The organism is Liquorilactobacillus ghanensis DSM 18630 (genome assembly GCF_001435235.1).
Taxonomy (GTDB): Bacteria; Bacillota; Bacilli; order Lactobacillales; family Lactobacillaceae; genus Liquorilactobacillus; species Liquorilactobacillus ghanensis.
On record NZ_AZGB01000022.1, the window covers coordinates 1 to 57,671 of the forward strand.

Below are 57,671 nucleotides of genomic sequence, written 5' to 3' on the forward strand. Positions count from 1 at the left end.
TTTAATTTTATGGAGAAAGGGCAATCCCTTTTTACACAAACTTCTTGACACTCCCTTTCATTTGCTAATAAAGTTAGTAATGACTGTAAAAATCTGAATAAATTAGTACTTAAATAATATAGTTTATAGATAGCCATCAATTAATTTAGTTTGATAATTTACTGCTGTTATTTTAGGTTGAATAGCATAAAATTGCATTATGATTATTATTTAAAGCTAAGGGGTTTAGAAAATGTGGGAAAGAAAAATTCATTATAAGATGTATAAGGCAGGCAAAAGTTGGGTCTTTGCTGCGTTAACAAGTGCAATTTTATTTGGTGGAATTTTAAATCGAGATCATAGTTCAACTGTAAAGGGGGATGAAGTTACGGCGGTTAGCCAAACTTCTTCAAGTTCAGTTGATAAAAATAAGATTTCGAGTAGTGTTCAAGATCCAACAAAAGAATCTGTAGCGTCAGCTGCTTCATCAAAAAGTGAATTAAATTCGAGTACGGTTTCCAAAGCTGCTGTAGTAAAATCAACAGCGAGTTCAGCTCAAACAAACTTGAACCAATCAAATGCAAAGCAAACTAGTTCAGTATCAGCAGCAACTAGCGATGCTGAAACAAATGCGGTTTCAAATCAACAAGCATCAACAACTAAACAAAATTCGACTTCAGTTAGCCAATCGCAAAATCAAGCCAGTGTTAATGTTAAACAAGAAAGCGAAAGTTCAGCAACTGCTGCTATTACTACTAATGGCAATGATGCTCAAACTGCAGCTAACGAGGTACAGTCCAAACAGGGAGATGCAAATGCTCAATTTGCAAATGTTCACGATAAAAAAGTTCTGGCAACTTCAGCTAAGCCAACAGATTTGCAGCAAGCGCAGCCGAATTATCAACAGAAAAAAAATGGAAATTATTGGTATTTATTAGATGAGTCTGGTAAATACGTTGTTGGTTTTCAAAAAATAAAGGATCAAAATAAGACGGTTTACTACGCTGATAATGGTCAAATGCAGTATGGTCAGCAACATATTAATGATGCATGGTATTTATTTGATAATGTAACTGGTGCAATGCAGACTGGTTTCCAAAAGATTTCTAATCAAAATAAGACAGTTTACTATGCCAATAATGGTCAGATGCAGTATGGTCAACAAAAGGTAAATAATCATTGGTATTTATTTGATGATGTAACCGGCGCCATGAAAACTGGCTTCCAAAAGATTTCCAATCAAAATAAAACAGTTTACTATGCCAATAATGGCCAGATGCAGTATGGCCAGCAAAAAGTAAATAATCATTGGTATTTATTTAATGGTGTAACTGGTGCAATGCAGACTGGTTTTCAATTTATAAATAATCAAAACAAGCTTGTTTACTATGATCCAACAGGGAAGATGTTATATGGTCAACAAGTTATTCATGGCAAACGGTACAATCTTAATAAAGTGACAGGAGCTTTAAACGTTAATCCTGGTCAAAATTTAATTGACGGTCACTGGTATCTATTCGATAGTCAGGGGAAAATGCGGATTGGACTGCAACAAATTTCTGCGCAACACAAAACTGTTTATTACGCTAATAATGGTCAAATGCAATATGGTCAGCAACGTATTAACAATTACTGGTATTTGTTTGATGACAACAACGGGGCAATGCAGATGGGCTTCCAAAAAATCCCTAGCCAGAATAAGACGGTTTATTATAATCCACAAGGTCAAATGCAATATGGTCAGCAACATATTAACAATTACTGGTATTTGTTTGATGACAACAACGGGGCAATGCAGACGGGCTTCCAAAAAATCCCTAACCAGAATAAGACGGTTTATTATAATCCACAAGGTCAAATGCAATATGGTCAGCAACGTATTAACAATTACTGGTATTTGTTTGATGACAACACTGGGGCAATGCAGATGGGCTTCCAAAAAATCCCTAACCAGAATAAGACGGTTTATTATAACCCACAAGGTCAAATGCAATATTCGTGGCAGAAAATAGATAATGATCAGTACTATTTCAATCCGACAACTGGAGCGATGACAACTGGTCAAGCAGCAATTGATGGTACAACATTTGATTTTTCTAGTGATGGAAAATTAGAAAGTTTAATGGCTTTTAGAAATTTATTGGCTCAACAAATTAACGAAAACTTGGACTATAAATTAAATGCTGATTGGCAAAGTGATCAGGATAATTACTTAGCGTTTGCATTGCATGACGCGGCTCAATTGGTTGCTCAAGGTGATTTAGACGCAACAGCGGCAGCAATTGAGAAGAATTTGTTAGAAAATGGTAATTTAATTGGCACGGTTGCGGTGTATACTGCTGATGTGGAAGGTACCAATGTTCAAAGGGCTGCAGCCAGTGGTACGGCAACATTTATGGATTGGTATCAAAATCAGCTGAAGGATACAGATTGGACTGCTTTAGGCACTGGTGGAATTTTGGATTTAGCTAATCCAAATAGTTGGGTAGCTTCTTACATCCTATATCGTCCTGGACAAGATACCGCAACTCAGGCAACAACAGCAACTTCAACCCCAACCAGATAGCTGCGACGTATAAAGATGCAGGTGTAGTTAACGATGTGACTAATCCACTTCAAGCTAACCAGTCAGTTGCCACAACTGATTTAAATTTAATAACTGTAATTCCTGATAAATTATTACAAGGTACTACTGATAGTGAATTCAGCCAAACAGACTTGCAAAACATTTATCAGACATTTCCAAGAAGTACAACTGCAATTGAGGGTACAAAAACCTATTATGATTTCCAAGGCAGTCCGTATCATTATGAATTTTGGTTGAGTGAAGGTGGCACTCAGGATCAAAAAGCATGGAACTTCACCAATGATAATCAAAATGCACTTTACGGAGCACCTTTAACAGCTCACGTTTCAGCAACTTTGGTTTGGGGTCCAGCTAAAGAAGAATCAATTTAGAAAAAAGGAGTTGCGGCTAAAAACCGCGACTTTTTTAAAATCTATACTTACTGATATTGGTGAATAATAAAACCAATATCAGTTTTTTTGTACATGAATAACTGGATCAGTACTTTTCAAGGTTCGCAATATTTTTTGGTTCTCCTACAAGTTTAATGTATTTTCGAAAATAAAGTCATTTCTGTTGGTTATGCAGTTTCTAAAATTACTGCAATGAATTTAATTAGCTCTTTAAAATATTTCTTGGAAATTCACTTTAAACTTTCTTAAAGTCAGCCGATATAAACATAGAATGTCGTGTAAAAATGATTATTTTCATTGGCATTGAACATTTAAGTTAATATAATGAGGAGTTTTCGTATGTTTGAAAGAAAAAATAGATATAAGATGTATAAAGCTGGTAAACATTGGGTTTTTGCTGCGATAGCAATAACTGCCAGTATAACAGCCATTAATTTTTTTTCAGATTCAGCTGCTGCAGCGACAAACACAACTGCTAGTACGGCTATGACAACGACTGAAAGTACAGGAGTTAAAGCTGTATCATCATCAATAAACAAACAAGAAAGTTCAAATGAGGCAACAGATAAATCTGCGGTTGAAAATGTTAGTTCCAGTCCTGCATCTAGTTCCAGTTCTGTGTCTAATTCAAATTCATCAATTGCTACTACCACTGCACCAGTAACAAGTTCTGTATCAAAGGTCACAACAGATACTGTCAACAAAAGTTCTGTGACGGCAGCAAATAAAGAAACTTCCAGTTCAGACGCGACACAATCTTCTGCGGTAAGTTCTAAATTGTTAGCTACTGAAAAGAAGGCGGCAGTTGATTCCAAGAATGTAACAGTCAATGGAAATACTGCGAGCACAAAAGTTAGTGATGAGAAGCCAGCCACCGCATCTTCAGCAAAAACAACAACTTCTTCAGTAAAGGCAGCACCAACTAAACAACAAACAAAACCTGAATTAGTTCAAGTTTTTCAGAATGGTCATTGGTATTTAGTTAATTCTGTAACTCATCAGAATCAAACGGGTTTTCAAAAGATACTTGATCAGCATAAGACAGTTTATTACGCTACGAATGGTCAAATGCAATATGGTCAACAGCATTTAAATAATTATTGGTATTTATTTGATGGAATTACTGGGGCAATGAAGACAGGATTTCAATACATAAATAATCAACGTAAAACAGTTTATTATAATGGTAATGGTCAAATGCAGTATGGTCAGCAGCATTTAAGTGGTCACTGGTATTTATTTGACGGGGCAACCGGCGCACGAAAAACTGGTTTTCAGTATATTGGTAATCAGCGCAAAACTGTTTATTATAATGGTAATGGTCAAATGCAGTATGGTCAGCAGCATTTAAGTGGCCATTGGTATTTATTTGATGGGGCAACCGGCGCGCGAAAAACCGGTTTTCAATATATCAGCAACCAGCATAAAACAGTTTATTATAATGGTAGTGGTCAAATGCAGTATGGTCAGCAGCATTTAAGTGGTCACTGGTATTTATTTGATGGGGCAACCGGCGCGCGAAAAACCGGTTTTCAGTATATCAGTAATCAGCGTAAAACTGTTTATTATAATGGTAGTGGTCAAATGCAGTATGGTCAGCAGCATTTAAGTGGTCACTGGTATTTATTTGATGGGGCAACCGGCGCGCGAAAAACTGGTTTTCAGTATATCAGTAATCAGCATAAAATAGTTTATTATGCTAATAATGGCCAAATGCAGTATGGAACTCATCTAATTAGTGGGAAAAATTACTATTTCAACTATACTACTGGAGCATTGCAACTAAGCCAAAATATAGCAAGTTTCTTGAATAGTATTGCAGATGCTGCGCGACAGGTGGCTAAACGCTACAATCTTTACCCATCTTTAATGGTTGCTCAAGCGGCACTAGAAAGTGCTTGGGGTGATAGCACACTTGCTAGAAATGCCCACAATCTTTTTGGAGTTAAATATAACGGGCAAGGAAGCTATGTAACTATGCCAACGGTTGAATATTATGATAATAGTTATCATACAGTGTCCGCTAAATTCCAGTCCTATCAAAATTATTATGCTTCACTTGAAAGATACGCACAGCTGATATCCACTAATTTTTATAATTCTACCCGTTCACGAGCAGCCAATGTAACAATTGCTGCACAAAATCTTTATCGAGGTAAATATGGCAGTTATGCTACGGATCCAAGTTATGCAGCTAAATTGATTAGTATAATTAATAGCAATGGATTAACCAGCTATGATAATTAGCAATTTAATAATAATTTATCCAATTTTCATTTAGTATTTAAATCATAGGCTTACTATTCAATAATTTTAAATAAATTCTATATTCTATAAGTTCTAAAATTTAGCTTTGTTTCAACTAAACTAACAAGGTTAATTGTTTTAGAACTTTTTTAAATTTTAAATTACCTATAAGTCATATATAATTAAAGAGGTTGGCTTTATTATATAAGAGAAGAAGGTTTTGAAATGAAACAAAGCTATTTGGAAGATGAAGAGGTTCAACGCCATCGTTGGTGGATTCTAGCGGCAATTGGATTGTTTACGATCATGGCAACTTTAGATGGGAGTATTGTTAATATTGCTCTGCCAGTGATTAGTCATGATCTAGAAATCCCGATGAATCAAGCGGAATGGGTCGTTTCATTATATTTAATTGTAATTTGCGCCTTGCTATTATTTTTTGGCAAATTAGGTGATTTAATCGGAAAAATAAAAATCTTTCGAATTGGCACGCTTTTTTTTGTCGCAGGTTCTTTTTTAGCAGGAATCAAGGGTAATTTTAGTTTATTGTTAGCAGCTCGTGCAATTCAAGCATTTGGGGCTTCAATGACAATGGCAACTAATAACGGTATTATTACTGAGATTTTTCCGTTTTCTGAACGAGGAAAAGCATTAGGGATGATTGGTTCCTTTGTAGCGTTAGGTTCGATTGCCGGACCTGGTGTAGGGGGACTGATTTTAGCTCATTTAACTTGGGGATATATTTTTTGGATCAATGTTCCAATTGGTGTGTTAACAATTATCTTAGGAGCTTTTATTTTACCGGCTGATTTGAACCAAAAAAGTAAACAGTCACTTGATTACAAGGGTGCGCTGACTTTTGCTGTTTTGATGATCGGGTTGTTTACAGCCATTTTTCTTGGACAGGAGATTGGATTTACTTCAGTCCTAGTAATTGTTTTATTCGTAATTGCTGCTGTCAGTTTATGGTTATTCATCAAAATTGAATTAGTGCAAACGAATCCGTTAATTTCATTTGCAATTTTTAAAAATCAGCAATTTTCTCGCAGCTTGCTAACTGGTTTTTTGATTTTTGTAACTAATTTTTTCTTTAATGTTATTTCTCCATTTTATTTAGAAAATGCACGGGGATTGTCACCAAGAATTGCAGGGTATATTTTAATGTTGTTTCCCCTTGTCCAGGTGGTCGTTGCCCCACTTTCAGGTGCAATTTCAGATCGAATTGGAACTAAATTGCTGGCAATTATTGGATTATGTTTGATTTTAGTAAGTCAGCTCGGTTATTTATTAACAAATCTGCAAACACCATTGTGGCTTTTTGCAGCTAATGTTGGTTTAGTTGGTTTGGGAAATGGTATTTTTCAGGCTCCAAACAATACAACTGTTATGAGTTCGGTTTCGGTAAAGGATCTGGGAATAGCAGGCGGAATCAATGCGTTAGCACGAAATTTAGGAATGGTAATTGGAATATCAGGAGCAACTACTGTTTTATTTGCAGCTATGAGCAGCCATGCTGGACGGCAAATTACGACTTATCCGGCAAAAACACCAGAAATTTTTATATTTGAAATGCATGCTGTTTTTTTGTTAGCTTTTGTAATTTGTTTGGCTGGTCTTTTAGTTGCATGTCGCCGCAAGGGTGAGATGAAAAAATAAATTATTGAAAATTTGTATTTAGTCGATTTTTATGAGTAAAAAGAATTGTAAATTTCAAATTTACTTTTGAAATGAAAGGAAAGTTTAGTCAAGGTGAAAGTTTTAAGTATTGTTGTTCCTTGCTATAATTCAACAGCTTATCTTGAGCATTGTGTTGATTCATTATTGCCTGGGGGTAAAAAAGTTGAAATTATTTTAGTAGATGATGGATCTACTGATCAAACTGGCAAGAAAATTGATTATTATGCTCGGCATTTTCCAGAGCAGGTCAAAGCAATTCATCAAGCAAATGGTGGGCATGGAGCAGCAATTAATGTTGGTTTAGCAATTGCAACAGGAAAGTACTTTAAAGTGGTTGATAGTGATGACTGGCTTGAGGCGACTGCTTATCAGCGAGTTATCGATTTTTTAACTGTTAGTAGTCAAAACCAGCAGCAGTTGGATCTGCTGGTTTGTAATTTTGTATATGACAAACTAGGGATGAAACACAAAAAAGTAATGAATTATAAAAATTGTTTGCCGCAAGGACAGTTTTTTGGTTGGCCTGAAACTAAGTTTTCATTTGGCAAATATTTATTAATGCATTCACTTATTTACCGAACTAATCTTTTACGTGATCAGGTACAGCTGCAGTTGCCAAGACATACATTTTATGAAGACAATCTTTATGCTTTTGAACCATTGCCCCATGTAAAACGGCTGTATTATTTAAATGTAGATTTATATCATTATTTTATTGGGCGTGCTGATCAATCGGTTAATGAAGAAATAATGTTTCAGCGAATCGATCAGCAGCTTAAAATCAATCGGTTAATGGTTGACTATTATGTCAATCAAGTTGATCAAGGTTTACCAGTTGCTGACTATTTAAAAAAATATTTGGAGATCATCACTACTATTTCTTCAATTTTATTAATTAAAAATGGATCTTTGGCTAGTTTAGCGTTGGAAAACGATTTGTGGCAATATGTTGCCAACAGCGACCCGGTTCTTTATCAGCAAATGCGATATAGTTTACTCGGAGTTAGTCTTCATTTACCCGGAAAAATTGGTCGAAAGACGATTATTGGAATATATCATTTAGCACGCCGAATGTATGGTTTTAATTAATAGCTATTTTAAATCAAATAAATAAACCAGCAGTGCAGTCTATGACCGTACTACTGGTTTATTTGTTTGGTTATTTACTCAGCGGTAAAGATTGGCGTTTCGTGTGTTTCGATATACCGGGCAGTTACTGGTGCAACAAACATCTTTTGGCCTTTTTTGTTGATGAAAATTTCTAGAGCAATTAATTTTTGCATTAACTCAGCTACTGTCGTGGCAGTTAGTGCTTCATTAGCATCATCTAAGCGAAAATGAGTTTTACTTTTGCCACTTTCATCGGTAAAAGCCAGATCAAGTTGTTTCATAAGATTATTCCTCCGCGATAATTTATTTTGGATATGTTTATTCAGCAATAGCTGAAACAACGGTTAAATTAATATCAGTTATCGGCAGACCAGTTAACTCAGCTACAATTTTACCGAAATCGTTAATTTTTTCTTCCGTAGCGCTGCTGCTGATATTGTTGAATGTTCGTTTTCGTTCCTTTCCCGCATTGTCGGTGGTAATAGTAACAAGGTTGGATTTAAGCCATGTTTTACTCATAAAAGAGCTCCTTTCTTTGCTGGTGTAAGCTCTGCGCAGGTAACTTACATTTAGATAGACGAAAATAATAATATGTTTGTAAAAAAAGTTGGCGAAAATTTGATTAGGTTTTACAATAAAGTAAATCAAGGATTCGAGGTAAAAATAATGTTAAAAAAACTTGGCATGGGAACTTGGCACCTTGGTGAAGGATCTGAACGGCAGCAACAGCAACAATTGGCAACCTTACGTTATGGGCTTGAGCATGGTGTAAGCTTGATTGATACTGCTGAAATGTATAATGAAGGTGCAGTAGAAACTTTAGTTGGTAAAGCAATTCAACCATACGATCGTTCACGTCTAACACTTATTTCGAAATTTTATCCGTGGCATGCGGCTAAAAAAGATTTGCGGCAAAGTTTAACAGCAACTTTAAAGCGGCTGCAAACAGATTATTTGGATTTATATTTGCTGCATTGGCGGCAAAAAAATAATTTGACTGAAATGGTAGCAAATTTAGAAGAACTAAAAAAGCAAGGATTAATTCGCCAATGGGGTGTTTCAAACTTTGATGTATCTGATTTAAAAGAATTACTGCAAGTTCCGGCAGGAAATAAGTGTTTTGTTAATGAAGATCTTTATAACCTTGGCAGTCGTGGAGTCGAAACTGATTTGTTAGCGTTTCAAAAACAGCATCAAATTGATTTCATTGCTTATTCGCCTTTTGGGTCCGAAAATTCGCAGTATTTAAAGATTAAACCGCAGCTGAGGCAGCTTGCTGGACAAAAGAAAATTACCATTCACCAGCTTTTATTAGCTTGGGTCTTACAACAAGACGTTTACTGTATTCCCAAGGCATCATCAATTAAGCATTTGCAGGAAAATTTGGCTGCTGCAACTGTAACTTTTTCGGATGCGGAATTGCAGCAGTTGGATAAATTATATCCGCGGCCGACAAACAAGGCACCGCTGGATATGATTTGAAAGGATGGGATTGGATGAAATTTGAATTAGCATCTGCCGGAGATTTAAGTAGAATTGTTGAAATTTATAACCAAGCAGTTTTAACCCGCCAGTCAACTGCGGATCTAAAACCGGCAACTGTTCAACAGCGGCAGCCATGGTTTGCAGCTCATCAAAACAATCGCCAAAGACCATTATGGATAATAAAAAATACCGATACGGTAGTCGGTTGGATGAGTTTGAGTGATTTTTATGGTCGACCAGCGTACCAACGAACTGCTGAAATTAGTTTGTATCTTGATCAAAATTATCAAGGACATGAAGTTGGTAAGCAAGCACTGACTTTTTTAGCGGATCAGATAACTGCTTGTCAGGTTGAAATTGTGCTGGCTTTTGTTTTTAGTCATAATAAAGCAAGTCAACACTTATTTCGAACATTTGGTTATCAAAGGCGGGGACATCTTCCTGAAGTGGCTTTGTTGGACCAACGATTGTGCGACCTAGATATCTTAGGAAAAGACTATCGACGAAAATAATATTTGAGAATAAAAAATCAGTTGTAGATAATTCTGATGTTAATTAATAAAATTAGCATCAGAATTTTTTCGTGAACGGTTAAATAAACAGTCTAAAAAAATATCGTTGGCAACTAAAACTACTAAGTAAGTATATTCAAAGTTAAAATCACTTTTTTAATTGCTATTACTTATGATACAAATTTAATTAACATTATTCTATTAATTATAGTGATGCTTTTTCACTTAGATGACATTTTTGAATAAAAAACATCATTTTAGTTGGTAAAGTGTTTTTTATTTTCAAAGGTTTTTTTAATAAATAACGTCTAATAATAATTTGAAAGCCATTTATTCTTTCAAATAGAAGAATAAAACGCTTGATTTAGCAGCGTATGTCACATTTTATGACAAAGTAAAGATAAAACTATTTGACTTGATTAAAATTAGATTATAGAATGTTAAGCATAGTTGATGAAAGGTGATGGTTTTTCATGAGTGGACTTTTTCGAAGAAAAAATGTTGATGATTTGTTGGCGGGGGCAACACCGTTAACGAGAACACTCAAAACAGTAGATTTAACGTTTCTAGGAATTGGAGCAATTATTGGTACCGGGATTTTTGTTTTAACCGGCAAGGGAGCTTTGACAGCCGGACCTGCATTATCAGTTTCATTTTTATTGGCAGCAGTTTGTTGTGGCTTTACTGGCCTGTGTTACGCAGAATTTGCTTCGATGGCTCCAGTAGCCGGTTCAGCCTATACTTATTCATATTTGGCTTTTGGCGAAATAATTGCATTTGTGATCGGCTGGGATTTAATTTTGGAATATGCATTAGGTGCAGCCACCGTGTCAGTTGGTTGGTCGGGGTATTTTCTGAATTTCCTGTCGGAGATGGGGATCCATATTCCAACTGTTTTAACAGCCGCCGCCGGAACGACACCAGGTGTTACGACTTACTTTAATTTACCGGCCTTTATTATTGTTTTAATAATTACTTGGATCATTTCTATCGGGATTAATCAAACTAAACGTGTTAACGACACTATGGTAATAATCAAATTAGCAGTTATTGTTTTATTCATCGTTTGTACCGTTTGGTTTATCAAGCCCCATAATTGGGTACCATTCTCACCGTATGGGATTTATAGTTTCCACAATGGAACAGCAGCTGGGGTAATTCCAGCAGCTTCAATTGTTTTCTTCTCATTCATTGGATTTGATTCAGTTGCTTCAAGTGCTGAAGAAACAATTAATCCAAGTAAAACATTACCACGGGGGATTTTATTATCGCTTTTAATTTCAACTATTTTGTATATCGCTATGACATTAATTATGACTGGCGTAGTTAAATATACTGTATTTACGAAATACTTGAATGCACCGATCTTGGCGGTCTTGCACCAAACTGGACAAGGCTGGTTATCATTTATTGTCAGCATTGGAGCCATTTTAGGTATGACAACCGTTATCTTAGTTCAATTATATGGTCAGTCCAGAATTTGTTATTCAATGTCGCGTGATGGATTATTTCCTAAATTCTTCGGTGAAGTCAGTCCTAAATACAAAACACCATTTAAGGGTACTTGGTTCTTTGGAATTATAACTGCAATTGCTGGTGGTTTTATCAATTTAAACATTTTATCAGAGTTGGTTAATATTGGTACTTTGACAGCTTTCATTTTAGTATCAGCTGGCGTTTTATGGATGCGTAAAAGTCACCCTGAAATTCATCGTGGTTTTCGGGCACCTGGAGTTCCGGTAACACCAATTATTGCGATTATTTTCTGTATTACTTTGATTATTGGCTTGAATTGGGAAACTTGGGTAAGATTCTTAGTTTGGTTCGCCTTAGGGATGATTCTCTATTTTGCCTATGGACGGAAGCACTCAGCTTTAAATCAGCAACAGTAGAGATTGAATGAATTACTTTTTAAGATTGCTGCTTTCGATTTTACTTAATCGAAGCAGCTTTTTTGTGTAAAACAGTAGGCAAATTCGAAAAGTATCTTGATCCAAAATAAAAATGTCCTTTTTATATTGGAAATAAGTTAAAATGAAATCGAGAAACAACTTTTGGGGGAGGTATTTATGAGTAAGCAAACGGAAACCTTTAGTATTCCTTTGGCAAAGAGGCGAACAACATCTTGGGATATGTTTGCTACGTGGGTTGGGGCTAATGCTAACAATGGGACATGGTATATTGGCGGTGTAATGGCAGCCTGCGGTTTTTTGACAGCAACTAAGATCTTGGTTTTATCATCAGCAGTTGCTTATGTTTGTTTGGCATTAATTGGCTATATCGGTTTTCAAACTGGTGTTTCAACTATGGGAATCGCACGTGCATCATTTGGTCTGCGTGGTAGCTTTTTACCATCAATTATTAATTTCACGCAATTTATCGGATGGACGGCAGTTAATACATTTATTGCCGCGACTTCAGTCAGTTATTTGCTGCATGATTTATTAGGATGGCCGCTGTGGGGCCAGACTGGCGGTTTAAAGGGAATGCTTTTGGGCATCGTTGTAATGAGTATTTTGCATATCATTAGTATTGCCAGCGGTTCACGCTCAGTTCAGTTGATTGAACGATTAGGAATTATTTTAGTTTTTATCTTTGTAGTTTGGGAATCGATTATTGTTTTTCAGCATGTTTCGTTAGCACAGATTATTAATTGGCAAGTACCAACTAAATTAAAGTCAACGACTGGAAGTGCTATCGACACTGTGGCAGCCTTCAATCTTGCTTGGGTTACTGCTGCGGCAGACTTCTCACGTTTTTCACGTAAAAAATCAGCTGCAACGACGGTGTCATTTGCTGGAGCCTTGGTGGGAGTTCTTTGGTTTGCTATGATCGGTTTGGTTTCAACAATTAGTATTGCTGTGTCATCAGGAACTTATGATCCTAATAATTCTGATCCTAGTTCGATTGCCAGCCGGCTTGGGTTAGGGGTATTGGCATTATTGGTAATCATTTTAACCAGTATGACAGCTAATGCAGTTAATTTAATGGCAGCCGGATCGGCATTGGCAAATATTTTTTCAAAATTAAAATTGAAATATGCTTTGTGGATCGTTGCCGGTTTGGCGACTTTAGTTACTTTTATCCCCATGATATTGGGTAGTTTTTTAGCAGCTTTTACTGCATTTCTGGATTATATTGGCATGGTTTTAGGTCCAATCATCAGTATTATTATTGTTGATTATTTTTTCTGTGCCAAACAGCAATACAAAATCGCTGAGTTGACAAATAATCAAGGAAAATATTGGTACATTAAAGGTGTCAATTGGGCAGCTGTTATTACTTGGGTCCTTGGAGCAGGGGGCTTTTTCATCTTGCAAAAAGCCACTTTTTTGCAAACGACAATTGGCGCGACTTATCCAGATATGTTGCTTAGTGGTCTAGTTTATTGGTTGATTATGCATTTGAAACAAAAGGAGAAATAAAATGTTAATCAAAAATGTTCATGTTAATAATGAAAAGAAAATAACTGATGTTAGAATTGAAAACGGTAAATTTACCCAAATTTTGCCGAATTTATCCGCCAAAAAAGGTGAAGAAATTATTGATGGTCAGCGTAAACTTCTTTTACCGCCATTTATCGATTCGCATATCCACTTAGATGCAACTTTAACGGCTGGTCAGCCGGAATGGAATGAAACAGGCACTTTATTTGACGGTATCCGTATCTGGTCTGAGCGTAAACAGTCTTTAACGATTGCGGATGTTAAACAGCGGGCGCGGCAGACTTTATTAAGACAGGCAGGATTAGGGATTCAATTTGTTCGCAGTCATGTTGATACGACCGATCCCCAATTAATTGCTTTACAAGCTTTACTGGAATTAAAAGCTGAGCTAAAAGATGTGATTGAATTACAATTAGTGGCTTTTCCCCAGGAAGGCATACTGTCATTTCCTAATGGCAAAGCATTACTTGAACAGGCTTTGAAAGAAGGAGCAGATGTAGTTGGCGGAATCCCTCACTATGAATTTAATCAATTTTATGGGGCTGATTCTTTGAAATATTTGATGGGATTGGCTGAAAAATATAATGTTTTAGTTGATGTTCACTGTGATGAAATTGATGATCCAAATAGTCGTAATTTAGAAGTCTTGGCTACGCTGGCTTATGAAACAGGTTTAAAGCAGCGCGTAACAGCGAGCCATACAACAGCAATGGGGTCATATAATGATGCCTATACTTATAAATTATTTCGCTTATTAAAAATGGCTAACTTGAATTTTGTAGCAAATCCTTTAGTTAATATTCATTTAGGCGGTCGTTTTGATACCTATCCCAAACGGCGCGGCTTAACACGGGTTAAGGAACTTAGTGCAGCTGGGATTAATGTCTCATTTGGCGAAGATGATGTTCAGGACCCTTGGAATCCGTTAGGAAATGGCAATATGCTTGATCCATTGCAAATGGGCGTTTATGCTGCTCAGTTAATGGGTTACCAGCAGTTGCAGCAATCATTTAATTATATAACTTACAATGCGGCTAAAACACTGAATATTCAAGACCACTATGGAATTGAGCTTGGGAAACCGGGAAATTGTATTTTGCTGAATGGAACTGATTTTTATCAGGTACTTAATCAACATGCAGAAGTTCTTTATAATATTCGTAATGGTAAAATTTTGGCTAAGACCATTCCGGCAAAAACGGAAATTCATTGGAAGTAGAAGCAAGATGATTGTTTTCACAGCTGTAAAAGTGCAACAATGAAGGGGATTAAACTTAAAAAATGAGGTGACTATTTTGAAAGAAATGATGAATGCAGTTGGTGTTCAGGTCAATTCATCAAATTCGGTTGATGTCCAACAAAATTTGGTCGATTTTCAAACTGAAAAACCAGTTGCAACGGGTCACGATTTATTAGTTAAGATTATGGCTGTATCGGTTAATCCAATTGACGTTGCCGTTCGTAAGCAGGTAAGCAAATCTTCGCCACAGCCTAAAATCTTAGGTTGGGATGCGCTAGGAACAGTTGAGAGTGTTGGCTCAGACGTTAGTTTGTTTCAACCGGGTGATCGAGTATTTTATGCTGGTGACTATCGGCGAGCGGGATCAGATGCGGCTTATCAATTGGTTGATGAGCGGTTGGTTGGCCATGCGCCACAAAAATTAACTGTACCGCAGGCTGCAGCGATGCCTTTAACAGCATTGACTGCCTGGGAAGCCCTTTTTGAAAAATTGGCTTTATCACCTAAAAATAATGAACCAGGTCAAACAATTTTAATTATCAATGGTGCTGGTGGTGTTGGATCAATCGCGATTCAGTTAGCTAAAATGGCTGGTTTGCGGGTAATTGCCACCGCTTCACGGCCAGAAACAAAAGCTTGGGTCAAAAAAATGGGAGCTGATCTGATTCTCAATCATCGACAGTCATTGCCACAACAATTGCGTGCAACTGGTCAGCAAGATGTTGATTATATTTTAGGATTGAATGATATTGATGGTCATTGGAAGGAAATGGCGGAGCTAATCAAACCAAATGGCCGGATTGTTTCAATTACCGACAATCAGCATCCCTTGGATCTCGGCTTATTAAAACCTAAAAGTGTAACATTTGCTTGGGAGTGGATGTACACTAAATCATTTTATCAATTACCGACAATGATTACTCAGCATAACACTTTAGAAAAAATTTCGCAGCTTTTAGATCAAGGAATTTTGCATTCCACTCTGCGCCAGAGCTTGGAACCGCTAAATGCAAAAGTCCTGCAGCAAGCACATAAAATGATTGAAAGTAATCATACAATTGGTAAAATCGTTATATGCAACTGAGGTTTTAAATAAAATTCAAGTGATTCAAGGAATGATAAAATGAAGATTTTAATTGATTCAGTCAACGAGTGGAATTTAAAGACAGTTATGCAAATTGAACAAAGCAGTTTTTCAACGCAGGAAGCAGCGGCTCCAACAGCAATGAAAGAAAGACAGCAGCAGTTGGGAGATACTTTTTTAGGAGCTTTTGCAGCAAATCGTTTAGTTGGTTTCATTGTAGGTCCGGCAATTTCAAATCGTTATTTAAATGATGATTTATTTCAGCATGTAGTGCCTAATCCAACTGCAACGGTAGCTCCTTTTCAAGCAGTTTTGAGTTTAGCAGTTGCTTCACCGTATCGTGGACAAAAAATTGGCAGTCAGCTTTTGTCCGCATTAGCAGAACGGGCGACAATTGCGGGGCGTCAAGGAATTACGTTAACTTGTTTGCCATCGTTGATTAGTTTCTATCAAAAAAATGGATTTCATGATGAAGGAATTGCAGCTTCACAACATGCGGGTGAAGTTTGGCATAATTTATTTTTACCGCTGACAGATTAATTAATGAGAGGAAGATCAATATTGCAAGCATTATTATTCGTAAAACCTAAACCAGAACAGTTGACTCGCTTACAGCAGCAATTTCCAGCAGTGACCTTTACAACCGATCAAAAAGCAGCTAGTAAAGCAGAAATTGTTTTGGGCTGGGATAAGTCGTTGACGGCTGAGTTATTAGCAAATCAGCATTTAAAATGGGTACAAGCCAAGTCGGCTGGAATTGATTATTTACCTTTGACAGAATTTAAGGCAAAGAAAATCATTTTGACGAACGCTTCTGGGCTGCATAGCCGCTATATAGCAGAGACGGTTACAAGTTATATATTAATGGAAAATCGCGGTTTACGAGCGGTGATCAAGCAACCTAAAACTTGGTTGACACCAGCTTCATTGGAAACGCGGGAACAAACGGCGCTGATCTTTGGAACTGGCAAAATAGGTTGTGAAATTGCTCGTTACTGTCATTTTCTGGGGATGCAGACTGTTGGAGTCAATCGGCATGGAATGGATTCACATTTAATAGATGTTTTTGATCAAGTCATTACGACTGATACTTTCAAAGCTGACGGTTATGCTGCTTCAATTGATTTTTTAATTTCAACTTTGCCGGGAACAGCGCAAACTGTTCACTTTTTTAACGAACAGATGCTGCAGCAAGTGAAACCAGGTTATACTTTTATTAATGTTGGTCGCGGAAATACACTAGTTGAAGCTGACTTATTGAAACTATTGGATGATTCATGGATTCGCAGTGCTTATCTGGATGTGTTTGAACAAGAACCATTACCAGCTGCTTCACCACTTTGGCGACATGGAAAAGTTATCGTTACTCCACATATTTCTGGGCAAATTCCGCATTTTCGAGCAGCTTTATATCCTTTGTTTGCAAACAACTTAGATAATTATTTGAGCAACAAACCTTTATACAATTTGGTTGATTTGCAGGCTGGCTATTAGACTAAGGAAGGAATGGTTAATTGTGTTTGATCAGCAATTGCAGGAGCAGATTATTCGAGCGGCTCAAAGTGAACCCAAAACAGTTCAACAGCAATTTTTGAAATTAATGGAAGAAAGCGGGGAAGCGGCTCAAGCCTATTTAGCCAGCATTAAAGCTTCAGGAAACGGTTATAAGCAATTAGATATTAATGATACTAAGGAAGAATTAGCTGATACTTTGCTGGTTGTTTTAGCAATTCTGGTCAAACTTGATTGTCAACCATCGGAGTTAAAGGAATTATTGCAGAAAAAAACACAAAAATGGTTGGATCACCAAACAAAAAGCAAATAATTGCGGTTTTTAACCAGTAATTATTAAGAATAATTGATTTTAAATTTATTTTAGGGTAAACTTAACGTTAAAGTCGAAGAAATGAGTAACTAGTTACCGGTATTTAGAGAGTCATTGGCTGCTGGAAAATGACTACCCAAATTAGTGAAGATGGTTTCTTTATTATAAAGATGAATCGGCTAGTTTTAAATGAACCGATTACGGGTTAACCGTTATCTTGATCGAGGATTTGAATTTATTCAAATCAAAGAATGGTGGTACCACGTGCAAGCGTCCTTTCAACTAGGAAGGGCGTTTTTTTACTTAATTTTTAAGTTCTTAATTTTATAAAGGATGGTGTTTAGAATGAAGAAAAAAACTGATTCAATTCAGTCAGTGGTAGCAACCGGTATTGGTGCAGCAATTATTTTTGTCTTAATGAAGTTTGTCGCTATCCCGACTGGCATTCCCAATACACAAGTTAATGTTGCAGAAGGCTTTTTGCCTTTACTAGCAGCAATCTATGGACCAATTACAGCTGGATTAGCAATTTTTATTGGCCATGCACTTAATGATTTTGTAACCTATGGCTCTCCATGGTGGACATGGGTAATTGTTGATGGACTGGTTGGTGTAGCTTTTGGTTTTTTGAAAAATAAGTTACAAATTCAAGCTGGTGCATTATCGGTAGCCAAGTTAGTTTGGTTTAATATTTACCAAGTTATTGTTAACTTTATTGGTTGGGTATTATTGGCACCAACAGGGGATATTTTAATTTATCATGAACCGGCTGGCAAAGTTTATATTCAAGGATTAACAACTTGGGTAGTTAATAGTCTTTCGGTAGCAATTATTGGTACAATTTTATTAGTTCTTTATTCGCGGACTCGTACCAAACATGGCAGTCTGAAGAAGGAAGATTAATTTATGGTTAAACCGATCATTCATTTTAAAAATTTTTCTTTTCAATATGATAGTCAGGCTGAAAAAACATTAAAGGACATTAATCTTGATATTTTTCCTGGAGAAAAAGTTTTGCTGGCGGGAGCTTCTGGATCTGGCAAATCAACTCTTGGACGGTGTCTTAATGGTTTAATTCCTGAGGCTTTTCCTGGTAAAATGACTGGAACTTGTTTGATCAATGGGCACCAGGCAAAAGACAGCTCAATCTTTGAGCTGTCTTTTGATGTTGGAACGGTTTTGCAAGATCCAGATAGTCAGTTTGTCGGGTTGACAGTTGTTGAAGATCTAGCTTTTTCGCTTGAAAATGATTGTCAGCCGCAAGCCAAAATGCAAGCTGCTACTCGTGAGTGGGCACAAAAACTTCAATTAACCGAGTTTTTACAGCACTCACCACAAGAAATATCCGGTGGACAAAAGCAGCGTGTAGCAATGGGGGGAGTTTTAATTGATGAAAGTAAGATCCTTTTGTTTGATGAACCATTAGCTAATCTGGATCCAGCTGCTGGCCAAGCAACTATGCAGTTGCTGAACCATCTAGCAGCACAACAAGATTTAACGGTGATTATCATTGAGCATCGAATTGAAGAGGTTTTGTCAGCTGGAATTGATCGGTTGGTTTTATTAAAAGACGGTCAAGTTGCTGCCAATGATCGACCGGAGAAGCTTTTAGTCACCGGCAGTTTAGCAGAACTTGGTTTGCGTGAACCGTTATATTTGAGCGCTCTTCGTCGTGCGGGAGTCAATTTAGCTGAATGTTCATCTTTACTTGATGTTCAGCAAATCAATGCGGCTGCTTTACCGCAAGCTTTACAGCAATGGGATACAGAGTTGGAACTTTCATCGGCAGCTAAGCCAAAGATTCCTTTATTAGAAGTTGAGCAGTTGGACTTTGGCTACCAACCTGACCGACCGATTATCAAGAATTTATCATTTACTCTTTATCAAGGAGAAATGGTTAGTTTGGTTGGCAAAAACGGAACCGGTAAATCAACTTTAAGTAATTTGATTGCAGGCTTTTTGACTCCTACTGCTGGGAATATTAAATTTACCGGGAAAAATTTATTAAAATTATCAGTCAAGCAACGAGCAGAAAAGATTGGCTATATTCTGCAAGATCCTAATCAAATGATTTCGCAGACCAAAATTTTTGATGAAGTTGCCAGTGGCTTACGGTTACGCAATGTAGCAGAGGCAACGATTAAGGAAAAAGTTATTGAAATTTTACGGATTTGTGGGTTATATGAAATGCGTAACTGGCCAATTGCTGCTTTAAGTTTTGGTCAGAAAAAGCGAGTTACAATTGCTTCAATTCTAGTTTTAGCACCACAAATGTTGATTTTAGATGAACCGACAGCTGGTCAAGATTTGTATCATTATACGGAAATTATGAACTTTTTAGAAAAATTGCAACGGCAACAGCATTTAACGATTGTTTTAATTACGCATGATATGCATTTAATGTTGGAATACACTCAGCGGACATTGGTTCTAAGCAATGGTTCACTGTTAGCGGATGCAATACCGGCGGCTGTTTTAACCAATGATCAAATTATTCAACAAGCGTCTTTAGCGCGAACAAGTTTGTTTGATCTGGCAGAAAGGTTTAAATTACCATCGGCAACGGATTTTGTAAGTAAATTTATTCAAGCAGAAAGGCAGGAAAGAATAGATGACTGAAAATTTGTTTATCGGTTATATTGACCGCCCAACTTTTCTGCATCATTTAAGTGGAAGTACTAAGTTAATTGGTTTTATCAGCTTTTCAATTATTGGAATGGTAACATTTGATACGCGATTTCTATTAGGCATTTTGATTATGTCTTTAGTTTTATTTCATTATGCACAGATTCGTTATCGCGAAGTAGCTCTAATTGTAAAAGTTATTATTGCTTTTGCTGCTTTGAATTTAATTATGGTTTATGTTTTCGGCCCAGGTTATGGAATGCAGATTTATGGAACTAAGCATTTAATTTTGGGAAACTCGCAACACTATTTTAATTTGTCATGGGAAGAATTATTTTATCTGTTTAATCTGTTGTTAAAGTATGTTTTTGCGGTACCTTTAGCATTAATTTTTTTGTTAACGACTAATCCCAGTGAATTTGCAGCTAGTTTAAATAAAATTGGCATTTCTTATCGAATCAGCTATGCCTTTGAAATTGCCTTACGGTATATTCCTACCGTTCAGCGAGACTATCGAACAATTAGTTTAGCGCAGCAAGCTCGTGGATATGAAATGTCAAAAACCGCGCCTTTAATGCAACGAGCTAAAGGTGCGGTTCAGATACTATTGCCATTAATTTTTACTAGTTTGGAACGAATTGAAACAATCAGTCAAGCGATGGCGTTACGGCGTTTTGGGCAGCAGCATAAACGAACTTGGTACATGGCACGTCCCTTTAAAACAGCTGATTACCTGAGCTTAATAGTGATTGCTGTTTGGTTGATTTTAGGTATTTATTTATTCAAAGTCAATAATGGACGTTTTTGGAATCCATTTAAATAGTTTTAATGATATTGACGTACTTTAGGTGGGGTGTAGCTGGTAATAAATTCAGCTGCTTGTTGCAAGTTATCGGCAAAACAGAGTTTTTGGAAATCAGTTGCTGAAAGAAATCCTTCAGTGACCATTTGTCTAAAGAATTTTTCTAGTAGATTATAGTAGCCGTTAGCATTGTACAGAATGCAAGGAGCAGAATTGTCACCAACACGAGTCCATGAATAAGCTTCACTGATTTCTTCTAATGTTCCAGCACCGCCTGGCAAAGCTAAACAAACATCAGCTGCTTCCAGCATCTTTTGTTTACGAATAGCCATATTATCTACGATCGTCAGTGAAGTTAATCCGGCTAGAGCTGCACCGCGTTGATAAAGATTTTCTGGCATGAAACCGTAAACGTGACCGCCATCCATTAAAACCGTTTTAGCTAGAATACCCATTAGACCAACGCCACCGCCGCCATAAACCAAATCGTATCCCTGTTTAACCAGCCAATGACCGACTGCTAAAGTCATTTCTTTATAGATTGGATTTTTACCTGCATAAGCACCGCAATAGACTGCTATTTTTTTCATAAACATCGCCTCAAGATAGATAATTTAAGTTATACAGTCATTGTAGCAAAGCAAACTAAAAAGAAAAAGCTGACACAGATGCGAATTATTATTTACTTACTGAAATGTATAGTATAAAATATGAGTTGTTAAGTTTTTTAATAACTGAATCGCGATGGTGTTCGCATAATATCGTAAGATTGATGACGCCTGCCTAATTAATAATTGGGTAGGTGTTTTTTTATTAGCAATTTGAGAGGAAGGATAAATTTGAATCAGGCTAAGTGTTTATTAAGTATTGCTTTTTTTGGAGCTATTGGAGGCTGCTTACGTTATTTTATTGGGATTGCGTTTCCTTTTATGGGAACTATTGTCGTCAATTTGCTAGGTTGCTTTTTACTAGGATTTTTAACTTTTCTTTGGCTTAATTTTCATACAGTTGCTTCTTGGCTGTCTTTAGGTTTAGGGACCGGTTTTGTCGGTTCTTTTACGACATTTTCTGGTTTTTGCTTGGATAATGTAAAACTTTTATTAGCTCATCAAATGTTTACAGCTGCAGGCTATATATGTTTAAGCGTTGTCGGTGGTTGGTTAGCAGCTAAGTTGGGAATGACAGTTGGTATTTATGTTGGACAGCGACTGCAGTTAGGAAAGGATAGATAAATGTTAATTGTCCTGCTTGGATTAGGATCCTCAATTGGTGCTGTTTGCCGTTATTTAATTACTCAAATTTTATCGAAAAAATCAAACTGGTCTTGGGCAACTTTGATAATTAATTTAAGTGGTTCATTTTTATTAGGAATTTTATTTGGCAGTAAATTAAATACCCCGCTTTACTTGATTTTAGGTAGTGGTGTTTTGGGTGGATACACTACATTTTCAACTTTGAATATTGAATTACTGTTTTTGCATCGCTCCCATAGATACCGTTTGGAACTTGGATACGCAATCGGTAGTTATTTGCTTGGATTTTTATTAACATTATTCGGATTTATGCTTGGTCAGGCTTTGACTATGAATTAAATTTTTCTTAACGGTTAGCTGATGATGAACAGAAATTGCTTGTTGAGCGTTTGGCCAAAATAGTCCAGTGAAATTGCGAAAAGTGAAAGTGAAACCGTATTCGGACTGCAATTGCTTAATAATCTCTTCCAGATAAGCAAGATCATAGTGAGTAACTCGATGCAATGGGAAAGAGTGGGGGAGCTGCGGTGGTTGCTGTAGCTCAAAAAAGAAATTAAAGGTTTGATCAAATTTATTATTAACGACTAAAATCTGATAGCGGGCCTTAATATGCGGTTTGAAATATTGTGTAATCCGACGACTGATTAAACGTGCTTCGTTATGAGATTTTTGGGAATTATTCAAAGGTATTGCCACCATTATGTCCTCCTACTAGATTAATTCTTTGTTTAAAAGTACCACCTTGAGTCAAACTGTTAGCATACATAATAGCTCCTTTACCAAATTTACCACGAATTTGATCTATCAGCTGATTAAATGCAATCTGTTTCAGTTGCTGTTCCGGTGGTAAAAACAAATTTAGTTGATCTGCCTGTTTTACTACTAACTGACTGAAACCAACGCTAATTCTTCTGACCGGGGCGCCATTCCAAGAACTACTAAAAATATTTAACAGCTGTTGTTCAAGCTGAAAACTATTATCTGTTAACTCAATTTTTTGTTCGTGAGCAAAGCCGCTGGAGTTTATAGTAGTTGCAGCTAAGGAATAGCCAATACTGAGTCGAATGCAACTGGTGCATAGATGCCGATGCCGCATTCGGGCAGCAACTTGTTGACAAATTTCTTTGATAACAACTTCAATTTCTGATCGACGATAATAATCGCGAGGTAAAACTTGAGAATTTTCTAAACTTGTTTTACGCGGCCTTAATTGGTCTTCTAATTGACTGCGATCAATTCCCCAAGCGAGTGCAAATAATTGGGTACCAATAATTCCGAATTCACGTTGTAAAGCTGCTGGATTAGTATGGGCCAATTCGCCAATACTGTTAATTCCCAAGCGTTGCAGATGAGCTGCCGTTCGCTGACCAATACTCCAGATATTAGTTAAGCGTGTAATCGGCCAAACTTTTGCAGCAAAGGTATTATAGGTCAAACAAGCTGATAATTGTGAGGAATTTTTGGCAAATAAATCAAGAGCCAGTTTAGCTTGCAGAGGATTTTCGCCGATGCCAACGGTCGTATACAATCCTAATTGCTTTTTAACTGCGATTTGAATTTGATGAGCTGCAGCCTGCGGTGTTTTACCAAATAAATTCCAAGAATGGGTCATATCTAAGATTGATTCATCGATCGAATAAGGGTAAACATCTTGTTCGGTCGTAAATTGTGTGAAAATTTTATTAATTGCCAGATTCTTTTTAATATATAAATTCATTCGTGGAGGAACGATCATCAACCGTGAATCGTGAGGCAAGTCACGCCAACGATCAACATTGTGAATTCCGAATAAATCTTTAGCTCGTGGTGAAGTTGCCAAAACCAGACCACCATTCGTATTGTCTTGCTCGGACATAACCACTAGAATCGAACGCAGCGGATTCAAACCGCGTTCAACACTTTCAACGCTGGCATAAAACGATTTGTTATCAATTAAAAAAAAGATACCATGCGGTTCTGTTGAGTAGTTAATGGCACTCACCTTCTTTTACGCTTTAATTAAATTATACAAACATATGTTCGCTTTTGCAAATAAAATTTAATTTTAGACTCTTATTATTATTTATTATTTACGATTAGGAATGTTTGTTGTTAAAGATATAGCTTTTATTTGCTACATACATCTTGAAATAGTATGATAAACACCATAGGCAAAAAAGTAAATCAATGATATCTGAACAAATGGCGATTCAGAACTTATACTTCAAATCAGCACAATATTAATAACTGTTTTGTATTTTGCAAATATTGCCTAGGAAAGGCGTATTTATTTTAATGGAGGATTTAAAAGTTGATTCGGTAATTGAATTAAGGTCACCGTTAGTTGAAGCTGCTCCTTATCTATTCAAATTGATCAATCAGGAACGACAATTTTTTGAACGCTGGCTTCCGTGGGCAACAGCCATTAAATCTGTTAAAGATGAAGCATTTTTTTTAATTTGTGCGCAGAAAAAAATTGCTGATAACGAACTGTGGTTATGGGTCATTTACTATAATCAACGGCCAGCGGGAATAATAGATCTTCATCAGCTTGATTTAACCAATTGCCATGGTCAAATTGGATACTGGTTGGGCAGAATCTACCAAAAACATGGTATAATGACAGCGTCCTTGAATAAACTTACGGATTATTTATTTGCTACTGATCGATTGCACCGTTTGGATCTGCTGATCGAAGCCAGCAACCAGACAAGTTATGCTGTTGCTCAGCGTGCTGGATTTAAACAACAAACTGTTTTGCGAGATTATCTTTTGCGGAATCAGGTTTTTTGTGATGCAATCTTGTTTTCTAAAATTGCCGGATAGTTAGTTAAGCCTAAGGAGGAATTCTAAATGGGATATCAGATCAAATCAGAACTGAAAGATGTCGGTTATCAAGTCCGCAATCAAATTGGAGATCATGTAATTTTAGCTGATGAACCAGTTAAAGCTGGTGGAACAGATGCTGCTCCAAATCCAGTCCAATATTTATTGACAGCTCTTAATAGCTGTTTATCGATTACTGCTAAGAGCATGGCTAGGAAACATCCACAAATTGGTTTGAAAAAATTTGAAATAACTACTACCGGAACAGTTAAACGATTTGCCGATAAAACTTCAAAAGTAGCGGAAATTAAAGTCCATTTTGAAGTTGAAACAGATTTGCCATTAGCTGATCAGCAGCATTTTGTACAATCGGTTATTAAATACTGCACCGTGCATTCTTCGCTTGACCCAGCAATTGAAATAAATTTCGAATATTAAAATCAATTTATTGTGTGCAAAGTAAAATTACAATTTTTTAGTTCATTGCTATCAAAAATAACTTAAAAGTTTCTTTATAGTAGGAATTAAATTGCAGAAAACTATTTGATTTAGATTTATTATATATGGTAGTCAAAAACTGACAGTTAGAGCAAAGAAAACATGTATATTCGATCAGAAAAGTATAATGACAATGAACAATACAAGGAGTATTTTAGATGAATAATATTTTGGCAGTTAATCAACTGAATAAGTCTTTTGGGAAAAAGCATGTTTTACAGGATGTTTCATTTACCGTAGCGCCCGGAGAAGTGGTTGGCTTGATCGGACCAAATGGAGCTGGAAAAACTACTGTCATGAAAGCTATTCTTGGCCTTTTCCCTTGGGAAAGCGGTCAGATTGCAATTAATCAGCAACCAGTAACAGTTTCGTCTCATCAAGTTTTAGATGATGTAGGTGCTCTAATTGAATATCCGGGTATTTATCCATTCCTAACTGGTTATCAGCATTTGGAATTATTTGCAACTGGAAAAGATAAACAGCAACGAATTGATCAAGTGATCGAGCAATTGAAAGTTGGTTCTTACATTCAGCGCAAAGCCAAATCTTATTCATTAGGAATGAAACAAAAATTAGGAATAGCTCTTGCTTTGCTGAATCATCCACAATTAGTCATTTTAGATGAACCAATGAACGGGTTAGATCCACAGGCTACTAGAGATTTGCGAGATCTGATTATGACATTAGCTAAACAAGGAACGAGTTTCTTGATTTCGAGCCATATTCTGAGTGAACTGGAAAAAATTGTGCAGGAAGTAGTTATTATTGACCAAGGAAAAATTATTAAGCAAGCATCCATTAATGATTTGGCAGCAACTGGTCACAGTTTTATCTTGCTTAAAACCGATGATAATTCTCGGGCGCAGCAAGTGTTAACCAAGGCTGGTTATCAAGCTGAATTGAGCGGTGAACAACTTAAGCTTGAACAAAAAGACGAAAAAGAGTTAGCACAAGTAATTCAGGTTTTGACTGAACAGCAGCTCAATATTCTTGATGTGCAGCACCAGCATAATGATTTAGAAGCCTCGCTCTTAGATTTATTGAAAAAAGATCAGTCACAGCAAGTAAAGGAGTAATTAGATGCTTACGTTAGTTCAACAAGAGTTATTTAAACTAGTTCATAAAAAAAGTACATGGATTTTAGCGGTATTACAACTTGTCTTAATGATTGTTTCAGCCGTTTTGGGTAAAAACAATAGTGATACGTTGGATGTAAAAAGTATTTTTATCAGTGGTTTCGGCGGATTAAGTTGGATTGTTTTCATTATGATTGTGGCATGTAGCTCAGCCATTGCGATGGAATTTCAATATGGTACTATCAAGGAATTGTTATATCGTCGTTATTCACGCGGCATGATCTTAGTTAGCAAATGGTTGACCATGTTGATATATTCAATTGTTTATTATGTAGCAACTTTTTTGATTTCAATAATTTTGCAGTTACTGTTGTTTAGCTCAGATTTTAGTCTATCAGATACCTATCAAAATAACCATTCTTATTTAGCAGCCGCTGGTTTAACATATCTAGGTAATTTTATAATCTTATGGTTATTGTTAAGTCTGGTGTTATTGCTGGCAAACATTTTTAAAACAACAGCTGCAGCAATCACAGTAGGAATTATTGCCTACTTTGCAACCAGTATTATTTCAAGTGTTATGTTTGCATTAATGACTCGCTGGGAATGGCTCAAGTGGAATCCATTTAACATGTTGCACTTACCAAGTCAGATGCTGAATGGTAAAATATTTAAGATATTGACTTTGCTGTCTACCCCAGAGATGGTAATTGGAAATCTAGTTTATATTGCTATTTTCTTAGGTTTGGGCTTCTTAGTATTTCGCCGGCGAAATGTTTAATAAGTCAATTCTTATTAGATAAAAGTTCAACTTGTGGGCTTTTATCAAAACGAATTCATAAAATAAATTTTGGTATAGCTTGACTTTAAGAAACCGTTTTCATATAATGTGTTTGTAGAGAATTAGGCTTCAATGATATTATTGAAGCTTGACTCTTCGTCAAACCGGTCGCGCTGATAACCGATAATTTAATAGTAGACGAGTAAATTTTGACTTGGTTTCAATCTTCAAGATAATAGCTATCCTGTAATTTGGATATAAGTACGGATCAATATATAGACCGGTTCAAGGATATAACTTGCATAGTTATATCCTTTTTTATGTATTCAATAGCTGCTCGCACAATCGTTAATTAGGTTGCAGAAACTTGTTGGCGTAAGTTTAAGTCGTATTCAATTATTTTAAAGTAGGTTGACTTGCAAAATTGGCGATTTTAGTAGACAATTAATGAATACGATTGACAGTATAGGAGGAAGAACCTTTGTCTTCAGCGCAAAAGACCTACTTAGTTTTGATTATAATTGCTTTAATTTTAATGTTGGTGATTTTTTTTGGTTTGTCTTGGGGATTCCCATTTCAAATGGTTATTATTGGGGCAGTTGCTTGTTTTATTTTTGCAATTATCATGACAATAATTTTGTTGTTTTCACTAATGTTTGATTCTAGTCGTCATCATTAACAAAAATTCGCGAAATTTTTGAATTAATCAAGGGGATTTTCTATGAAAGAAAGCAAATGGATCAAATTTCTTGGCGGACATGATTCTTTATACACCATCTTGATGCTTGGATTACTAGGAATCGTAATTTGGATATTCTATCAGGTGAAATTTATTTTTAAACCATTGGTGGTTATTTTTGGAACTTTATTACCACCAATTATTTTAGGACTGGTTTTATATTACGTACTTAATCCGCTGGTCAAGCGACTTGATAAAAAGTGGGGCAGAACTTGGATCATTTCGGTGATCTATTGTGTCATTTTAATTTTATTGGTCTTGGCAGGAGTGGGTTTATTCTTTTCGATTCGGAATCAGTTGGCAGAATTTTTGCAGAATTTCCCAGAAATTTTAACAAGTTTTCAGCAAAAATCACATACCTTTGTAGCTAGCCTGCCTTTTAACGGTACAATAGAAAAATCCATTAATTCAATTGATATTTCAAGTAATAAATTATATCAGTACGTTGAACAGTATATCCAGCAGGGATTTGATGGTTTTAGTAGTCTTTTCTCAGCTTTGACAACTATTTTGTTGACGCTTTTCACCGGACCAATTGTGGCATTCTTTTTATTGAAGGATAAAGAAAAATTTTTTGGCTTTGTTAATAAAATTATTCCACCACTTTTTCGAGCGGATTTTCATGAATTAGGGGCAATTGCTAACCAGCAGATAGGTGGTTATCTAAAAGGACAAATTGTCGCTTCAATTATTTTGGGTTTGATTTATTGGCCATTATTTTATTTAATTGGCATCAAGTATGCGACTATTTTAGCTTTAACAGCGGGTGTTTTTAGTATTATTCCGTATATCGGTTCTTTTGTAGCTTTTTTACCGGGGCTGATTATAGCCTTTCAAATTTCATTTTGGATGGCACTTAAATTCATAGTTGTTTGGTTCGTGGTTCAGTTTCTCCATGGTCAACTAGTAGTTCCGCGAGTAATGGGAAATAACTTGCAGATTCATCCATTGACGGTTTTACTAGTTTTATTGGTTATGGGCGATCTTTTGGGATTGGTCGGTGTTATTTTTGGAATACCGCTTTATTGTCTGTTAAAAGTCGTGGTTATTTATTTATTCCGTCGATTTAAGCGCCGCTATAACTTTTTCTATGGTGATAAGGGGAAATATGAAGATACGGAATTCAGTAGAAATAAATATCTTGATAAATAGTTGCTGCTAACTTATTATTATTTTCTGGAAGGGCACTTTAAATCTTCTGACTTATTGATATAATATAAATAAAGTGGGGGGATTTTTTTATGAATGTTTCTGGAATTAATCAATATACACCAATACAAAATAACAATAATCAAACTGCGACTGCAACACAGGCAGCGAACTTTTCACAAAATTTGGCTACCAGCCAAGCAGCTTTGGCAACTAAAACAGTTACTGCGCAAAAAGGAGATACTGTTTGGGGATTTGCGCAAAAATATGGTAGCACTGTTCAGCAAATAACTGATCAGAACCATTTGAAGGATCCCAATCTTATTTTAATTGGACAAAAATTAAAAATCCCTGTTTCACAAACAACAACGCCAACGGTTGCGGCACAAGCTTATCTTACGAATCAACCGACTAATGCAAATAATCCGTCAGCAGTTCAGACAGATACTAAAAGCAGTAATTCAATTGTTCAGCCGCTTAGTGATGCTGAGGAAAAAGCACGGGCTTATATTGTTCAGCATGAATCAGGCGGTAATTATAATGCACGTAATGGCAAATACATTGGTAAATATCAGTTGGACAGTTCTTATTTAAACGGAGACTATTCACCGGCTAACCAGGAAAAAGTTGCCGCTAATTATGTTGCTAAACGCTATGGCAACTGGGAAAATGCGATGAAACATTGGGAATCGCACAATTGCTATTAAGTTCCAAGTGGCTTAGAAAACTAAAATAACATAGTTTAGTAATTATTTTTAACTGCATACCAATAAAGGCTGACATAATTGATATTACTAGCAATAAATAATTAATTTTGTTAGAGCTGTACAAGTCAATTATTTAATTTGAATAATCGACGGTTAATAGCAATATTGAGAAGTCTGGAACTACAATTAAACTAATGGATAAGCAATTTACTTATCAAGTGAATATGTTTTTTGTTGATTGAAAGGGCTGAGAAGTTTTAGCTAAACGCGCTTGGCAATACTAGTGATTGAATAGAAATTTTCACTTGATTGAGTTCGAATGTTCAGAGGATCAATGCGAGATTCATGTATTTGGTTGTAAATGGGTGAAGATGCAGCTATAGCTGTGAAGCCCATTTTTTTATTGTAAAATTTTAGGTAACTAGCAGAAAGGTGAGGACTTTGAAAGAACAACCAGTGAAATTGATTTTAAATCAAGAGCAGCTTTCACAATTGAATTTACCTGTAGGAACTAAACTGCAAGTAGATTTTAGTGGTGATTCATCAGACAATGTTGCTATTCATCCGTTGCATTTTCTGAAAGAAAATATCAGTTGGGTGTGGTTGTTAAGTCCATCATTGATTTCAATAATAATTTTTACGATTTATTTTCTTAATAATAAAGTTCGCCAAATTCCACTGTCTGGTTATAATTCATTGGCTAATTGGACGATCGTGGTAGGTACGATTAGTGGGTCTTTACTATTTAGCTGTTTTTATTTTAAAGATCGTTGTCAGATTCAGCAATGGTTCGGGAAAAAAATGTATTGGCGGAGTATGTTGACGATTATTGCTTCGTTTGTAATTATTTTGGCGATCGGTCTTTTAGCCTTCTTTTGGCTGCTAGAAACTATTTTTAAGGGGATTTCTTTTGATTTATGGACTGCAGCTTTTATCTTCGGCTTATTCATTTGTATTATTAATTTTTTGATGTTCTATGCGGTTGCCAATCTATCTGCGGACTCAATTTTCAAGTTATTGATTACAGTGATTATCGGCGGTGCTCTGGCATCGATGATTACTAATAGCAATAAACGTTGGTGGACCTATAATGTCAGTTTTTTAGGAACGGCTAAAGCCAGCAATGCTTGGCAATTTAATTTGACATTGATTGTATCAGCCTTGCTTCTTTTGGCGCTAGTTGATTTTTTGTTTTCGAATTTGCAGACACATTTTCCCAATAATCGACGTTTGCTGATTTTACGACTATTATTGACTGTTTTTTCGCTGAGCTTAGGTGCAGTAGGGATTTTTGCCAACAATGCAGGATTGTGGCATCAGCTGCATACCGATGCAGCAACCATGATGATTCGGGTCTTGATTATTATTATTTTAACAGTTAATTTTTTGCTGCCGGATAGTCCCCCACAGTTTCAACAAATATCTTACGTAACAGCCGCCGTTTTGATTTTTAGTTCATTATTATTTCAACCGATCGGCTATTTATCACTGACGGCATTTGAACTGATTGCTTTTATATTAGCTTTTGCCTGGCTGTTATTATTATTGCAGCATTTGCAGACGCTTGCTGGTAAAAATGTTAATCATTTGAAATTAGAGGCTATCATTATTGCTGATAAAAATAAAAAGACTTCTGTCCATTAAGGCAAGAAGTTTTTTTACTTTTATCAGCAAATTTTTTCGGCTAAATGAGCATAGTGCTTATACAGCAATGCAAATTTAGAACGATATTCGTTTTTCCAAGGTTTATCGCGACCACAGAAATGCAAAAAAACAGTATGGGCAATTACCCAATTAAGATCCCAACTGCCGCCACTGATCATTTCATAAATTAATGATTTTCGAGCATCATAATTATAGATCTGATCAGGAACTGAATAAATCTGTCCACCATAAAGCGAATTTAGAATGTCTTGGTCCGGTAAAATTAAAGTAGTTCGATTCTCAGCAATAAAGTTTTGCAAATCAGCAGCATTAATTTTCTTTTTAGCTTGCGGAACATTGATCAGTAAAACCCCTGAATTGTAGTATTCTTCAGCTTCATACATTTTTAACCGGACCTTATTAACAACTTTAGTAAAATTGGTCAGTTGTGAATGACTGGCAGCTGCGTATAAGTAATCATCAATATCTGTTTGGTATAAAGGCAAAATATTATTAATACATAAGATATCAGCATCAAGATAGATGATTTTTTCTACACCATCGGGCAGGTAGTTTTGTGCCAACAACCGATAGTAAATAGTTTCCGGATACCGTTTAGTTTGTGGAGCGTGATGAAACTTGTCTTTCTTTAAAGTTAAGATTGTACAGTCGATTTCAATTTTTTGGCAAAAAGTTAATAATTCTTTTTGCCGTCGTAATTTTTTTTGCAGAATATAAATGTGGAAACTACAACCAGGTGAATTAATTTTTATTGAAAAAAGTAAGGTTTTTAACTGGGTTACAAAATGATCATCAATTGAAAAAAGTAGATTTACGTTTTCCATAAGCGCTCCTTTGAAGTTAAAATTAAAATCTAAGCATACTTAATTTTAACATATCAAAAAAGCAAGAAAAATCAAGCTCAAGAAAAATAAAAGGTAGTTGAAAATATTTTTCGGTAAACCTAACTAAAATGATTGTGACTGTGATAAAATCTAATTAGAGGAGGTGATATGAATGAATAAAGTTGAACGCGAAACGATTGATGCTCGGATTGATGATATCAAGGTTGTTCTACAAGAAAAACATGAATTTTTAAGTGTTGTTGAAATGGTTAATGTGCTTAATTCGTTGAAACACGATATCGAAACGATTTAATGCGGGCAAGCCAATAAATTAATGTCTGTATGTTGTGAACTGCAAATAGGTTTTAATTTGTTTACTTAACAAGGTGAGCTTTAACAGAGATATTGGTCTTTGTTAAAGCTTTTTTTATTAGCTTTTAGTACAGCTTGTGAAATCTTTCATGAAGGATGTCACAATAATTTGTGACGAAATGCGGTCTAGCTTCAATTGTAAACGGATACATTAGACCATATAATTATAAATGAAAAGGAGGTTGGTTGCTATGGAAGCAAAAGCAACAAAAGTACAAAAGAGTTCATTTAAAACTAAAGTTCAAAAATTTGGAACTAGTTTAAGCAGTATGATCATGCCAAACATTTCCTCATTAATTGCTTGGGGGTTAATTACAGCAATTTTTATGGCGGCAGGCTGGTGGCCCAATGCTAAGATTGCTACCTTGATCAATCCAATGAAATTATATCTGATTCCATTATTAATTGCTTATGTCGGTGGTCGGATGGTTTATGAAGAACGTGGAGCAGTTGTTGGGGCAATTGCTGTAATGGGAGTGATTGTTGGATCTAATATCCCGATGTTTTTAGGGGCAATGATCATGGGACCATTAGGCGGTTGGTGCATGAAAAAGTTTGACCAAGTATTTAAAGATAAGGTCAAAACCGGTTTTGAAATGCTCTATGATAACTTTTCCAGCGGCATCTTGGGTATGCTACTTGCAATTTTTGGATTATTCATTGTCAATCCATTAGTTGTTGCTGGAAATAATCTAATCAGTAAAGGTGTTGATTGGATCATTTCAATTCATATGTTGCCATTAGCTAATATTTTTATCGAGCCTGCAAAAGTTTTGTTTTTAAATAATGCGGTTGGTAATGGCATTTTGGTTCCATTAGGGATTCAGCAATCTGCATCAGCAGGCAAATCAATTCTCTTCTTATTGGAAGCTGATCCTGGTCCGGGTTTAGGTATCTTATTAGCTTTCATGGTTTTTGGTAAAGGGATGACAAAAGCATCTGCCCCTGGAGCAGCCATTATTCAATTCTTTGGCGGAGTTCATGAGATTTATTTCCCATATGTGTTAATGAAACCGTCTTTGATTTTAGCGGCGATTGCCGGTGGTGTTAGTGGTACATTTACTTTCTCCTTACTGGGAACCGGTTTAAAAGCTGCTGCTTCACCAGGTTCAATTATCGCTGTTTTGTTAATGACGCCTAAGGGAAATTATTTACAGATTTTAACCGGAGTCGCGGTTGCGGCAATTGTATCGTTTGTTGTTGCTGCTTTGGTTTTGAAAACTGATAAATCAGGTACAGATGACCTATCAGAAAAACAAGCCAAAATGGAACAAATGAAAGCTGAATCCAAAGGCAAAGATGTTCCATCAGCCCAAACTGCTGCTCAATCAGTTAAAGCTTACAAAGATGTCAAAAGAATTATTTTTGCTTGTGATGCAGGAATGGGTTCATCTGCAATGGGTGCTTCATTATTAAGAGATAAAGTCAAAAAAGCTGGGATCAAAAATATTCCAGTAACAAATACAGCTATTAATCGTTTGAAAGATGAGGATGGATTATTAGTAATTACGCAAGCCGAATTAGCAGATCGCGCAAGTCAAAAGACACCAAATGCAATGCATATTGCTGTTGATAATTTCTTAAGCAGCAATAAATATGACGAAGTTGTTTTAAATTTGAAGACGCTAAGCCAGATTGATTCGCAAGTTGCCGAAAAAGAAACAAAATCAGCTCAAAATACCAACCAAGCTGGTCAACTTGATTATCAAGCGATTAAAGAAGTTGATTTCATTCATCATGATCAACATGTTGGTTCTGCAACCATGGCAGCTTCATTATTCAAAGATCGTTTGAAAAAGGTTGGTAAAAATGTTCCAGTCAAAAATATGGAAATTGATGATCTGGATGATGATCAGGGACATTTAGTAATTGTTACTAAAGAAGCTGAAAAGAACCTTAAGCTACGTTATACCAAAATTCAAGTTGTAAGTGTTGCTAATTTGTTAGAAGCAAAGGAATACGATTATATTGTTGAACATCTTGCTTGAAAAGGATGATAAAAATTGATCCTACTATCACCGCGTCAAAAAAATATTTTGCAGCAACTAGTTCAAAATCCGCACGGAATGAAAATTAATAGTTTAGCCAAAGAAGCTGGTATCAGCCGTCGGACAATTTATCGCGAATTTTCAGAATTAAAACTGTATTTAGATCAACACCATTTGGCAATTGAAAACGCAAACGGTAATTATCAATTGACAGGTACAGAAGATGCCATTCAAGCGTTAGTGACAGAAATTGCTCAACAGCCAATTGAGTCAGTCATGAGTGCTAAACAGCGGCAAGCAGCCTTAGCTTGTTTATTGTTGCTAAAGGATCAGCCAGAAAAAATTTTTTCCTTAGCAGTTAGTCTGGATGTCAGCGAAGGAACTATTCAACGTGATTTAAAACAGCTTGAAGCATCTTTAGCTGAATATCATTTGCAAGTTGATACGAAAAAAAGTGTTGGGGTCGAAGTTTTAGGCAGCGAAGCCCAGCGAAGATTGGTTTTAGGCGGAATATTGACAAGTCAATTAAATGAATATGAGTTTTTTGAATATTTACAGCAAGATGAAGTTAATAAAAAAACAAATTTTTTCTTGCAGCTTTTACCAAAAAACATCTTACAAGAATGTGCTCAAGCTTTGAAACAGCAAGATGTTTCAAAGAAAACTCGTTCGGATATTCAAGAAGTGCAACTAATACTGATTTTAGCAATTTCGTTGATTCGAATGCGGCATGCTGCAATTAAGGCTTATCGGGTCAAAGCACCGCAAAAACTGTTTAAATATCGTCAACAAGCTATAGCCGTTTTTCAAACTTTTTCAACTGCAATACAAGCGCGGGTAACTACTGCCGAAGTTGATTTTATGGCAGTCCAATTTCAAGGAATTGATTATCAACTTGACTTGAAAAATTGGGGTGATGACTATGATTTGCAGATTGCTTACCAGATTAAGCGGTTAGTTTATCAAGTTTCACAAATAGCAAACTGGAATTTTAATCATGATCATGATTTACTAGAGCGTTTGACTAAGCACATCGGATTGTTATTACAGCACCATGGACCGGAGCTCCCTGATGTACCGATCAGTTTACTGAGCAATATTGCTGAAAAATATCCTCAATTTTTTCAAGCTATCCAACAAGCATTGCCGCGCGAATTTCCCGAATATCATTTTTCGACAACTGAGCAAGAATTAATTTTACTTTATTTTGCTAACAGTTTTGAAAACGCCAGCAGTACAGGACAATTAAAGGCGTTAGTAATTTGTGCCAATGGTATCGGAGCTGCCAGTATTTTAAAGAATCGATTGCAGCAAGAAATTTCAACAATTTCTGAAGTTCAGATTGCTAAAGTATCGCAACTTAAAACGATCCAGCCAAATCATTTTGATTTAATTCTATCAACTTTAAAACTACCTGGATTTAACTGGGATTATCAGGTCGTAAGTCCATTATTGCTGGGGGATGAGTTACAGCGAATTAAGGAGTTGGTCCGTTCTTTAAACAAAAGGACCCCGGTACAATCAGAAGTTAAGCAATCAGTTGATAAAAAACGCACCGCTTTGGCCCAAATCGAGCAAAATTTCCAGCGTACAACTATTTGTCGTCAGTTATTGCAACAAATAGAATTAGTCAAAATTGCTAACGATCAGCAAGATCTGACCAAAATTTTAGCACTGGTTTTACAACAGGTTCCGTCAACTGTAGTAACTAATCGGCAAATTATTCAAGATGCGATGTTACAGCGAATTAAATTAGCTCCAGTAGGAATTCCCGATAGTCAGATTGCTCTAGTTCATGCGACTGATAAAACAGTTAATTGTCCTTTCTTTTCAATCTATCAGTTGCAAACGCCATTGAAAATGCGAGCTATGGATCAATCAGAGATTTCGGTCGTCCGAATTTTATTAATGACAGGTCCATCACCAATGAGCGATTTTGAAAATGCATTGATGGGATCGATCAGCAGTTCAATTGTAATGAACAACCATAACACTCAAATCTTTGCTAATGGTTCGCTCGCAGAAATTAAAAATTTAGTAGCTTTACAATTTTTAAATCAAATCAAGCTTTAAAAAGGAGAGTGAAGAAAATGAAGTTAGAAAAAGAAATGATTCTTTTAAATCAACAAGTTGCAACCAAAGAGGAGGCAATCAGACTAGCCGGAAAGTTATTAGTTGATAATGGGGTCGTAAAGGATGCTTATATTGACTCTATGTTGGCTAGAAATGCTGATGTTTCAACTTATATGGGAAACTTCATTGCTATCCCTCACGGAACTGAAGAAGGAAAGCAGTATATTGAAAAAACTGGTATCTCAGTGGTTCAGGTACCGATGGGAGTCGACTTCTCTGATAAGGATGGAGAAGAAAACATTGTTACGGTAGTCTTTGGCATTGCTGGATTGAATGGAGAACACTTAAATTTGTTATCACAAATTGCTATTTTTTGCAGTGACGTTAATAACGTTGTTAAGTTGGCTGATGCGCAAACACCAGAAGAAATTATTGATTTATTGAAAGAGGTTGAGCATAAATGAAAGCAGTACATTTTGGAGCAGGTAACATTGGTAGAGGATTTATTGGTGAAACACTAGCTGCCAATAATTTTCAAATTAATTTTGTAGATGTTAATGAAACAATTATTGCTGCATTAAATCAGCGTCATGGCTATGAAATAGAACTAGCTGATGAATCACATAAACGAATTTCTGTTCATAATGTAGCTGGAATCAACAATGGGAAGGATCCTGAAAAAGTGGTCCAGGCAATTGCTACAGCTGATATTGTTACAACGGCAATTGGTCCTAAAATTTTAAAATTTATTGCACCGTTGATTGCAGATGGAATTAAGGCTCGCCAAGCAGAAAATAATTTACAGCCAATTGATGTGATTGCCTGTGAAAATATGATTGGTGGCAGTCAAAATTTGAAAAAAGAAGTTTATAGTCATTTAGCAGCTGCAGATCAAGTATTTGCCGATAAATACATTGGCTTTCCTAATGCGGCAGTTGATCGAATTGTTCCCCAGCAAAAACATGATGATCCGTTATTCGTTTCAGTTGAACCGTTTAAAGAATGGGTTATTGATGAACATCAAATGGCTAATCCCTCTTTGAAATTAACCAGTGTGCATTATGCTCCTGATCTGGAACCTTACATTGAGCGTAAATTATTTTCCGTAAACACTGGTCATGCAACTGTTGCTTATACGGGCAAATATCTCGGTTATTCAGATATTGGTTCAGCAATCGCTGATCCAAAAGTGTTGCAGCAACTGAAACGGGTCCTGAAAGAAACTGGTGATTTGCTGATTGCTAAGTGGAATTTCAAACGTTCCGAGCATGAGGATTACCAACAAAAAATTATCGGTCGTTTTGAGAATAAATATTTGTCTGATGAGATTACTCGTGTCGGTCGGACACCGATCCGTAAGTTAGGTTATGATGAAAGATTTATTCGGCCAATTCGTGAAGCTAAAGATCGTGGCCTAGATTATACGGCCCTATTAGAAACTGTTGGAATGATTTATACTTTTGATGAACCACAAGATACTGAAAGTCAAAAATTAATGCAACTGATTAAGGAAAAGCCAATTCATGAAGTCATTGAAACGACTACCGGCTTAAAAGATGAAACTTTAATTAGCGAAATTGAACAATCTTATCAAAAAGCAGTTGCAAAGCACAAATAATTATAATTGCTGAGAATTGCTTAAAGGCATCTCTGAATGAGAGATGTCTTTTTTAATTGGTATAGAAAAAAAGAATAACCAACATTTTAGACATATCCCTAAATTTGTATATACCAATAAAATGAAATGTTTTTGCAACAATTCCATTGACACCTTTATTTTAAAGGTTTATAGTACAAGAGTGGTTTAAGTTAATTCTTGATTTTGATATAGACCAATACTAATTAAAAATATGTTTTTTAAAATCATTTTATGAAAGGCTGGCAAATTTTATGTGTGGTATAGTTGGTGTAACGGGTAAGGATAATGCAGTTCAAATCTTGTTAAAGGGTTTAAAACGGCTTGAATATCGTGGCTATGATTCAGCTGGTATTTATGTTAACGATCAAGATGGACATGAGTATCTGGTAAAGGAAAAAGGTAGAATTGCTGACTTAGAGGCTGAAATCGGTTCAGATGTTCACGGTTCAACTGGAATTGGTCATACTCGCTGGGCAACTCATGGTGTTCCAAGCAAAGCTAATGCTCATCCGCATGTTTCAGCTGACGGTCGTTACTATTTGGTTCATAATGGGATGATTGGTAATTTTGCTGAATTAAAAAAACAATACTTAAGTGATGTAACTTTTAAGAGTGATACAGATACGGAAGTCATCGTACAATTAATTGCTAAATTTGCCCAAACAGGAATGGCGACTAAGGCAGCTTTTAAGAAAGTGCTAAATCTAATCGATGACAGTTCTTCATATTCATTTTTATTGATTGATAATCAAGAACCAAACACCTTATATGTGGCTAAAAATAAAAGCCCGTTATTAATTGGTGTTGGTGATGGTTTTAATGTTGTCTGCAGTGATGCACTTGCAATGTTGGATCAAACGCATGATTTTATTGAATTGATCGATGGCGAAACAGTGATCGTCAAACCTGACAGTATTTTAATTGAGGATACTGATGGTAAAAGAATTGAGAGGAAGCCATTCCATGTCAGCACTGATGCTTCAGCAGCTGATAAGGGTGCTTATCCGTATTATATGCTAAAGGAAATTGACGAACAGCCTGGTGTTATGCGGACTTTGATTAAACACTATATCAGCGAAGATGGATCGATTAAAATTGATGATAATATTCTGCAAAGTCTGCATCAATCAGATCGAATTTATATCGTTGCGGCTGGAACCAGCTATCATGCCGGTTTAGTTGGTAAAGAATTATTAGAAAAAGTCGCTAAGATTCCAACTGAAGTTCACGTTGCGTCTGAGTTCGGCTATAATCCGCCATTATTAGCGGCAAAACCATTTTTCATCTTTTTGACTCAAAGTGGAGAAACTGCTGATAGTCGTCAGGTTTTAGCTCAAGTAAATGAACAGGGGTATCAAAGCTTAACGATCACCAATGTTGAAAATTCAACTTTATCGCGTGAAGCAACTTATACTTTGCTGTTGTACGCAGGACCAGAAATTGCGGTCGCTTCAACTAAGGCGTACACTGGGCAAATTGCTTTAGAAGCGATTTTAGCTAAGGCATTGGGCGAATTACGTCAGGTTGCAACTGCAGCCGATTTTGATGTTGCTAAGGAATTGACCAAAGTAGCTAATGGTGAACAAGAATTAGTTGATGAAAAAAAGGATATTAAAAAAATTGCAGCAGCTTTATTACCAACGACCCGGAATGCTTTTTATATCGGACGTTCAATCGACTACGATATTGTACAGGAAGCAGCTTTAAAATTAAAAGAAGTTTCTTATATTCAAACAGAAGGTTTTGCTTCTGGTGAGTTAAAACATGGCACAATTTCTTTGATTGAGAAAGGTACACCGGTTTTGGCAGTGATTACTGACAAGCATACAGCTAAACATACTCGTAGTAATGCGCAAGAGGTTATGGCTCGTGGAGCAAATGTTGTCTTTATTGCCAGCCGCTCCTTAGCTAAAGACGGTGATCAGATTGTTTTGCCAGATGTTCATCCGTTACTGACACCATTAGTTGCAATTGTTCCTTGTCAATTGATGGCTTATTATGCTAGTTTGCAACGTGGATATGATGTTGATAAACCGCGTAATTTGGCTAAAAGTGTCACTGTTGAATAATTATAAGTTCGTCTTTTTAAAAAACGCAGCCGATTCAGCTGCGTTTTTTTTATGCCAATTTTATAATTTGTCCAGTGTTGTTTAAAATGTTAAACTTTTATTAAATGGCTTTTTATTTGTTAGCTAATGAATATAAGTTGCGTAATTATATAGCAATCTTTATGAGGAGGGGCAGCAATGGACTTAATTGGTTCATTGGTCATTATTTTAATTTGTACAACGTTATGCGATCATCTTTTTACCCGATCCGGTTTGCCAGGAGTATTGGGGCAATTAATAGCCGGTATTTTGATTGGACCAGCAGTTTTAAACGTTGTTCAACCAACGACCAATTTAGCCGAATTTGCACAAATTGGAGTTATTTTATTGATGTTTATGGCGGGGATTGAAAGCAATTTAAGTCAACTAAAAAAATATTTTAAACCGGCACTGGCTGTTGCAATAGCCGGAGTTATTTTACCGATTGCGGTGATGGGTGGAGCTAGTTTTTTATTTGGTTATCACTTTCAAGAAGCGCTTTTTATTGGAGTGGTTTTTTCAGCGACTTCTGTCAGCATTTCCGTGGTTGTTTTGCGTGAATTCAAACAATTGGAAAGCCGAGAAGGAGCAACTATCCTTGGAGCCGCAGTTGCTGACGATATTATTGGTGTTTTACTGCTAAGTTTGATGATTGCTTTGATCGGCGGAAATGATTCTGCAACGGTGGGAAATGGTAGCGGATTAGCTCGTCAATTGCTTTTTCAAGGGCTCTTTTTTGTTGGTGTCTATTTATTGGTGAAATGGGTTGCTCCTGCAATTATGAACCTGAGTAAAAAATTGCTGGTGCCAACCAGTCGCACAATCTGTGCAATAATCATTTGTTTATCAATGGCATTTTTAGCCGATGAAGTTGGTTTATCTGGAGCAATTGGAGCTTTTTTTGCTGGAATTGCAGTGGGGCAGACATCCGCGCGGAAGGTTGCTGATCAGTATATTGAGCCAATTGGCAATGCCATATTTATTCCAGTCTTTTTTGTCAATATTGGTTTGGAGCTATCATTTAGCAATCTTTTCAGCTCATTGCCATTCATTTTATTAATGACATTGCTAGCGATTTTAACGAAATGGTTCGGTGGTGAATTAGGTGCCAGGCTAACTGGGTTCGATCAAAAAAGTGGTCGGATAGTTGGAACTGGGATGGTTGCTCGCGGAGAAATGGCCTTAATTACTGCTCAAATTGGTTTTTCAGCCCATCTTTTGGCTAAATCACTCTATGTTGATTTGATTTTGGTAATCGTTTTGGCTACTTTAGTTGCACCATTGCTGTTACGTTGGTCATTGAAAGAAAAAAAGACAACTTGAATTATTACGAAGGCGCTTTAATTAAAAAGTAACCATTTTAATAAATAACTAAGAAACTCTTCAATAGTTTTTAAAAATTGACTGTTACAATAATTTTAGAAGCTGAAAAATGAAGCTTCACTAAAGGAGACATCGTAATGAAAAAGCAAAGCTCAATTGTCCCAGTTCGAATTATTGGCATAAAAAAAGCGAAAATTGTTTGTGAAACTGAAGATGATGAAATAATTTTAGTTGAAAAGCCGAAAATGGCAAAGAGAGATCGCAATTTCAGTAAGATTATGGATGATTTACGTCATAGCGGTCTTTGGATTCCGTTTAATCGAAAATTGAAAAAGATTTTAAAATATGATTGGTTAGATGACTCAATGACAAGTCTAGAATTTTAATTGATAATTTAAATAAACTTGAAAAAATTGTTTTAATCATGTTAGCATATACTTAAAGCACCCCCTTGTTGATCGATTTTTGGTCAGTAAGGGGGGATTTTGTGTTTTAATAGTTTTTTACTTTTGGGTTAGGAGTTGTTAACATGGAAGGCACTGATACTTATCGTAAAACGCTGATGATTTTATTGGTTGGCGGTTTTTTATCTCTTTTTAACGAAACAATTTTGAATATTGCTTTAACAGACTTAATGAAAGTGATGCGAGTTTCTGCAACGACTGTTCAATGGTTAGCTACTGGCTATATGCTAGTTGTAGTCATTATGGTTCCCTTATCATCATTTTTATTGCGCAGTTTTTCCATCAAAAAACTATATCTAGGGGCAATGACCGTTTTTTTGATTGGGACTCTGATTTGTTTTACAGCGGGTGACTTTTCAATTTTATTGACCGGCAGAATGATTCAAGCATTGGGAACTGGTTTATTAGCTCCAATTATGATGGCAGCTGCGGTGGCTCAAGCCCCCTTGAATAAACAAGGATTTGTGATGGCGATCTGTACCAGTATCATTTTGGTTGGTCCGTCATTTGGTCCAATTTTTTCAGGAATCATTTTACAATTAACAAGTTGGCGTTTTTTATTTTTATTACTTGCAATTTTGATTGTTCTATGTTTAATTGGTGGGTGGTTGTGGTTAGGCAGTCCTTTGGAATTGACCAATCCGCCAATTGATTTTTGGTCAATTGGGTTGATCGTAGTTGGATTAAGCAGTTTGGTTTATGGAATAAGTATTATTGACAGTCACTCAAGTTGGATAATTAAAATTGGGTTGATATTTATTGGGTTGTGCATATTAGCAGTTTTCTATCAGCGGCAGCTTAAATTAGCTTCACCGTTGCTGAACATTAGAATTTTACGACAGCCCAAGTTTTTAGCAGCGGCCATCCTAGTAATTTTAATGCAAATGGTTCAATTTTCGATGAATGTTTTATTACCGCTGGTTCTTGAAGGTGGACGACAATTAAGTCCGTTAGCGGCAGCATTATTTCTTTTCCCAGCAGCCATTATTTGCGCGCTGGTTACTGTTGGAGCAGGGCGGATTTATGATTTGCATGGTGGAAAATGGTTGATATTAGGTGGATTGTTACTAATGCTGCTCAGCAGCTGTTGGCAAACAACAACCGGATTAAAGACACCGGTAATTGTGATTGGGATTTTAAATTGTCTGTTATATTTCGGTATTGGTTTAGCCTGGTCACCTAACCAAAGTGTTGCTCTTGGATCATTAAATCGTACTGAGCAGACTGATGGAATCGCCATAATCAACACTTTTATTCAATTGGGATCAGCTTTGGGAACACCAACCTTCATTGGCTTGCTGTCGATTGGCGAAAAAACTTCAGCAAATCAATATTTATCAACTCAGCAGGCTTTGTTTAATGGATTCAGCTTGGCTATGAAGGGCGCAGTTGTTATTATTTTGATATGTTTGTTTTTAGCATTGTTTTATTTAAGGACAATTAAAAAGTTAGCAATTAAGCAAGATAAATAATCATAGTTAAATTGACAGCATATTTTTTGCATCTTAAATTCGATATGTTATATTGAATAATATGCTTATTTCAGAGAAGTATTAATTAAATTAAATGGAGGTTTTTAGTTTATGAAAGCAATTGGGTTTTACCAGTACGGTTCGGCAAAAGAATTACAAGAAATTGAATTACCATTGCCTCATCCAGATTCTAAACAAGTAGTCGTTAAGTTAAAAGCAACTTCGATCAATCCGATCGATTGGAAATTGCGTCAGGGATATTTACAACAAATGTTCAAATGGCAATTTCCAATTGTTGTTGGTTGGGATGCAGCAGGAGTAATCACTGAAGTTGGTAGTGAAGTAACTGACTGGCATGTTGGCGATGAGGTTTTAGCTCGTCCAGACACAACTTCTCGAGGTACTTATGCGGAATATACATTAGTTGACCAGAACCTTTTAGCTCATAAACCGCAAAACGTTTCCTTTGAAGCTGCAGCAGCCGTTCCTTTGGCAGGCTTGACTGCTTGGCAGGCCTTGTTTGATTTTGGCAAATTAACAGCTGGTCAAAAGGTTTTGATTCAAGCTGGAGCTGGCGGTGTTGGCAGTTATGCAATCCAGTTTGCTAAACACTTTGGGGCGGAAGTTTGGACAACAGCTAGTGCTAACCATACAGAATTATTGAAGAAATTAGGTGCTGATCAAGTTATTGATTATCATCAGCCAACGGAAGTAGCAAAATTAAAAGACTTTGATTTGATTTTTGATACTTTAGGTGGAAAAAATCAAGTTGCTGCTTTTGCCTGGTTGAAAACTGGTGGTAAACAAATTTCAATTGCTGGTCAAGCTGAAGAAAGTGCTGGATTAGCTGCTAAAAATAACCAAGAGTTCAAGTCGATTTGGTTGCGTCCTGACGGCCAACAACTGCAAAAAATTGCTGATTTAATGGGAGCAGGAATTGTTGAATCACAAATCGGCAAAGTGTTACCGTTCTCTAAGGATGGTTTGATTACGGCGCATGAATTAAGTGAAACTAATCATGCAGAAGGTAAAATAGTAATTACCTTTGATTAAAGAAAATAGTAATTAAAAAAGCCAATAATGGCTTTTTTTATTGGAGTAATAAAAGACTTTGAGTATATCATCTTTTTATTTTAGCTAGTTACAGTAAGATTTGATGTAACCAATTATTAGCTAGTTTGAACCAGCTGGCAACATGTGGATCAAGCATTCGCTGCTCTTGACCAGTTAAGTAATTGGCCAAAGCCATTCCGTGGGGGCCATGAGGATATAAATGGTATTCAACTGGAATATGTTTTTTTTGCAGAGCGGCTACATAGGCGGTTGCATTAGTTGCGGGGACAATATTATCGTCAGCAGTTGCCCAGACAAAAGTTGGTACATTGGCAGCAGTAACATGCTGTTCAGCCGCATAAAAATCGGGTTTGTCGGTCCAAGCAGCTAATGCGGTGGTAGTTTTCGGAAAGCCAAGCGTTGGAGAAATTACCGGGTAACTTAAAATGGCAGCGTTAATAGCAATTGAATCCACTTGGCAACCTGAACTTTTAGCCAACCACCGACTGTGGCAATAATCATTATAAAGTGCCGCTAGATGTCCACCGACTGAAAAACCGGCAATAGCAATTTGGTTTGGCTCAATGAACCAATCAGCCTCATGCTGTCGGATTAAAGCAATTGTTTTAGCTAATTCGATCAGCGGCTGTGGTAAAAGCGGTCGGTGTTCATTTAAAAATGAATAACGCAAATAAAAGCTTTGAAACCCTTGGGCTGCAAAGGCTAGCTGAAGTGTCTCAGCTTGTTCGACCGGAATATGTGTGTAGGAACCACCGGGGATAACAATAATTGCCGGCAAACGCTTTAAACCGGTATGTGGATCGGGTTTCTTGATGATACCTGAAAAATAGGGACCATTAGCAGCTGCAGTCAAAGTTTCTTTTATGATTTGCATTTCTACTACCTCCAATAATTGTTTTCCGTGTCCAAAGTATAACATGTTTAGTTATTTCGAACTGTTACAGATTTAATTTCAATTTGTTAATAATTGCCAAGGATATTATACCTCGATGTTGTTAGTAAGATTTATCTATAAATTACCATTTATAGGCACAAACATGCTTTACAATGATTGTTTTACAATCCATTGTAAAGCCGTTATACTGATAAAGTATTTTATTAGAAAAGAGCGGGGAGAACTTTTTTGAATGTTTAAATCTGAGAATTTAAAAAATCTGTCTTTAATTACTTTGGGCGCAATGATTTATGCAATAGCAATTAATTATTTTTTGATTCCAACTAAATTAGGTGAAGGTGGAGTGACAGGGCTGACAACCATTGCATACTATACTTTAAATGTTCCGCCGTACTTGACTAATTTATTTTTAAATGGACTGCTGCTATTAATTGGATATAAGTTTTTAAACCGACAGACAATCATTCGTTCAATTTGGGCGATTGTCTGGCTCTCAATTTTTTTGAGAATTCCGGTATTTTATACTTATCAAATATCAGAAACAATTATTCCGACATTAGCTGGGGGCTTTTTGACGGGAGTGGCAATGGGACTAATCTTAAATGCTGGTGGCTCAATTGCCGGCAGCACGATTCTTGGGCGGATTTTTAATAAGTATTTTGGAATGAAGATTGGCTCAGCAACACTTTTCTTTGATTTGGTTGTCGCAATTCCTTCAGTTTTTATAATTGGTTTTCAAAATATGCTGCTGACGGTATTGGAGCTTTATATTTCCGCACACTTGACTAATGTCTTTTTGGCACGTTTTGGTTCAAAAAAATCGATCAATATTATTTCAGATCAAACGGATTTGATTGCTGAAAAATTATCTACCGAACTACATCAAGGGGTCACCTTAATTAAAGCGACGGGCTATTATAGCAAAACTGCACGTCCGATTATTTACTTGATCTGTACTTCTAAACAATTAGCTGAGATTATTCCGTTAATTCGAGAAATTGATGCTCAAGCGTTAATTGTAGTCGATAATATTCGCAGTGTCAGAGCAGAAGAGTTGGATCGCTTGCTGTAACCAAAATGATCTTGTATTAAATATTTTTGATAATTTAAAGATACTGTCGCAAATATTGATTTTGCGGCAGTCTTTTTTTTGGAAAACGTTTTAACATTGTAGTAGGCTGTATTTAGAGGTCTATCATAATTACGTAAGGATTAATTTATATAATACGAGGAGTTGTCCACAATGAAAAAGATCATTAATGATCCACAAGATGTTGTTGCTGAGATGGTTGATGGCATGGTAAGAGCTTATCCGCAATATGTTAAACAAATTCCTAAAACTTTTGTGATGGTTCGCAGCGACCAAGCTTCAATGAAAGGAAAAGTAGGAATTGTCAGCGGTGGTGGCAGCGGACATGAACCAACTCATGCGGGTTTTGTCGGTCAAGGAATGTTAAGTGCAGCAGTTGCCGGTCAAGTTTTTACATCACCGACTCCTGACCAGATTTACGCAGCAATTAAAGCAGTTAATACCGGTAAAGGTGTCTTTTTAGTAATAAAAAATTACTCTGGCGATGTGATGAATTTTGATATGGCAAAAGATATGGCTGAAATGGATGATATCCCTGTTAAGTCAATTGTGGTCGATGATGATATTGCGGTTGAAAACAGTCTCTATACCCAAGGAAAGCGCGGTGTAGCTGGAACAGTCTTGATGCACAAAGTTTTAGGAGCGGCAGCTGATCAAGGGGCTTCTTTAGATGATTTGGAGCAATTAGCTAAGAATGTTTTACCACATATTAATACGATTGCGGTGGCTTTAAGTGCAGCTACGGTACCAGAAGTCGGGAAACCGGGATTTGAATTAGCAGATGACGAAATCGAATACGGCGTTGGAATTCATAGTGAACCTGGATACCGACGGGAAAAAATTAAACCATCTAAAGAGTTGGCGGCAGAGTTAACAGCCAAGTTAACGGCCAGCTTAAAATTATCCAGCGATAAAAAATATGCTATTTTGGTTAATGGCATGGGAGCTACACCGTTGATGGAACAGTATATTTTTACCCATGACGTTTTAAACAAGTTGGCAGAAAAATCCATTAAACCGGTCTTTGTTAAGGTTGGCAACTATATGACGTCGCTTGATATGGCGGGAATTTCGCTAACTATTTTTGAATTAGCCAGCGAAAAATGGTTGGATTATTTGAATTACCCAGTCAAAACGATTGCTTGGTAAATAAAAAGTATTTGAGGAGGAGAAGTTATGGAACTGACACTAGAAAATTATTTAGCTTGGATGCAAGATTTTGCGCAAAAAATTGCTGATAAAAAAGATTATCTGAGTGACTTGGACTCTAAGATCGGTGATGGCGATCATGGTAATAATATGGCACGTGGTTTAAAAGCGGTTAGTGAGGCTTTGGCAACTAAACCAGCCGATTTAACTTCGGCATTAAAAGTTACGGCAATGGCTTTAATTAGCAAAGTTGGTGGAGCGGCTGGTCCATTATATGGTACGGCCTTTTTGGAAATGGCCAAGCTCAGTTCAAAAACAGTTGATTTAAGTGAATTGATTACAGCGGCAGCAGCTGGTTTGCAAAAGCGTGGTGGAGCGCAGGCTGGTGATAAAACCATGGTCGATGTTTGGCTGCCAGTCAGGGATAATTTAAAAAATAGTCAACTAACAAGTGAAAAAATTGAACAGGCAGTTAATAGTACTAAACAAATGGAAGCTAAAAAAGGACGTGCTTCTTATCTGGGAGAAAGATCTGTTGGCCATTTGGATCCAGGAGCGGTTTCCAGCGGATATTTATTTGAATCAATGCTGCAGACGGGAGTGATTAAATGAGTTATGGAATTTTAATTGTTTCGCATGTCCCAGAAATAGCTGCCGGAGTACCTAAATTATTGCAGCAGGTTGCTACAGATGTTTCAATTACTGCTGCCGGTGGAACTGATGAACAAGAAATTGGAACTAGTTTGGAAAAAATCAATCAAGCAATTGCAGCTAATCAAGCTGACGAGTTATTAGCTTTTTATGATTTGGGCAGTGCCAGAATGAATTTAGAGATGGCAGCAGAGATGACGACTAAGAAAATCCATCTTTATGATACAGCTTTAGTAGAAAGTTCTTACGTTGCTGCTTCACTGCTTCAAGCTGGAGTCGCTTTAGCAGCTATTGAAAAGCAGTTGGAGCCGCTTAAAATTAAAGGAAATAATTAATTAATAGCCAGTATAATATTCAAGTAATTTAAGACTGTGATAGAATAAAATAAGTTACAGCCTTTTTTGGGGTCTAAATGATGCGAGTAACATTATTAAACAACTACTATTAAATTTGTTGAGGAGTTTACTATCGAATGAAAAGAAACTTGGGACTTAAAGTTTTAGTAATTATTTTGCTGATTGTCGGTTTGGGACTAGTTTTTAATCAGCAAATTGCCAATTTTTTGGTTAAACAAATGTCCAGCAGTGCTCTAACTGAAAAGACAACTAAAACAGTACCTAAAAAGGGAAACTTCAATTTCAAAAAAGTTAAGCAAGCTGACAGTACCGCGATTGCTAAGGAAAGTTTAAATAGTCGGGCAACCGGCATGATTGGCAAAATCAGTTTGCCGGCGGTCGGTTTAAAGCTCCCGATTTTTTATGGTATCAGTAATGCTAATTTGTTGCGCGGAGCCGGAACGATGAAACCCGATCAAAAAATGGGACAAGGAAATTATGCTTTAGCTGGGCACCATATGAATAATCCCAATATTCTTTTTTCACCATTGGCCAAAGCTAAAATCGGTGAACTGGCTTACTTGACAGATGGTAAAAAAGTTTATACTTATCGAATAACGGTGCGCAAAACCATTAGCAAGTATCAAGTTCAAGTAATTGATGATGTTCCCCAGCAAAAATTGCTGACACTGGTTACTTGTGATCCAGTTCCCGGGGTAGCCCGTACGCCGTTGCGAATTTTACTTCAGGGAAAATTGCAGCGAGTAACTTCAATAAACAAGCAGACAAGTAAGATGTTTGAGTAATGCAAATTCGAAAGCAGGTTGTTTTTTGAAAAGCGAAATATATATTATCAGTCATAAGAATTTAAAATTACCGCATAATGAACTGTATTATCCTTTGCAAGTCGGGAAAAAATTTTTTCGTTATTCCGGATATCTGCAAGATGATACCGGTAATAATATTGCTGCCAAAAATCCTCATTATTGCGAGTTGACCGGACAGTATTGGGCCTGGAAGAATCGTTCCGCTGATGTGCAGGGAATCGTTCATTATCGTCGCTTTTTTGCAAATAATTTAGGACGAAATCAAGTGGTTGTCCAGCAACCGTTTAAATTTATTTTAGAAACTTCATTTTTGCAGCAGCTGCTGGATGAACATCAATTGATTTTACCACCCAAACAGACTTTTTTAGAGCCGAATCTGTGGTTGCATTATTGTTTTCAGCATCAAGCTGCTGGAATAAAGGCGGTCCGCTTGGTAATAAAAAATTCATTTCCGACATATCTGGCTGCTTTTGATCAGGTGATGTTTCATCAACGCAGTGCTCATATGTATAATATGCTGATTACTCGCCGAAATTTATTTGCAGCGTACAGCAGTTGGTTATTTGCTGTTTTAGCAGAGACGGAAAAAATACTTGATATTCGGTCATTTTCGGCTTATGAACAGCGGGTATTTGGTTTTTTGAGCGAATTTTTGCTGAATGTTTGGGTCGAAAAAAATAAAATTGATATTGTTGAGATCCCGTTGGTCTTTACCGAACATCGTAATTACTTCAATGAAGCAGTTCAATTTGTGCAACGCAGATTACATCAAAACAAGGCTGAAACTAACTTGTCAATAAAGAGTTCTAAATTTTATTGAAGATATCTAATAGAAAGGGCTTGCATAAAATGAATTTAAGTTGTAATATAAAGTCATTGAAGGATTGTTACCGCTATCTAAGTGGGCAAAACCTGACACAGAATTTTATTAGTTATTTGGTTAGGGCTAATAAACGTTTTTTGTGCTCAGGTTTTTTTATTGCCAGGGTTTGGGGAAGTGATCTATGAAAATCATTAAGATTTTTAATAATAATGTTGTACTGGCCGATCAAAATAATCATCAGATTGTTTTAATTGGTAAAGGACTTGGTTTTCAAAAAAAGCCAGGGATGGATGTTCAAAGTGAAAAAATTGAGCAGGTTTATGCACCAACTGAAGGTAAGTGGTTCAATTTATTTAATGACCTGATCAAAAATATTTCACCAGAATATTTAGAGATAGCAGCACAAATCATTCACTTAGCCGAAACGGAGCTGAAAACCAAGTTTAATGAATATTTGTTGATTTCTTTGATGGATCATATTCATTTTGCGGTTGTTCGGCATCGGCAAAAAATTGATATTCATAATGAGATCTTGTGGGAGGTGAAGCATTATTATCCGACAGAGTTCCAAGTCGGAAAAGCAGCATTGGTAATTATCAAGCAGCGCTTACAAGTTGAATTAACAGATGATGAAGCCGGTTTCATTGCACTTAAATTTGTTGAAAATGGTCTAAATCATCCGCAAAATTATGATACAGTAGCCTTAACCAAAATGATTGGTGATGTAATTCAAATTGTTCAATTTCAGCTTCAAGTTACCTTAGATACTGATTCAATCAGTTATCGCCGCTTCTTAGTTCATCTGCGTTTTTTGGCAGAGCGGATAATCAAGCCGCGTTCTAAAAGTTCATCTAGCAGCGAGGATGACATCTTTTTGTTTGAACATATTAAAAAAAAGTATCCAACTGCTTTTGCCTGTACACAAAAGGTGGTGGACTTTATCGCTGATTCTTTGCACCAGCAATTATCATATAATGAACAAGTTTACTTAACAATTCATGTTCAACGAATTATTAATGAATTAACTAAATAATCAGGGATTGTTACTATTCAATTAGGCAAGACCCAAATATTTTCGTTTGAATGACGACTGTGGCCGTTGTAGCGAAAGTATTTGGGTTTTTCTTTTAAAAAAATTTCGAGGTGAGTTAAATGGATTATCAAAAATTAGCAGCTGATATTCTAAAAAATGTTGGCGGTCAAGGAAATATCAATACAGCATGGCATTGTGCAACTAGAATTCGTTTTAAGTTAACTGATGAAAAGAAAGCTGATACGAAAGCCATTGAAAACTTAGATGGTGTAATTACTGTAGTTCAATCTGCTGGTCAGTATCAAGTCGTAATTGGCAATTCAGTTGGTCAAGTCTTCGACCAGTTAGCCAATCAAGCAGGACTGGAAAATAAATCAGATACTGCAACTGAAGAACCTGCAGATAAAGAAAATTTAATTAATCGCTTTATTGCTTTTATTTCTGGAACGTTTACTCCATTCTTAGGAGCAATGGCCGGTGCTGGTATTTTAAAGGGGCTCTTAGCTTTATTCGTTGCTTTGGACTGGATGACAAAAACCAGTGGTGCGTATCAAATTTGGTATGCAGCTGGTGATGCACTATTTAACTTTTTGCCGATCTTTTTAGCGTTTACTGCAGCTAAACGGCTTAAAGTCAATCAATTTGTTGCTGTTGCTTTAGCGGCCGCTTTAGTTTATCCAACAATGGTAACGGTTGCTGATAAAGCTACAACTTTACATTTCTTTGGAATTCCAGTTGTTCCGACTACTTATACTTCTTCGGTAATTCCAATCTTATTAGCAGTTTGGGTCCTTTCTTATCTGCAACCACTTTTGGATAAGATTTTTCCAGATGCGGTACGCAATATCTTCACACCGTTATTTTCATTGATGATAATGGTTCCGCTGACATTAATTGTCGTTGGCCCGATCGGTTCCGGTATTAGTAATTTATTAGCGGCTGGAGTTTCCGGCATCTACAATTTTGCTCCGGCATTTGCTGGTGTTATCATGGGAGCCTTCTGGCAAGTATTCGTTATCTTCGGAGTACATTGGACTTTCGTGCCAGTCATGATGAACAATATTGCTAAAATGGGTTATGATCCTTTGCTGCCGATTCTGAGTGCTGCCGTTTTATCTCAGGCAGGAGCTGCTTTAGGGATTTTCTTGAAAACAAAGGATAAAAAACAAAAAGCTTTAGCTGGTTCAGGTGTTGTTACCGGAATCTTCGGCATTACCGAACCAATTATTTATGGACTTACCTTGAAGATGAAACGACCATTTATTTGTGCTGTTATTTCCGGCGGGATTGGCGGAGCAATCATTGGATCTTTCCAAGCACATGCTAATTCATTTACACTTCCAAGTCTGCTAGCCTTGCCAACTTATCTGGGCAAAGGATTTAGCGGTGTGTTGATTGGAATTGCCGTTGCATTCTTCTTAGCCGCTATCTTAACTTATTTGTTCGGATTTTCTGGTCAAGATGCAGCACAAGTAAAAAGTGATGGTTTAGAAGAAGTGGTTGCACCAGCAGCTGGGACGGTTATTCCATTAAAGAGTGTTCATGACGAAGTCTTTTCATCTGAAGCAATGGGAAAAGGAATCGCTATTGTTCCGACTGAAGGTACTTTAAAAGCGCCAGTTAGTGGGACAATCAGTGCTGTTTATCCAACTGGTCATGCAATTGGTCTGATTTCCGATCAAGGGGCAGAAATTTTACTGCACATAGGAATTGATACAGTTAAATTAAATGGCAAGTATTTTGAAACATTAGTTAAAAAAGAACAGCATGTAAATGCAGGAGATAAGCTGGTTTCTTTTGATTTAGATAAAATCAAAGCAGCTGGTTATGACACGACAATTATGTTAGTCGTTACTAATAGTAAAAATTATGAAGTTAATGTTACAACTGAAACAGCTGCAGCTGACAATTGGCTGTTAAAATTAAAACCAGAATAAAATAAATAGGGGGCACTTTAATGTATTTGGATAATTATCCGCAAAAATTTCCCGCAGATTTTTTGTGGGGCGGAGCAACAGCTGCCAACCAGATCGAAGGTGCTTGGAAAACTGCTGGCAAGGGTTTGACAACAGCAGAAGTAGTTTCTAAGGCTGAAAATCGCAAGAAAATGTCAATGGATCAAGTTGATCAAGCCAGTTTGGCTGCAGCGATAGCTGATCAGACAACAACTAATTATCCCAAACGTAGAGGGATCGATTTTTACCATCATTATGCAGCAGATATTAAATTATTTGCAGAGATGGGATTTAAGGTTTTTCGTTTTTCAATTGCTTGGTCGAGAATTTTTCCTAACGGAGATGATCAGACTGCCAATGAAGCAGGGTTAGCTTTTTATGATCGTGTGCTGGATGAACTGGCTAAATATCAGATTGAACCTTTAATTACACTATCACATTATGAAATGCCACTGGCTTTAACACAAAAGTATAATGGTTGGGCAGATCGGCGAGTGATTTCTGCTTTTACCCACTACACAGAAACCGTTTTTAAACGTTACGGCAAACGGGTTAAGTATTGGTTAACATTTAATGAAATCAATACCGGGACTTGGGGATTTCATGCTACGGGAGCAATTGATCAGGGCTTGACCAAAAACGAACAGTTACAACTGAGATATCAAGCTTTGCATCATCAATTAGTAGCTAGTGCATTAGCCACTAAGCAATTGCATCAGTTGGTTCCGACGGCTCAAATGGGATGTATGCTGGCTCGAATGCAAACATACCCGGCAACGCCAAATCCAGTTGATGTGCAAGCCGCTCAAGATGCTGATCAGAAGAATTTGTTTTTTACTGACGTGCAGGTTCGTGGTGAGTATCCTGGCTTTATGAATCGTTATTTTGCTGAACAAGGAATTAAAATAACAATGCAGCCAGATGATCAACAGATTCTGAGCGAAAATCCCGTTGATTTTGTCAGTTTCAGTTATTATATGACAACTGTTACGCAAGCCGCTCAAGATGGAACAGCGGTCGGTAATATGGCAACTGGTGGTCGTAATCCTTATTTGCAAGAATCAGCTTGGGGCTGGCAAATTGATCCAATTGGATTGCGAATTACATTAAATGAAATGTGGGATCGCTATCAAAAACCATTGTTTATTGTTGAAAACGGCTTAGGTGCGGTTGACAAATTAGAAGATGGTAAAGTTCATGATAGTTATCGGATCGATTATTTACGTCAGCATATTGAACAAATGAAAGAAGCTATCAGTGACGGAGTTAAACTTTTGGGCTATACAATGTGGGGACCAATCGATCTTATCAGTTTCTCAACTTCTGAAATGTCCAAACGTTACGGTTTTATCTATGTTGATCAAGATGATCAGGGACATGGTTCGCTAAAACGTATCCGAAAAGATTCATTTTATTGGTATCAAAAAGTTATTAAATCTAATGGAGAAGATCTCAGCTAAAGATTTGATTAAAAAAACTGTATTGTTGAAATAACATTCAGCAATACAGTTTTTTTGCAGTTTATTATTTAATTACTAAAACGTCACAAGCTGAGTTGCGTACTACAAAACTGGTATGTGAGCCGACAACCAATTTTTCAATATTATTCATTCCAGTTTGACCGATAACAATCAAGTCAATATTGTGTTCTTTGGGGTATGTTTCGGCTAAAATTGTTTTGACACTGCCAATGATTACATCTGATTTAGCAGCAATGCCTTTTTGTTTAGCTTGGTCAAGATATGGTTTTATTTTCTCGGTAGCCTGATCAGCTAAATCAAGATAAAAATCTTCGCCAACGCCAAAAGAAACATCCATGCCACGATCACGGTTAACGATCCAGACGATACTAACTTTTGCGCCGAGTGCTTTAGCCAAATCACAACCAATTTTAAAAGCTTTTTCAGCTTTTTTTGAACCATCGATTCCAATCAATATATTTTGATACATAAGAATAAGCCCCCTTAAGATAAGCAGAATGACAAAATAAAATCAATAAGTTTTTACACATTAAGTATAACATATTTACCAATTTCTTGAATTGATAAAGCAAATCGAACAGCTTTAAGAACTTGTTTTTCTAATGAAAACACCAACAAAAAGTAATCTTGTTGACAATTTCTAAAGCTAAGCCTTAAGCTGAAATAAGCAGTCGCAAAATCGCATTACTTTAGGTTTTAAGTAATTTAAGAAATATAATTCAGCTGCAAAATAAATATACAGGAGGGCAGTTTAACAATGTTACCAATTCTGCTGGGATTAACTATTGGATTTGGATTGCCGTTACAGACGGCTATCAATTCAAAATTACGAAAGATTGTCGGTTCGCCGTTGCTGTCTTCAATGGTTTCATTTACCGTTGGAACTATTTTTTTAACGCTGGCAACTTTACTGCTGACACACGGTTTGATGATTAATCTATTATTGTTCAAACAGCAGCCATGGTGGATTTGGATTGGCGGATTGCTAGGGGTAATTTATTTAACAGGCAACATTGTGCTTTTTCCTTACTTAGGCAGTGTTCAAACGGTAATTATGCCAGTTGTTGGTCAACTGATTATGAGTATGCTGATTGACAATTTCGGCTGGTTTGATTCACCACAGCATACATTAAATTTAGTTCGTTTGGGCGGTTGCGCCTTGGTCTTTATTGGCGTAATTATGGCAGTCGCAGCCGCGTCACTTTTTAAAAGCCGGCGTAAACAATTTGATACGGTCAGTAAAAGTCCTCATCGTTTTTTGTGGCAACTGGCAGGAATCTTTACGGGGATGCTAAGTGCAATGCAGACAGCTATCAACGGTCATTTAGGCGTTGTTTTAGCTTCAGCAGAAAAAGCAGCTTTAATTTCTTTTTTAGTTGGAACAGTTGCCTTATGGTTGCTTGTAATAATTCGAGAGCATGGCATTCACTTAAAACCAGCTTTTAGCACTTCTCATCCCTGGTGGATTTGGATCGGTGGAATTATAGGCGCATTGTTTGTATTGGGAAATGCTTTCTTGGTACCAGTCATAGGAACCGGCTTGGCAGTTGTGATCGTTTTATTTGGTATGATTACCGGTAGTTTATTAGTTGATCATTTTGGATGGTTAGGTGCTGACCGAATTTTAATTGAACCAATTCAATTGTTGGGGATTATCGTAATGCTGGCTGGAGTAATTTTAATCAAATTATTTTAAAGAATACTATATTATTCTTTTTGTATCAGATGAAGATTTCTGTTTTATAAGGACATTCTAAAAAATGTTAGATTTTTATAAAAAATTAAAAAGCGGGTCTGTTAGCGAATGATTGTGGTAAAATGCGAGATGTTGGCAAATTAAATTGAACTTTAACCAGGTGACCAAAATGAAATTTTTAAAAAAATATGGCTTTTTATTTTTATTAGTAGCATTATTGCGGGAAATAAATTTGCCATTTTTTATGGGTTTTTTTAGTGAAACAAGTAAACATGTTTGGCTGCTAAGCGAATTGGGACAACCTGGAATGCTCTTGCGCAACGCATTTAAAATTTGGGAAATCATTGATGGAATTTTATTTATTTTAGCAGCTCCCTATCTTGCTAACCGATTTAAGCAGTATTCTCGAAAAATGGCAATCACTTTTGGCTGGTTAATTGCCCTGTATGGAATCGGTGATTGTTTAATGACAGCTTTATTTGATTATTCGACAAACTATTTTACTGATCCAGCAGCTTTTTTACATGCTTTTGGTTCATTTATCGGCTCCGGTGCTTTACTGTTAATTAACTTTTCTTTATTACTGCTAGCCAAAAAAAATCAACAGCCTAAAATTATGTTGAGTATTATTTTATTAATGCTTTGCAGTGTAATTGCCGGCTCATTAGTTGAATTGAAGATTTTTGCTTGGCCCTTGATTAATGGAATCTTACAGTGTGTAATGCTGGATACTCTC

The 57,671-nt window shown here is 36.5% G+C and carries 56 protein-coding genes and 1 other annotated feature (1 of these 57 running past the window's edge); of the genes, 48 read left to right on the forward strand and 8 right to left on the reverse strand.

Features of this window, described 5'->3' with window-relative positions:
- Positions 1-232 precede the first annotated feature (232 nt).
- The 5 genes from FC89_RS09195 to FC89_RS09215 all read left to right on the forward strand — a co-directional run bounded on the left by FC89_RS09195 (position 233) and on the right by FC89_RS09215 (position 7,971).
- Entirely contained in the window at positions 233-2,545 is a 2,313-nt protein-coding gene (locus tag FC89_RS09195; protein WP_057872268.1) for a KxYKxGKxW signal peptide domain-containing protein, read from the forward strand.
- A gap of 35 nt (positions 2,546-2,580) precedes the next feature.
- Entirely contained in the window at positions 2,581-2,937 is a 357-nt protein-coding gene (locus tag FC89_RS09200; protein ID WP_057872269.1) for a hypothetical protein, read from the forward strand.
- Positions 2,938-3,297: 360 nt separating this feature from the next.
- Positions 3,298-5,205 (forward strand): glucosaminidase domain-containing protein, encoded by a 1,908-nt coding sequence (locus FC89_RS12420; protein WP_162258277.1) that lies wholly within the window; start codon positions 3,298-3,300, stop codon positions 5,203-5,205.
- 225 nt (positions 5,206-5,430) lie between these two features.
- Complete coding sequence (locus FC89_RS09210; RefSeq protein WP_057872270.1) at positions 5,431-6,861, forward strand: MFS transporter; 1,431 nt, start codon at positions 5,431-5,433, stop codon at positions 6,859-6,861.
- Positions 6,862-6,954: 93 nt separating this feature from the next.
- Positions 6,955-7,971 carry a glycosyltransferase family 2 protein gene (locus FC89_RS09215; RefSeq protein WP_057872271.1) on the forward strand — a complete coding sequence of 339 codons (1,017 nt, stop codon included), beginning with the start codon at positions 6,955-6,957 and terminating at the stop codon, positions 7,969-7,971.
- 74 nt (positions 7,972-8,045) lie between these two features.
- On the opposite strand, the gene FC89_RS09220 is transcribed toward FC89_RS09215, so the two are convergent.
- Positions 8,046-8,273: a DUF2922 domain-containing protein gene (locus FC89_RS09220; RefSeq protein ID WP_057872272.1), complete on the reverse strand. Its 228-nt coding sequence runs from the start codon at positions 8,271-8,273 to the stop codon at positions 8,046-8,048.
- Positions 8,274-8,310: 37 nt separating this feature from the next.
- Positions 8,311-8,511: a DUF1659 domain-containing protein gene (locus FC89_RS09225; protein ID WP_057872273.1), complete on the reverse strand. Its 201-nt coding sequence runs from the start codon at positions 8,509-8,511 to the stop codon at positions 8,311-8,313.
- Positions 8,512-8,658: 147 nt separating this feature from the next.
- Between FC89_RS09225 and FC89_RS09230 the strand changes: the two genes are divergently transcribed.
- From FC89_RS09230 to FC89_RS09285, 12 genes are all read left to right on the forward strand, one after another.
- Positions 8,659-9,474, forward strand: a complete 816-nt coding sequence (locus FC89_RS09230; RefSeq protein ID WP_057872274.1) for an aldo/keto reductase — start codon at positions 8,659-8,661, stop codon at positions 9,472-9,474.
- A gap of 14 nt (positions 9,475-9,488) precedes the next feature.
- The gene (locus tag FC89_RS09235) at positions 9,489-9,989 is read left to right on the forward strand and encodes a GNAT family N-acetyltransferase (RefSeq protein ID WP_057872275.1); all 501 of its coding nucleotides are present in this window, start codon (positions 9,489-9,491) and stop codon (positions 9,987-9,989) included.
- A 473-nt stretch (positions 9,990-10,462) separates the two neighbouring features.
- Complete coding sequence (locus FC89_RS09240; RefSeq protein WP_057872276.1) at positions 10,463-11,881, forward strand: amino acid permease; 1,419 nt, start codon at positions 10,463-10,465, stop codon at positions 11,879-11,881.
- 177 nt (positions 11,882-12,058) lie between these two features.
- Complete coding sequence (locus FC89_RS09245; protein ID WP_057872277.1) at positions 12,059-13,414, forward strand: cytosine permease; 1,356 nt, start codon at positions 12,059-12,061, stop codon at positions 13,412-13,414.
- A gap of 1 nt (position 13,415) precedes the next feature.
- A complete protein-coding gene (gene codA, locus FC89_RS09250; RefSeq protein ID WP_057872278.1) occupies positions 13,416-14,654 on the forward strand; it encodes a cytosine deaminase in 1,239 nt (412 codons plus the stop codon).
- An 85-nt stretch (positions 14,655-14,739) separates the two neighbouring features.
- Entirely contained in the window at positions 14,740-15,759 is a 1,020-nt protein-coding gene (locus FC89_RS09255) for a zinc-binding alcohol dehydrogenase family protein (RefSeq protein WP_235804413.1), read from the forward strand.
- A gap of 39 nt (positions 15,760-15,798) precedes the next feature.
- Entirely contained in the window at positions 15,799-16,299 is a 501-nt protein-coding gene (locus tag FC89_RS09260) for a GNAT family N-acetyltransferase (RefSeq protein WP_057872279.1), read from the forward strand.
- Positions 16,300-16,320: 21 nt separating this feature from the next.
- On the forward strand, positions 16,321-17,253 hold the full coding sequence (locus FC89_RS09265; protein WP_235804410.1) for an NAD(P)-dependent oxidoreductase: 933 nt from the start codon (positions 16,321-16,323) through the stop codon (positions 17,251-17,253).
- 22 nt (positions 17,254-17,275) lie between these two features.
- Complete coding sequence (locus tag FC89_RS09270) at positions 17,276-17,584, forward strand: MazG-like family protein (RefSeq protein ID WP_057872280.1); 309 nt, start codon at positions 17,276-17,278, stop codon at positions 17,582-17,584.
- Positions 17,585-17,648: 64 nt separating this feature from the next.
- Positions 17,649-17,865: a binding site (T-box leader), on the forward strand.
- Between the two features lie 64 nt (positions 17,866-17,929).
- The gene (locus tag FC89_RS09275; RefSeq protein WP_083485462.1) at positions 17,930-18,487 is read left to right on the forward strand and encodes an ECF-type riboflavin transporter substrate-binding protein; all 558 of its coding nucleotides are present in this window, start codon (positions 17,930-17,932) and stop codon (positions 18,485-18,487) included.
- A 3-nt stretch (positions 18,488-18,490) separates the two neighbouring features.
- Entirely contained in the window at positions 18,491-20,203 is a 1,713-nt protein-coding gene (locus tag FC89_RS09280) for an ABC transporter ATP-binding protein (protein ID WP_057872282.1), read from the forward strand.
- Positions 20,196-21,032, forward strand: coding sequence for an energy-coupling factor transporter transmembrane component T family protein (locus tag FC89_RS09285; RefSeq protein ID WP_057872283.1), 837 nt, complete (start codon positions 20,196-20,198; stop codon positions 21,030-21,032). Before FC89_RS09280 ends, FC89_RS09285 begins: the two co-directional genes overlap by 8 nt.
- A 2-nt stretch (positions 21,033-21,034) precedes the next feature.
- Here the strand turns inward: FC89_RS09285 and FC89_RS09290 are convergent, their stop codons facing one another.
- Positions 21,035-21,601 carry an LOG family protein gene (locus tag FC89_RS09290; protein ID WP_057872284.1) on the reverse strand — a complete coding sequence of 189 codons (567 nt, stop codon included), beginning with the start codon at positions 21,599-21,601 and terminating at the stop codon, positions 21,035-21,037.
- Between the two features lie 249 nt (positions 21,602-21,850).
- On the opposite strand from FC89_RS09290, the gene FC89_RS09295 reads away from it, so the two are divergent.
- Positions 21,851-22,243 (forward strand): fluoride efflux transporter FluC, encoded by a 393-nt coding sequence (locus FC89_RS09295; RefSeq protein ID WP_057872285.1) that lies wholly within the window; start codon positions 21,851-21,853, stop codon positions 22,241-22,243.
- Positions 22,244-22,603: a CrcB family protein gene (locus FC89_RS09300; protein WP_057872286.1), complete on the forward strand. Its 360-nt coding sequence runs from the start codon at positions 22,244-22,246 to the stop codon at positions 22,601-22,603.
- On the opposite strand, the gene FC89_RS09305 is transcribed toward FC89_RS09300, so the two are convergent.
- Positions 22,562-22,960, reverse strand: a complete 399-nt coding sequence (locus FC89_RS09305; protein WP_157060703.1) for an acetyl-CoA carboxylase — start codon at positions 22,958-22,960, stop codon at positions 22,562-22,564. The two genes, FC89_RS09300 and FC89_RS09305, sit on opposite strands and share 42 nt — an antisense overlap.
- Positions 22,941-24,236, reverse strand: a complete 1,296-nt coding sequence (locus tag FC89_RS09310) for a Y-family DNA polymerase (RefSeq protein ID WP_057872370.1) — start codon at positions 24,234-24,236, stop codon at positions 22,941-22,943. Before FC89_RS09310 ends, FC89_RS09305 begins: the two co-directional genes overlap by 20 nt.
- A 302-nt stretch (positions 24,237-24,538) precedes the next feature.
- Here FC89_RS09310 and FC89_RS09315 point away from each other — a divergent pair, with 302 nt between their 5' ends.
- The 8 genes from FC89_RS09315 (at position 24,539) to FC89_RS09350 (ending at position 31,663) form a co-directional block, all read left to right on the forward strand.
- Entirely contained in the window at positions 24,539-25,069 is a 531-nt protein-coding gene (locus FC89_RS09315; RefSeq protein ID WP_057872288.1) for a GNAT family N-acetyltransferase, read from the forward strand.
- A 27-nt stretch (positions 25,070-25,096) separates the two neighbouring features.
- The gene (locus tag FC89_RS09320) at positions 25,097-25,507 is read left to right on the forward strand and encodes an OsmC family protein (RefSeq protein WP_057872289.1); all 411 of its coding nucleotides are present in this window, start codon (positions 25,097-25,099) and stop codon (positions 25,505-25,507) included.
- A gap of 218 nt (positions 25,508-25,725) precedes the next feature.
- A complete protein-coding gene (locus FC89_RS09325; RefSeq protein ID WP_057872290.1) occupies positions 25,726-26,643 on the forward strand; it encodes an ABC transporter ATP-binding protein in 918 nt (305 codons plus the stop codon).
- A 4-nt stretch (positions 26,644-26,647) separates the two neighbouring features.
- Positions 26,648-27,424 (forward strand): ABC transporter permease, encoded by a 777-nt coding sequence (locus tag FC89_RS09330; RefSeq protein WP_057872291.1) that lies wholly within the window; start codon positions 26,648-26,650, stop codon positions 27,422-27,424.
- 481 nt (positions 27,425-27,905) lie between these two features.
- Positions 27,906-28,103, forward strand: coding sequence for a hypothetical protein (locus tag FC89_RS09335; protein WP_057872292.1), 198 nt, complete (start codon positions 27,906-27,908; stop codon positions 28,101-28,103).
- Positions 28,104-28,145: 42 nt separating this feature from the next.
- On the forward strand, positions 28,146-29,315 hold the full coding sequence (locus tag FC89_RS09340) for an AI-2E family transporter (RefSeq protein WP_057872293.1): 1,170 nt from the start codon (positions 28,146-28,148) through the stop codon (positions 29,313-29,315).
- A gap of 89 nt (positions 29,316-29,404) precedes the next feature.
- Positions 29,405-30,019, forward strand: a complete 615-nt coding sequence (apf, locus tag FC89_RS09345; protein WP_057872294.1) for an aggregation-promoting factor — start codon at positions 29,405-29,407, stop codon at positions 30,017-30,019.
- A 441-nt stretch (positions 30,020-30,460) separates the two neighbouring features.
- The gene (locus FC89_RS09350; RefSeq protein WP_057872295.1) at positions 30,461-31,663 is read left to right on the forward strand and encodes a DUF998 domain-containing protein; all 1,203 of its coding nucleotides are present in this window, start codon (positions 30,461-30,463) and stop codon (positions 31,661-31,663) included.
- Between the two features lie 23 nt (positions 31,664-31,686).
- On the opposite strand, the gene FC89_RS09355 is transcribed toward FC89_RS09350, so the two are convergent.
- Positions 31,687-32,508 (reverse strand): glycosyltransferase family 8 protein, encoded by an 822-nt coding sequence (locus FC89_RS09355; RefSeq protein ID WP_057872296.1) that lies wholly within the window; start codon positions 32,506-32,508, stop codon positions 31,687-31,689.
- A 172-nt stretch (positions 32,509-32,680) separates the two neighbouring features.
- Between FC89_RS09355 and FC89_RS12600 the strand changes: the two genes are divergently transcribed.
- From FC89_RS12600 to FC89_RS09400, 10 genes are all read left to right on the forward strand, one after another.
- A complete protein-coding gene (locus tag FC89_RS12600) occupies positions 32,681-32,821 on the forward strand; it encodes a hypothetical protein (protein ID WP_157060704.1) in 141 nt (46 codons plus the stop codon).
- 250 nt (positions 32,822-33,071) lie between these two features.
- Positions 33,072-34,868, forward strand: coding sequence for a PTS mannitol transporter subunit IIBC (locus FC89_RS09360; RefSeq protein ID WP_057872297.1), 1,797 nt, complete (start codon positions 33,072-33,074; stop codon positions 34,866-34,868).
- A gap of 15 nt (positions 34,869-34,883) precedes the next feature.
- Positions 34,884-36,941 carry a BglG family transcription antiterminator gene (locus FC89_RS09365; protein WP_057872298.1) on the forward strand — a complete coding sequence of 686 codons (2,058 nt, stop codon included), beginning with the start codon at positions 34,884-34,886 and terminating at the stop codon, positions 36,939-36,941.
- A gap of 17 nt (positions 36,942-36,958) precedes the next feature.
- Positions 36,959-37,405 carry a PTS mannitol transporter subunit IIA gene (locus FC89_RS09370; protein WP_057872299.1) on the forward strand — a complete coding sequence of 149 codons (447 nt, stop codon included), beginning with the start codon at positions 36,959-36,961 and terminating at the stop codon, positions 37,403-37,405.
- Positions 37,402-38,559: a mannitol-1-phosphate 5-dehydrogenase gene (locus FC89_RS09375; protein ID WP_057872300.1), complete on the forward strand. Its 1,158-nt coding sequence runs from the start codon at positions 37,402-37,404 to the stop codon at positions 38,557-38,559. Before FC89_RS09370 ends, FC89_RS09375 begins: the two co-directional genes overlap by 4 nt.
- 272 nt (positions 38,560-38,831) lie before the next feature.
- The gene (gene glmS, locus FC89_RS09380; RefSeq protein ID WP_057872301.1) at positions 38,832-40,649 is read left to right on the forward strand and encodes a glutamine--fructose-6-phosphate transaminase (isomerizing); all 1,818 of its coding nucleotides are present in this window, start codon (positions 38,832-38,834) and stop codon (positions 40,647-40,649) included.
- 177 nt (positions 40,650-40,826) lie between these two features.
- Entirely contained in the window at positions 40,827-41,990 is a 1,164-nt protein-coding gene (locus tag FC89_RS09385; protein ID WP_057872302.1) for a cation:proton antiporter, read from the forward strand.
- Between the two features lie 137 nt (positions 41,991-42,127).
- On the forward strand, positions 42,128-42,376 hold the full coding sequence (locus FC89_RS09390; RefSeq protein ID WP_057872303.1) for a hypothetical protein: 249 nt from the start codon (positions 42,128-42,130) through the stop codon (positions 42,374-42,376).
- 143 nt (positions 42,377-42,519) lie between these two features.
- Positions 42,520-43,926 carry an MFS transporter gene (locus FC89_RS09395; protein ID WP_057872304.1) on the forward strand — a complete coding sequence of 469 codons (1,407 nt, stop codon included), beginning with the start codon at positions 42,520-42,522 and terminating at the stop codon, positions 43,924-43,926.
- A gap of 111 nt (positions 43,927-44,037) precedes the next feature.
- A complete protein-coding gene (locus FC89_RS09400; protein WP_057872305.1) occupies positions 44,038-44,979 on the forward strand; it encodes an NADP-dependent oxidoreductase in 942 nt (313 codons plus the stop codon).
- Positions 44,980-45,067: 88 nt separating this feature from the next.
- Here FC89_RS09400 and FC89_RS09405 read toward each other — a convergent pair whose 3' ends face one another.
- Complete coding sequence (locus FC89_RS09405; protein WP_057872306.1) at positions 45,068-45,874, reverse strand: lp_1002 family arylesterase; 807 nt, start codon at positions 45,872-45,874, stop codon at positions 45,068-45,070.
- 253 nt (positions 45,875-46,127) lie between these two features.
- Here FC89_RS09405 and FC89_RS09410 point away from each other — a divergent pair, with 253 nt between their 5' ends.
- The 9 genes from FC89_RS09410 (at position 46,128) to FC89_RS09450 (ending at position 55,218) form a co-directional block, all read left to right on the forward strand.
- The gene (locus FC89_RS09410; RefSeq protein WP_057872307.1) at positions 46,128-46,967 is read left to right on the forward strand and encodes a YitT family protein; all 840 of its coding nucleotides are present in this window, start codon (positions 46,128-46,130) and stop codon (positions 46,965-46,967) included.
- Positions 46,968-47,138: 171 nt separating this feature from the next.
- Positions 47,139-48,134: a dihydroxyacetone kinase subunit DhaK gene (gene dhaK / locus FC89_RS09415; RefSeq protein ID WP_057872308.1), complete on the forward strand. Its 996-nt coding sequence runs from the start codon at positions 47,139-47,141 to the stop codon at positions 48,132-48,134.
- Between the two features lie 27 nt (positions 48,135-48,161).
- Complete coding sequence (dhaL, locus tag FC89_RS09420) at positions 48,162-48,746, forward strand: dihydroxyacetone kinase subunit DhaL (protein WP_057872309.1); 585 nt, start codon at positions 48,162-48,164, stop codon at positions 48,744-48,746.
- Positions 48,743-49,120, forward strand: coding sequence for a dihydroxyacetone kinase phosphoryl donor subunit DhaM (gene dhaM, locus FC89_RS09425; protein WP_057872310.1), 378 nt, complete (start codon positions 48,743-48,745; stop codon positions 49,118-49,120). Before dhaL ends, dhaM begins: the two co-directional genes overlap by 4 nt.
- Before the next feature lie 137 nt (positions 49,121-49,257).
- Positions 49,258-49,926 (forward strand): class A sortase, encoded by a 669-nt coding sequence (locus tag FC89_RS09430; protein ID WP_057872311.1) that lies wholly within the window; start codon positions 49,258-49,260, stop codon positions 49,924-49,926.
- Positions 49,927-49,951: 25 nt separating this feature from the next.
- The gene (locus FC89_RS09435) at positions 49,952-50,767 is read left to right on the forward strand and encodes a DUF4422 domain-containing protein (protein WP_162258278.1); all 816 of its coding nucleotides are present in this window, start codon (positions 49,952-49,954) and stop codon (positions 50,765-50,767) included.
- 184 nt (positions 50,768-50,951) lie between these two features.
- Positions 50,952-51,803 carry a BglG family transcription antiterminator LicT gene (licT, locus tag FC89_RS09440; protein ID WP_057872313.1) on the forward strand — a complete coding sequence of 284 codons (852 nt, stop codon included), beginning with the start codon at positions 50,952-50,954 and terminating at the stop codon, positions 51,801-51,803.
- Between the two features lie 119 nt (positions 51,804-51,922).
- A complete protein-coding gene (locus FC89_RS09445; protein ID WP_057872314.1) occupies positions 51,923-53,740 on the forward strand; it encodes a beta-glucoside-specific PTS transporter subunit IIABC in 1,818 nt (605 codons plus the stop codon).
- Between the two features lie 20 nt (positions 53,741-53,760).
- A complete protein-coding gene (locus FC89_RS09450) occupies positions 53,761-55,218 on the forward strand; it encodes a glycoside hydrolase family 1 protein (protein WP_057872315.1) in 1,458 nt (485 codons plus the stop codon).
- Positions 55,219-55,282: 64 nt separating this feature from the next.
- On the opposite strand, the gene FC89_RS09455 is transcribed toward FC89_RS09450, so the two are convergent.
- A complete protein-coding gene (locus tag FC89_RS09455) occupies positions 55,283-55,708 on the reverse strand; it encodes a universal stress protein (RefSeq protein ID WP_057872316.1) in 426 nt (141 codons plus the stop codon).
- Between the two features lie 288 nt (positions 55,709-55,996).
- On the opposite strand from FC89_RS09455, the gene FC89_RS09460 reads away from it, so the two are divergent.
- On the forward strand, positions 55,997-56,935 hold the full coding sequence (locus tag FC89_RS09460) for a DMT family transporter (RefSeq protein WP_057872317.1): 939 nt from the start codon (positions 55,997-55,999) through the stop codon (positions 56,933-56,935).
- A gap of 169 nt (positions 56,936-57,104) precedes the next feature.
- Positions 57,105-57,671, forward strand: partial view of a hypothetical protein gene (locus tag FC89_RS09465; protein WP_057872318.1) — the 5' portion only. 81 nt of this gene lie beyond the right edge of the window; 567 of the gene's 648 nt are visible here — the first part of the coding sequence; it begins with the start codon at positions 57,105-57,107; its stop codon lies beyond the right edge, outside the window.

Excerpts from the sequence above, each read along its gene's own strand:
- FC89_RS09195 (WP_057872268.1), top strand. The coding sequence starts at position 233 with ATGTGGGAAAGAAAAATTCATTATAAGATGTATAAGGCAGGCAAAAGT.
- FC89_RS12420 (WP_162258277.1), top strand. The coding sequence starts at position 3,298 with ATGTTTGAAAGAAAAAATAGATATAAGATGTATAAAGCTGGTAAACAT.
- FC89_RS09210 (WP_057872270.1), top strand. The coding sequence starts at position 5,431 with ATGAAACAAAGCTATTTGGAAGATGAAGAGGTTCAACGCCATCGTTGG.
- FC89_RS09220 (WP_057872272.1), bottom strand. The coding sequence starts at position 8,273 with ATGAAACAACTTGATCTGGCTTTTACCGATGAAAGTGGCAAAAGTAAA.
- FC89_RS09225 (WP_057872273.1), bottom strand. The coding sequence starts at position 8,511 with ATGAGTAAAACATGGCTTAAATCCAACCTTGTTACTATTACCACCGAC.
- FC89_RS09230 (WP_057872274.1), top strand. The coding sequence starts at position 8,659 with ATGTTAAAAAAACTTGGCATGGGAACTTGGCACCTTGGTGAAGGATCT.
- FC89_RS09235 (WP_057872275.1), top strand. The coding sequence starts at position 9,489 with ATGAAATTTGAATTAGCATCTGCCGGAGATTTAAGTAGAATTGTTGAA.
- FC89_RS09240 (WP_057872276.1), top strand. The coding sequence starts at position 10,463 with ATGAGTGGACTTTTTCGAAGAAAAAATGTTGATGATTTGTTGGCGGGG.
- FC89_RS09245 (WP_057872277.1), top strand. The coding sequence starts at position 12,059 with ATGAGTAAGCAAACGGAAACCTTTAGTATTCCTTTGGCAAAGAGGCGA.
- codA (WP_057872278.1), top strand. The coding sequence starts at position 13,416 with ATGTTAATCAAAAATGTTCATGTTAATAATGAAAAGAAAATAACTGAT.
- FC89_RS09255 (WP_235804413.1), top strand. The coding sequence starts at position 14,740 with ATGATGAATGCAGTTGGTGTTCAGGTCAATTCATCAAATTCGGTTGAT.
- FC89_RS09260 (WP_057872279.1), top strand. The coding sequence starts at position 15,799 with ATGAAGATTTTAATTGATTCAGTCAACGAGTGGAATTTAAAGACAGTT.
- FC89_RS09275 (WP_083485462.1), top strand. The coding sequence starts at position 17,930 with ATGAAGAAAAAAACTGATTCAATTCAGTCAGTGGTAGCAACCGGTATT.
- FC89_RS09280 (WP_057872282.1), top strand. The coding sequence starts at position 18,491 with ATGGTTAAACCGATCATTCATTTTAAAAATTTTTCTTTTCAATATGAT.
- FC89_RS09285 (WP_057872283.1), top strand. The coding sequence starts at position 20,196 with ATGACTGAAAATTTGTTTATCGGTTATATTGACCGCCCAACTTTTCTG.
- FC89_RS09290 (WP_057872284.1), bottom strand. The coding sequence starts at position 21,601 with ATGAAAAAAATAGCAGTCTATTGCGGTGCTTATGCAGGTAAAAATCCA.
- FC89_RS09300 (WP_057872286.1), top strand. The coding sequence starts at position 22,244 with ATGTTAATTGTCCTGCTTGGATTAGGATCCTCAATTGGTGCTGTTTGC.
- FC89_RS09315 (WP_057872288.1), top strand. The coding sequence starts at position 24,539 with ATGGAGGATTTAAAAGTTGATTCGGTAATTGAATTAAGGTCACCGTTA.
- FC89_RS09320 (WP_057872289.1), top strand. The coding sequence starts at position 25,097 with ATGGGATATCAGATCAAATCAGAACTGAAAGATGTCGGTTATCAAGTC.
- FC89_RS09325 (WP_057872290.1), top strand. The coding sequence starts at position 25,726 with ATGAATAATATTTTGGCAGTTAATCAACTGAATAAGTCTTTTGGGAAA.
- FC89_RS09330 (WP_057872291.1), top strand. The coding sequence starts at position 26,648 with ATGCTTACGTTAGTTCAACAAGAGTTATTTAAACTAGTTCATAAAAAA.
- FC89_RS09340 (WP_057872293.1), top strand. The coding sequence starts at position 28,146 with ATGAAAGAAAGCAAATGGATCAAATTTCTTGGCGGACATGATTCTTTA.
- apf (WP_057872294.1), top strand. The coding sequence starts at position 29,405 with ATGAATGTTTCTGGAATTAATCAATATACACCAATACAAAATAACAAT.
- FC89_RS09355 (WP_057872296.1), bottom strand. The coding sequence starts at position 32,508 with ATGGAAAACGTAAATCTACTTTTTTCAATTGATGATCATTTTGTAACC.
- FC89_RS12600 (WP_157060704.1), top strand. The coding sequence starts at position 32,681 with ATGAATAAAGTTGAACGCGAAACGATTGATGCTCGGATTGATGATATC.
- FC89_RS09360 (WP_057872297.1), top strand. The coding sequence starts at position 33,072 with ATGGAAGCAAAAGCAACAAAAGTACAAAAGAGTTCATTTAAAACTAAA.
- FC89_RS09370 (WP_057872299.1), top strand. The coding sequence starts at position 36,959 with ATGAAGTTAGAAAAAGAAATGATTCTTTTAAATCAACAAGTTGCAACC.
- FC89_RS09375 (WP_057872300.1), top strand. The coding sequence starts at position 37,402 with ATGAAAGCAGTACATTTTGGAGCAGGTAACATTGGTAGAGGATTTATT.
- glmS (WP_057872301.1), top strand. The coding sequence starts at position 38,832 with ATGTGTGGTATAGTTGGTGTAACGGGTAAGGATAATGCAGTTCAAATC.
- FC89_RS09385 (WP_057872302.1), top strand. The coding sequence starts at position 40,827 with ATGGACTTAATTGGTTCATTGGTCATTATTTTAATTTGTACAACGTTA.
- FC89_RS09390 (WP_057872303.1), top strand. The coding sequence starts at position 42,128 with ATGAAAAAGCAAAGCTCAATTGTCCCAGTTCGAATTATTGGCATAAAA.
- FC89_RS09395 (WP_057872304.1), top strand. The coding sequence starts at position 42,520 with ATGGAAGGCACTGATACTTATCGTAAAACGCTGATGATTTTATTGGTT.
- FC89_RS09400 (WP_057872305.1), top strand. The coding sequence starts at position 44,038 with ATGAAAGCAATTGGGTTTTACCAGTACGGTTCGGCAAAAGAATTACAA.
- FC89_RS09405 (WP_057872306.1), bottom strand. The coding sequence starts at position 45,874 with ATGCAAATCATAAAAGAAACTTTGACTGCAGCTGCTAATGGTCCCTAT.
- FC89_RS09410 (WP_057872307.1), top strand. The coding sequence starts at position 46,128 with ATGTTTAAATCTGAGAATTTAAAAAATCTGTCTTTAATTACTTTGGGC.
- dhaK (WP_057872308.1), top strand. The coding sequence starts at position 47,139 with ATGAAAAAGATCATTAATGATCCACAAGATGTTGTTGCTGAGATGGTT.
- dhaL (WP_057872309.1), top strand. The coding sequence starts at position 48,162 with ATGGAACTGACACTAGAAAATTATTTAGCTTGGATGCAAGATTTTGCG.
- dhaM (WP_057872310.1), top strand. The coding sequence starts at position 48,743 with ATGAGTTATGGAATTTTAATTGTTTCGCATGTCCCAGAAATAGCTGCC.
- FC89_RS09430 (WP_057872311.1), top strand. The coding sequence starts at position 49,258 with ATGAAAAGAAACTTGGGACTTAAAGTTTTAGTAATTATTTTGCTGATT.
- licT (WP_057872313.1), top strand. The coding sequence starts at position 50,952 with ATGAAAATCATTAAGATTTTTAATAATAATGTTGTACTGGCCGATCAA.
- FC89_RS09445 (WP_057872314.1), top strand. The coding sequence starts at position 51,923 with ATGGATTATCAAAAATTAGCAGCTGATATTCTAAAAAATGTTGGCGGT.
- FC89_RS09450 (WP_057872315.1), top strand. The coding sequence starts at position 53,761 with ATGTATTTGGATAATTATCCGCAAAAATTTCCCGCAGATTTTTTGTGG.
- FC89_RS09455 (WP_057872316.1), bottom strand. The coding sequence starts at position 55,708 with ATGTATCAAAATATATTGATTGGAATCGATGGTTCAAAAAAAGCTGAA.
- FC89_RS09460 (WP_057872317.1), top strand. The coding sequence starts at position 55,997 with ATGTTACCAATTCTGCTGGGATTAACTATTGGATTTGGATTGCCGTTA.